Consider the following 54,894-nt stretch of genomic DNA (forward strand, 5'->3'; position numbering starts at 1 on the left):
CTTGACCGCCGCCATCGCGTTGCCGCCATCAGCGGTGGTCACACCGTCGAGCCAGCCGCCGAGAACGCCGGGATTGGCCTTGAGCCAGGCGGTGGCTGCGTCCTCGGGCTTTTGCCCCTCGTCGAGGATCGCGCCCATGATCTCGTTTTCCATTTCCAGCGTGAATTGCAGGTTGGTGAGCAGCTTGCCGACGTTCGGGCACTCCTCGACATAGCTCGCGCGGGTATTGGTATAGACCGTGGCGCCGCCCAGATCGGGGCCGAACCAGTCATCGCCGCCGGTGAGATAGGTCATGTCGTGATTGGCGTTCATCGGGTGCGGCTCCCAGCCCAGAAACACGATCGGCTCCTCGCGGCGGTCGGCGCGGGAGACCTGCGCCAGCATCCCCTGTTCGGAGCTTTCCTTGACCTCGAACCCCTTGAGACCAAAGGCATCGGCCTCGATCATGTCGAGGATCAGCCGGTTGCCGTCATTGCCCGGCTCGATGCCGTAGATGGTTTCATCCAGTACCTCGGCATGGTCGGCGATGGCTGAAAACGAGGTAATCCCAAGCGCCGCCCCGGCGGCATTGGTGGCCAGCGTGTATTTCGCGCCTTCGAGGTTGGCGCGCACCGTGTCCACGGTGCCCGCCTCGCGATAGGGGGCGATGTCGCCCTCCATCGTCGGCATCCAGTTGCCCAGAAACACGTCGATGTCACCGGCGGCAAGCGAGGTATAGGTAACCGGCACCGACAGAACCTTGGTTTCGGTCTCGTATCCCAACGCGTCGAGCACCACGGTGGTGGCGGCAGTGGTGGCGGTGATGTCGGTCCAGCCCACATCGGAGAAGGTCACGCTTTGGCAATTGGCCAGCGCGGGGCCGGTGGCGAGCGTGAGCGCGAGTGTGGCAAGGGTGAGTTTGGGTGTCATGGCGTCTATCTCCCGTTTGCGGATATTTTGATGGTGAAAGGTCCGGCGAGGGGATCGCCGGGCCTGCACATGTCGATGCGCGCGTTCTGTTCGACGATGCCCCTCTCGACGCTGTCGAACATGGCCCTATCGGCCGCAGAACCGGCCATGAAGCCGCGATGGTTCATCCCGCCGCTGAAAACCCATGTCATTGCGGGTGCCTCCCGTGGTTTCACCCGGCCTGCCTCGCCTCGCGCGGGCGGTCGGGTATCATGCGGTAAGGCTAATATGACGTTGACGTGAAAGACAACGCCATTCTCGGCAGGTGCGCCGGGTGTTTCCCCCGTTCCGGTTTGTTGATTGACGAGTCAATCAAACGCCCCTATCCCGGCCTGGCAAGCAGGTGAGGAGCGGGGATGCCCAAGCTGGGAATGGAGCCCATCCGGCGCGGCGCGCTGGTCGAGGCGGCGATCCTTGAGATCGGCGCGCATGGCACGCTCGATGTGACGGTGGCGCAGATCGCGCGGCGCGCGGGGATGTCAAGCGCGCTGGCGCATCACTATTTCGGCTCCAAGGAGGCGATGTTCGCCGCCGCCATGCGCCACGTCATGTCGCTCTACGGGGCCGAGGTGCGCGGCGCGCTCAGCATGGCGCGCGGGCCGCGCGCGCGGGTCGAGGCGATCATCCGCGCCAGTTTCACGCCCGCGCAGTTCCGCCCCGAGATGGTCGCGGCATGGCTCAATTTCTACGCGCAGGCGCAGCGCTCGGATGCGGCACGCCGCCTGCTGCATGTCTATCAGCGGCGGCTCAGGTCCAACCTGCACCATGCCTTTCGCCAGATCGCCCCCGATCACGCCCGCACGCTGACCCGTGGCTGTGCCGCGATGATCGACGGGCTTTACCTGCGCCAGGCGCTGGGCGAGGGCGGCATCGCGCCCGAGACCGCGATTGCCGTGCTCCTGCATTATCTCGACACCAGCCTGCCCAGCGAGGACAGATGAGCCGCCGCCCCGACATCCTGATTTTCATGGTCGGTGTGCCGCCTGCGCCCAGGGATCGGCGGACCCCTCGATATCGTTGCCGCGGGGGGCATGTGCATTCGAACGGATATCAACGTGATGAATGATCGGAGGCTCAGGATGATGTCATCTTGCCGTAAATATCCAATTCACGACATCGGCCACGGGCGGGGCCGCTGATGGAAGCCGATTACGTCATCGTGGGCGCGGGCAGCGCGGGCTCTGCGCTGGCCTATCGGCTGGCCGAGGCCGGCAAATCGGTGCTGGTGATCGAGCATGGCGGTTCTGACGCGGGCCCCTTCATCCAGATGCCCGGCGCGCTCAGCTACCCGATGAGCATGCGCCGCTACGACTGGGGCTTTCGCACCGAGCCCGAGCCGCATCTGGGCGGGCGCCGTCTGGCCTGTCCGCGCGGCAAGGTGATCGGCGGGTCAAGCTCGATCAACGGCATGGTCTATGTGCGCGGCCATGCGCGCGATTACGACCACTGGCGCGATCAGGGCTGCGACGGCTGGGGCTATGCGGATGTGCTCCCTTATTTCAAGCGGATGGAGTGCTGGCAAGATGGCGGCCATGGCGGCGATCCCGACTGGCGCGGGCAGGGCGGCCCGCTGCACGTCACGCGCGGCGCGATGGCCAATCCGCTCACGCGCGCCTTTATCGCGGCGGGGGTGCAGGCGGGCTATCACCGCACGGATGATTACAATGGCGAAAAGCAGGAGGGTTTCAGCCCGTTCGAGATGACGGTCTTCAAGGGCCAGCGTTGGTCGGCGGCCAATGCCTATCTTAAACCGGCGCTCAGGCGCGGGAATTGCGCGCTGCTGCGCGGGCTCGTGCAACGGGTGGTCATCGAGGAGGGCCGCGCCGTAGGCGTCGAGGTGCTCCGAAAGGGGCAACGAGAGGTTGTGCGCGCCCGCGCCGAGGTGATCCTTGCCGCGTCGTCGATCAACTCTCCGAAGCTCTTGATGCTGTCCGGGATTGGCCCTGCCGCGCATCTGGCCGGGCACGGCATCGACGTTCTGGCCGACCGGCCCGGCGTGGGGCAGAATCTTCAGGATCATCTGGAGTTGTATATTCAGATGGCGGCAAGCCAGCCGGTGAGTCTCTATAAATACTGGAACCTCCGGGGCAAGGCTTGGGTCGGCCTGCAATGGCTCTTGGGCAAGCGGGGGCCGGGGGCCAGCAACCAGTTTGAAAGCTGCGGTTTCATCCGCTCGAACGCGGGCGTCGAGTATCCCGATATCCAGTTCCATTTCCTGCCCATTGCCGTGCGCTACGATGGCAAGGCCGCCGCCGAGGGGCATGGGTTTCAGGCTCATGTCGGCCCGATGCGCAGCGCGTCGCGCGGCGCGGTTACCCTGCGCAGCCGTGACCCCGCCGACGATCCGGTGATCCGCTTCAACTACATGAGCGAGGACAGCGATTGGGTCGATTTCCGGCGCTGCATCCGCCTGACGCGCGAGATTTTCGCGCAGGACGCGTTCGCGCCCTATACCAGCCACGAAATCCAGCCCGGCGCAGCGGTGCAGAGCGATGACGCGCTCGATGATTTCATCCGCGACCACGCCGAGAGCGCCTATCACCCCTGCGGCACCTGCAAGATGGGGCGTGCTGATGACCCGTTAGCGGTGGTCGATCCATCGGGCCGCGTGATCGGGGTGGAGGGCCTGCGCGTGGCCGATTCGAGCATTTTCCCGCGCATCACCAACGGCAATCTCAACGCGCCCTCGATCATGGCGGGCGAGAAGATCGCCGACCATGTGCTGGGCCGGTCCCTGCCGCCCGAGAATGCCGCGCCGTGGCTGCATCCCGATTGGGAGCGGTCTCAGCGTTAACCATTTGTTCACCTTTCGTCTTGAAATCCGTCATATTTCCCCGCCATAAGGGGGGATGTTATGGATTTCTTTACTCATCGTTCCTATCCTGTTCCCTGTCATGGTCATGGCGCAGGGATTTGGCGGGCCTGTGCGCGTGATCGACGGTGACACGTTCGATGTGGGCACGGTGCGCGTGCGCCTGCATGGCGTTGATGCGCCCGAACTGGGGCAGGGCTGCACCGGTGCGGATGGTGCGACATGGGATTGCGGCACCTGGGCCGCCGATCAGGTGCGCGCACGCATAGGCGCGCGTATCGCGCGCTGCGAGACGGTCGAGATGGACAGGTATGGCCGCACCGTGGCCACCTGCACGGTGGCGCGGCAGGATGTGGGGCGGATGCTGGTGACTGAGGGGCTGGCGCTGGCCTATCGCAAATATTCGATGGCCTATGACCTCGACGAAAAGCGCGCCGTGATCGCGGGGCGGGGGCTGCACGCGCATCGCTTCGAGCGGCCCGCCGACCATCGCCGCGCGGTGCGAGATGAGCGCGCGGCGCAGAATGCGGCACCTGATCGGGAGTGCGCGATCAAGGGCAATATCAGCCGCTCGGGCACGCGCATCTATCACCTGCCCGGACAGGCAGATTACGCGCGCACCGCGATCCGAACCGGTCAGGGCGAACGCTGGTTCTGCTCGGAAGGGGCAGCACGCGCGGCGGGATGGCGGCGCGCCCGACGCTGACGCGCATGGCAGGGCATCAAGGCAGGGCATCAAGACTGCGAGGGGCACGCCGATCTGGCATCTTCTTGGCGCAAATACCCATGTCCTGCCCCGGAGCCACGCGCGCGCGCCCCGTGCCCTCACCCTGACGGGATGACGACGCGGAGCGCTTTTCTTGATCCGCGTCAAGGTGCCGGGGGCTGCGCCCGCCTAGGGTGACACGACCGATAATGACAAGGAGGCACGAGATGTCGCATACCCCCCATGAGCTTCACGAAGAATTCCCTGATTTCGCGTCTAAAATCAGCGACTTGAAACAAAGTGACGCGCATTTTTCCAAGCTGGCCGACGCCTATCACGAGGTGAATCGGCAAGTCCATCGCGCCGAAACGCTGGTAGAGCCGATGGACGAGCAGGCCGAGCACGGCCTGCGCAAGGAGCGTGCGCGGCTCAAGGACGAGATTTATCGCCTGCTCAGCGCCTGATCGGATGATGGCCGGACCGGTTCACGCCTCCATCGCGGTGGCGGGATCGGTCTTTGGCGCGCCTTGACCTGTGCTTGGCGTGCAGGCTGACACCCGGCCCGCCCCGCGATCACGATGACAGCTTGCGCCCGGTCGGCAAGGACAGCCGCAGCTCGGGCGCAAGCCGCGACCAGCGCGGGGCGGCCTCATCGGGCAGGGCTGCGCGCAACTGTGCGAGGTTCAGCCGCTCGGGCTCACGCAAGAGGCGGGCGTAGAAATCGAGCGCCCCGGCGCGGGTATAGGGCGACCAGTGGCAGATGCGCGCGGCGGGCGCGGCGATGGCAAAACCTGCGCGGCGCAGCACGTCGAGCGTGGCGGTATCGTCGAGTTGCAGCGTCAGCACGTTCGCCCCCGAGGCCAGCGCCAGCCCGAGGCTGCGATCACCGCGCGCGGGCGCGGGAATCAGCCATTCCAGCAGCATGTCGAACAGGTCGTTCTCGCGGGTGGTGACGTTGATGATCTCGGCGCTGCGGCCTGCGGGCGTGGCAAGGGCCGCGCGCGCGTGGTGGCCGAACTCGGCCCCCGCCAGCAGGATGATCCGGTCAAGCGCGCCGGGGGCAAGATGCGCCAGCGCCGAGAGCACCACCCGCGCCCCGAAGGAATGCGCGATGGCGTGCACGGGGCGGTGCGGGGCCTGCGCCCGGACCTCGGCGATCAGCGCAGCGAGTGCTGCCCCCGCGCGCGCGGCCTCGGCATAGGCGCGCCAGAGCGATCCGCGCGCGTTCCAGCCAAAGCCGATGGCCAGCCCCTCGCGCGCGTCCTGCCCGTCAAAGCCAAGGCCGCGCGGCCAGCTCACCACCTTGAAACACTCCCGCTCGGGCGAAAGCGCGAAGATATGGCGATGCGGGCATTCGGTGGCATGGCCGGGGGCGTATTTGAAGCCGTGGACCATGAGCACCACCGGGCCCGCCTCATCAAGGCAGAGCGACGCGGGCAGCCCCTCACCGGCAGTGACGTGAATGATCGGCATGGCGCGGTGACCCCACTACATCTTGTGGTGGTGATGTAATCCGGGGATATTTCGAAGCGGTGACGTTTTGGTTAAGCCTGCGTGACAGTGTTGACGCGCGCGGGCGGGCGGATTATGCGGAGCGCGTGGCGATTTGTTACCGGATTGCGGGCCACGTTAAACATCCCGCTAAAGAGGTCAGGAGAAAGCCCCCTTTCGCTTGACCGCGAACGGGGCTTTTTTGTTGGGCGATGCGCCCGGAGGACGGATATGAAAACACGCACGAAACTGGTGCATGGCGGCACGCGGCGCAGCCAGTATGGCGAGGTGAGCGAGGCGCTTTTCCTCACGCAGGGCTTTGTCTACGAGAGTGCCGAGGCCGCGCAGGCGCGGTTCATCGAAGCGGGGCCGGACGAATTCATCTATGCCCGTTACGGCAATCCCACCGTGGCCATGTTCGAGGAGCGCATCGCCGCCCTTGAAGGGGCCGAGGACGCCTTTGCCACCGCGAGCGGCATGGCGGCGGTGTCGGGCGCGCTGACCTCGATGCTGCGGGCGGGCGATCACGTGGTCGCGGCGCGCGCGCTGTTTGGCTCGTGTCTTTACGTGCTCGAAGAGGTGCTGACGCGGTTCGGGGTCGAGGTGACATTCGTCGATGGCACCGAGCTTGACCAGTGGCGCGCGGCGATCCAGCCCGGAACCAAGGCCGTCTTTTTCGAGACGGTGGCCAACCCGACGCTGGAGGTGGTGGATATCGCTGCCGTGGCCGATCTCGCCCATTCCGTGGGGGCCATTGTGGTGGTCGATAACGTCTTTGCCACGCCAGTCTATTCCGAGGCCATCGCGCAGGGGGCCGATGTGGTGATCTATTCGGCGACCAAGCATATCGACGGGCAGGGGCGGTGCCTTGGCGGGGTGGTGCTGGGCACGCGCGAATTTATCCGCAAAACGCTTGAGCCTTATATGAAACATACCGGCGGGGCGCTGTCGCCGTTCAACGCCTGGGTGATGCTCAAGGGGCTGGAGACGATTGACCTGCGCGTGCGCGCGCAATCGCAAGCCGCGCAGACCATCGCCGAGACGCTGGCGGGGGATGCGCGGGTGCGGGTGATCTATCCGGGGCTGGCAGGCCATCCGCAACACGCGCTGGCGATGCAGCAGATGGGGCAGGGCGGCACGGTGATCGCGCTCGACATCAAGGGCGGGCAGGAGGCGGCGTTCCGCTTTCTTAACGCGCTGGAGATCGTGCTCATCTCCAACAACCTGGGCGATGCCAAATCCATCATCACCCATCCCGCCACCACCACCCATCAGCGCCTGACCGAAGAGCGGCGCGGCGCGCTCGGGATCACGCCGGGGCTGGTGCGGCTCAGCGTCGGGCTGGAGGATGCCGAGGACCTGATCGCCGATCTGCGCGGCGCGCTCGATGCGGTGTGATCCGTCCTGCCGCTTTTCGCGTATAAAGCTACGCGATTGGAAATCCGGCGGGAAACCATATATGGTCACCCTCGGGACAGTGGACAGGGAACGCTCGTATGAATATCCACCCCTCTGATATGTCGCCGCCCCCGGACCGGGACGAGGCAAAGGCCGCGCTCGACCGGTTGCGCGAATGGGCCGTGTCGGCCACGCCCGAGGAAGTGGCCGATCTCGATCCGGCCATTGCCCGGCTTCTGCCCGATGAAGCGGTGGCGAACTATCCGGTGCTGGCGCGCGTATACCCTGAGGATTTTTCCGCCGACGAGGGCTATCGCGCCACGCTCCCCGATCTTCAGAACGGGCCTTCGTCGCTCATCCGGGGCACGCGGCAGCATCTGCAACATGTGGGCATTTCCAATTTCCGCCTGCCGATCCGCTATCATACCCGCGAGAATGGCGACCTCATGCTTGAAACCTCGGTCACCGGCACGGTGAGCCTTGAGGCGGGCAAGAAGGGCATCAACATGTCGCGCATCATGCGCAGCTTTTACAAGCATGCCGAAAAGACCTTCAGCCTCGAGGTGATGGCGGCGGCGCTCGATGATTACCTGACCGATCTCGACAGCGTCGATGCGCGGCTTCAGATGCGGTTTTCCTACCCGATGAAGGTGGAGGCGCTGCGCTCGGGGCTGATGGGGTATCAGTATTACGATATCGCGCTGGAACTGGTGGATACGGGCGGGGTGCGGCGCAAGCTGATGCATCTCGATTACGTCTATTCCTCGACCTGCCCCTGTTCGCTGGAACTGAGCGAGCACGCGCGCCGCGCGCGCGGACAGTTGGCGACGCCGCATTCGCAACGCTCGGTCGCGCGCATCTCGGTCGAGGTGATGGAGGGCGATTGCCTGTGGTTCGAGGATCTGATCGAACTCGCGCGCCGCGCCGTGCCCACGGAAACGCAAGTGATGGTGAAACGCGAGGACGAGCAGGCCTTCGCCGAGTTGAACGCCGCCAATCCGATTTTTGTCGAGGATGCCGCGCGGCTTTTCTGCGAGCAATTGCTGGCAGAGCCGCGGATCGGCGATTTCCGGGTCGTGGCAAGCCATCAGGAAAGCCTGCACAGCCATGACGCGGTGAGCGTGCTGACCGAGGGTGAGACCTTTGACGCGCTGAGCCTCGATCCGCGCCTGTTTCACACGCTGGTGCATGGCGGCTGAGCGGATTGCGCGGTTTCGCGGCAAGTGAGGGCAAAATCGGCGTGGTTTTGCCGCATCTGCACAATGTGATTTGACCTTCGGTCACCTTTGCTGCATTGCAGCATCATTCGAGTTGGTCACGCGCGTGTCATTCATGCGTGCGATCTTCGGTGTTACCTGACAGAAGGACCAGACAGAATGCTTGCACCCGATTTCCCGCTCAAGCTCTCGGCGGCGGGTATCCGCCTGACCGGATATGTCATCGAAACGCAGTTGCGCGTTGCCCGTGTCTTGACCGAGGCGGGGCTTCAGACCTTGCCGTTTGCCAAGCGCCCGGCGGCGCGCACGGCCCCGGTTGCCGCACCCAAACCGGCGGCGATGCCGCGCAAGGCAGTGCCCGCAGCGCAAGCCGCCCCCGCAAAGCCTGCGTCGAAACCCGAGGCCGTGACGCCCGCGCCGGTGGCAAAAGCCGCGCAAGCCGCCCCCGCGAAGCCCGCGCCCAAGGCTGAGGCTGTCCAGCCCACGCCCAAGCCCGAGGTGGCCAAGCCCGCCCCCGCAGCGCAAGCCGCGCCCAAGCCCGAGGCTGTCAAGCCCGCGCCCAAGGACGAGGCCGCCGCCACTGCGGCCAAGCGTCAGCGCGCGCCCTCGACCCCACCCGCCATGCCGGCCAAGGGTGAGAAAACTCATTCGAAATAATACCTTGCAGGCCGGGATGCGTTTGTCGCAACCCGGCCATTCGGTATTGTCGCTCGTATTCGGCACCGCCGCGCCCTAGGTTCAGGACAGGGAGGGAACACATCACATTCGTGAGGTTTCCAAATGTCGAACACCACCACCAATCTTTCCGAATCACCCCTGCGCGGATTTTTTGCACGGTTCGCGGCGGGGCTTGAGCGCGCTATGGAACGCTCTGCCCGTGTGCGGTCGCGGCGCGCGCAGATCGAGGCGCTCGAAGCCAAATCCGACGCCGAATTGGCCCAGCTCGGCATCGCGCGTGACCAGATCGCCTATCACGTCTTCAAGGATCTGTTCTACGCCTGATCCGCGACGTGATCACGCAAAAGGGCTCGGCGGAGGACTGCGCCGGGCCCTTGCCCATCAGGGCATGCTGCAATGCAGCAACACCTCTCACCGTTATGATCGCAGCCCGCGCAATCCGGGCCGGATCGCATTATATTGCCGCGTGGGGAGGGAACCCGTTCGAGACACGAAAGAGGGGACCCGATGACCGAGACCGACCTGACCATCCAATTCACATCGCCGACATGGCGACGCGATCTTGACCTCTTCATGGCAGAGCACGCGCCGGGGATGAATGCCTACATGCTCACCCGCAACCGTCTGGCAAGCGTGGCGCGGATGCACGCGATGAGCGATGCCGAGCTTGCCGCGATGGGCCTTTGCCGCGCCGATATCCCGGCCTTCGTCTTCGAGGACATCGTGACCGGCTGAACCGACCGCGCGCCGCGCGCGCATGGCGCTTGACACCGTCTCGGCCTGCGGCCAACGGTGCGCCTCATGTTCGATATGCGACCCGTGGGATATCTTGTCGGGCTTATGGTGCTGGCCATGAGCGGCACCATGCTGTTGCCGCTTCTCGTCGATCTCGCCGAGGGGCGGGAGCACTGGACCGTTTTTGCCGAAAGCATGATCGTGACCGGCCTTATCGGCGGGCTGGTGGCGCTGTCGTGCCGCAACGCCATTGGGCAGGGCCTGAGCATTCAGCAGGCCTTTCTTCTGACTACCACGGTCTGGGTGGTGCTGCCGCTCTTTGGGGCGCTGCCGTTCATGCTGGGCGAGACCGGGCTGGGGCTGGTTGATGCGCTGTTCGAATCGATGTCGGGGATGACCACCACCGGCTCCACGGTGATCGCGGGTCTGGATGGGCTGCCCAAGGGGCTGTTGTTGTGGCGTAGCATCCTGCAATGGCTGGGCGGCCTCGGGATCGTCATCGTCGCGCTGGTGTTCCTGCCCGAGATGCGGGTGGGCGGGATGCAGTTCTTTCGCTCCGAGGGGTTCGATACCCTTGGCAAGGCGCTGCCGCGCACCATCGACATTTCCAAGGGCGTGCTCAACGTCTATCTGGTTGTGACGCTGGCCTGCACGTTTGCCTATCTCGCCCTCGGGATGGGGGTGTTCGATGCCACCGCGCACGCGCTCACCACCGTGGCGACGGGCGGCTTCTCGACGCGCGATGCGTCTTTCGGGGCGTATTCGGCGGGGCTGCAATATGCCTGCATTCTGTTCATGATCCTGTCCACGTTGCCCTTCGTGCGGCTGATGCAGGGGATGCAGGGGCAGATGCGCCCGCTCTGGCAGGACAGCCAGGTGCGCACCTATCTGCGCTGGATCGGCTACGCCTCTATTCTGATCGTGGGCTACGAGGTGGCGGTTACCGGTTATATCGACGAGGAGGGCCTGCGCGCGCGGCTCTTCAACATGGTGTCGATCTTTTCCGGCACCGGGTTTGGCGATGGCGACGTGACGGCCTGGGGCAGCTTTCCCTTTGTGATCCTGATCGCGGTGGGCGCGATTGGCGGTTGCACCGGCTCTACCGGCTGCTCGATCAAGATTTTCCGTTATCAGCTCATGTTGCGCGCGCTGGGTCAGCAGGCGCGGCGCATCTTTCACCCCTCCTCGGTGATGGTGCTGCGCCACGAGGGGCGGCGCGTCGAGGATGAGGTGCTGCAATCGGTGATGCTTTTGTTCACCGTCTATATCCTGTCGCTGGGCATCTTCTCGGTAGCGCTGGAACTGACCGGGCTGACGCTGATCGAATCGGTGTCCGGCGCATGGACGGCGATTTTCAACATCGGCCCGGCCTTTGGCCCCAGTGTCGGCGCGACGGGATCGTTGCAGGCTTTTCCCGATGCGGCCAAGGGGCTGATGATCCTCGCCATGCTGATGGGCCGGTTGGAAATCCTTGCCGTCCTGGTGCTGCTATTGCCGCGATTCTGGCGGCCCTGAACGCGGGCCGCCCTCGCGCCGCGCATGCGCTCAATACACGTCGCGCCCGCCACGGGTGGCGATATAGGTCGGGCATTCGGGGCGCGCGGTGTTGATGATGAGATACCACACCACCTCGCCGGGCCGCCCCGTGCGCGAATATTCGCAGCCCGAGGGATGCGTCCACCATTGGCCGGGATGAGTGGCGGGGGGCATGATCTTGCTGGTGCCGCCGCGAATCGCGGTGGTATAGCCGCGATCGGCCTGTTGCGCGGTGGCTGCGGGGGCAATTATGCCGAGCGTGGCGGCAACAAGGCCTGCGGCAAGGATGCGTTGGGGGGTCATGATGCGATCTCCGGCTGTGATTTGCCGGATCATTTCGCCCCGCTGCCACGGCCCCGCCATGCCTTGACCATGGCGAAACCGTGGCGTTTGCCGCGAATTATTTCCAACAGCCGACCAGAACGGTGATCGCGCCCGCGCGGTCGGTCAGCGCCTCGCCCGAGAGATCGGGGCTGGCCGTGGCCGCCTGCGGGGTGACACCGCCCGCCATCAGCACCGTGCGCAGCGCGCCGTTGGTGGCGGCAAAGCTCACGCCCTCGGGCAGGCTGCGGCCTGCGGCCTCGAACGGCACCAGCATTCCCAGCACCGCGCCGCCGCCATCCAGCACCGGCCCGCCCGCGTCGCCCGCCCGCGCCGACAGCGCCAGCCGCTTGAGATGGGTCTCGCCGTCAAGACCTTCGAGCGCCGCAAACTGGCCGAAGGTAACGGTGGGCGCGCCCAGCAATCCCTCGTAGGAATAGCCCGCCACCGCCACGCGCGACAGCAGCGACGGAAGATCGGTGCGGAACTGCGCGACCTGCGCCGGGGCAAGCGCCTCGCGTGGGCGCAGCACGGCCACGCCCAGGCCCGTGTCGACATGGGCGATATCGGCCTCGATCGTCTCGTCCAGGGTGATCCGCGCGCAGCCGCGCACCGCCTCGGCGGTGGTCAGAACCGCCCCGCGCGCATCCACGAAAAAGCCCGAGCGCGACCGGTCGGGGCGGCGCACGTCAAGCCCTGCCACAAGGTCGATGCGCTGGCCGCTCGTCGGGGCGGCAATCGCCTCGAGCGTGCCGGGCAGGGGGGCGAAACTCTTCTCCATCGCCTCCAGAAGGCGGGTGCGGCGCGCCTCGTCGCCCCTGGGCCAGATCAGGGTAAAGCCCTTTATCTCGCGCCCGCGCAGCCACACGCGCGTGTGCGAGACCGTCTCGGCCCCCTCGCCGGTGAGGGTAAAGCCCTCCGCGTCAAGCGCGCGCGGGCCGTTGGGCGGCACGATTTCAAGGGTCTGCATGATGTCGTAAAGCGCGGTCATGGTGGTGCGGTCGCCCGGCTGGCTGATGAGCAGCACCTGCGCGGGCAGATCGCCGGTGGCGAGGTAATGCGCAAACGGTGCCTCGTGGCGATCAAGGGCCACCACGCCAAGCGGCAGGGCGATCTCGATGCCCGCGCGCGTGTCGCGCACGGTCTCGATCCCGAGATCCTCGAGCACGGCGTTATACTGGCGCAGCAGTTCGGCGCGCTGCCGCGTGGTCAGAACACCGGTCGGCTCAAAGCCGTTCTCGCGCTGCCAGCCCGCCATCGCGCCCCGCGTGCCCGGCCCGAAGGCCGCGTCGATCTGGCCGCGATAGAACCCGGCCCATTCCAGGGCGATCTGCAAATCCGCCCGCTCGTCGCGCGAAAGCCGTCTCTCGCTGGCAAGGGCTTCGCCCGGGGTCTCGTAGATGATGGGCTCGGGTTCGGGTTCGGGCTCGGCCTGAGCAAGCCGCTGCGCCCCGGTCTCCGCCGCCTGTGGCTCTTCGGGCACGAACGGCTCTGCCCCGGCAGGCCAGAACCGGCGTCCGTAATCGGAGCTGGGCGCGACATAGCTGTCGCGCGCGATCACCCCCTCGCGGCGATAGACATCGAGCACGCGCGCGGCCTCGGCCTCGGTATAGGGGCCAAGGGCGATGCCATACCAGCCCTGCCCAACCGCGAACCCGTTCACATCGGGCAGGTCACGGGCATATCGCCGCGCGCTGGCCTGCGCCTCGGCAAGGGTCGGCTGGGCCTCGATCTGAACCCAGACCTCGCCCGCGCCTTCGGTGCCCGCCTGGGCAAGCGCCGCAAGCGGCGCGATAAAGAGCATGAAACAAACGGTTGCAACCAAACGCATTCCTGAAGTCCTCGTGACTGCCATGACCCGCTGGGGGGATTAACCCCGTTTGTAACAAAATCCGGCGGCGATGCATCCCTAATCTGCACGCCGCATCGCGCGCGCCAAGGCCGATTGACCGCGCCCCGCCCTCGGCCTAGGTAGGGGCGGCAATTTTCAGGGGGCCTGACGCATGACCGAGAGCACGTTGAAGCCGCGCAGTTTTCAGGAGATCATCCTTCGGCTTCAGGGCTATTGGGCGGCGCGCGGCTGCGCCCTCCTGCAACCCTATGACATGGAGGTGGGCGCGGGCACGTTTCACCCCGCCACCACGCTGCGCTCCTTGGGCACGCGGCCTTGGGCTGCGGCCTATGTGCAGCCCTCGCGCAGGCCCACCGACGGGCGCTATGGCGAGAACCCCAACCGGCTCCAGCATTATTACCAGTTTCAGGTGCTCATCAAACCCTCGCCCCCTGACCTGCAAGAGCTTTACCTCGGCTCGCTGGCGGCCATCGGCATCGACGCCGCGCGCCACGATATCCGCTTTGTCGAGGATGACTGGGAAAGCCCCACGCTCGGGGCCTGGGGCCTTGGCTGGGAGGTCTGGTGCGACGGCATGGAAGTGAGCCAGTTCACCTATTTCCAGCAGGTGGGCGGGCATGACTGCCACCCCGTTTCGGGAGAGCTGACCTATGGGCTGGAGCGGCTGGCGATGTATGTGCTGGGCGTGGATCACGTCATGGACATGCCGTTCAACGACCCCGATGCGCCGATTGCGCTCAAATATGGCGATGTGTTCCGCCAGACCGAGGAGGAATACAGCCGCTGGAATTTCGACGTGGCCGATACAGCCGTTCTGCTGCGGCATTTCGAGGAGGCCGAGGCCGAATGCGCCGCCATTCTGGCGCAGGAGGATATCGACCCCAAGACGGCCAAGCGCATCGTCATGGCGCATCCTGCCTATGACCAGTGCATCAAGGCGAGCCATATCTTCAACCTGCTGGATGCGCGCGGCGTGATTTCTGTGACCGAGCGGCAGGCCTATATCGGCCGGGTGCGGGCGCTGGCAAAGATGTGCGCCGATGCGTTCGTGCAGACCGGCGCGGGGGGGTATGCGGCCTGATGGGCAAGGTTCTCAGCATTGCCATTCTCGTCGTGGCGGCGATTGCCGGGGGGGCGATGTATTACCTCCAGGTCTATCACTTCTATCGCGACGTGCGGCTGGCGGCGCAGGGCGGCGAAGTGGAGATGCGGCTCACGCTGGCAAGCGGCGATGTGATCGACCTGCCCGCGCGCGATTTCGAGGGCATCGACGCCGACAGCTCGCCGATCCGCTTTCGCGCCTGTTTCACCACGCAAGCGCCGCAGGATGCGCCGCTCATGCCCTACCCCGGTGCAGAGCCGCTCACCGCGCCGGGCTGGTTTGAGTGTTTCGACGCCAAGGCCATCGGCGCCGCGCTCGAAGAGGGGCGCGCGCGCGCCTATATGGGCGAGGCCGACATCCAATACGGGATCGACCGGGTGCTGGCCATATATCCCGATGGCCGCGCCTATGCCTGGCACCAGATCAACCGCTGCGGCGAGGTGGTCTTTGACGGCCAGCCCGCCCCCGCCGACTGCCCCGAACCCCCGCAAGGATACTGAACCATGCCCGATCTCCTGATCGAACTCTTCTCCGAGGAAATTCCCGCGCGGATGCAGGCGCGCGCCGCCGAGGATTTGCGCGCGCGCATGACCGATGCGCTGGTCGAGGCGGGGCTGACCTATGCCGGTGCGGCGGCGTTTTCCACGCCCCGGCGGCTGGCGCTGGCGGTAGAGGGGTTGGCCGGGTCATCACCCACCCTGCGCGAGGAACGCAAGGGCCCGCGCGTCGATGCGCCGGAAAAGGCCATCGAGGGGTTTTGCCGTGGTGCGGGCGTGGCGCGCGACGCGCTGGAGGTCCGCGACGAGAAGAAGGGACAGGTTTATTTCGCCACCATCACCCGCCCCGGTCGCGCGGCGGCAGAGATCGTGGCCGAGGATCTGGAAAAGCTGATCCGCAGTTTTCCGTGGCCCAAGTCGATGCGCTGGGGTGCGGGGTCTTTGCGCTGGGTGCGACCACTGCATTCGATCCTGTGCATCCTCACCGACGAGGCAGGCGAGCGCGAGGTGGTGGCGATGGAGGTGGACGGCATCCGCGCGGGCGATACCACGCGCGGCCACCGCTTCATGGCGCCAGAGCCATTCTCGGTCACCTCGTTCGAGGATTACCGGGCAAAGCTCAAGCGCGCGCATGTCGTGCTCGACCCCGCCGAGCGGGCCGAGACGATCCGGCAGGAGGCCGGCAATCAGGCTTTCGCTGCCGGGCTGGAACTGGTCGAGGATCGCGGGCTTCTGGCGGAGGTGGCGGGGCTGGTGGAATGGCCGGTGGTGCTGATGGGCGAGATCGGGGCCGGGTTCCTCGACCTGCCGCCGGAGGTGTTGCAGACCTCCATGCGCGAGCATCAGAAATTCTTCAGCCTGCGCAATCCCAAAACGGGGCGGATCGAGCGCTTTGTGACCGTCGCCAATGTCGAGACCGCCGATCACGGCGCGACCATTCTGGCGGGCAACCAGAAGGTGCTGGCGGCGCGGCTGTCGGATGCGAAATTCTTTTGGGAGAATGACCTGCGCACGGTGCGCGAGCGGGGCCTTGACGGCATGGCGGCGGGGCTGGCCTCTGTCACCTTCCACAATAAACTGGGATCACAGGCCGACCGCGTGGCGCGCATCGCCGCGCTCGCGCGCGAGATCGCGCCGCTGGTGGGGGCGGATGCGGGCCTTGCCGAGCAGGCCGCGCGCGTGGCCAAGGCCGATCTGCAATCGGAAATGGTGAGGGAATTCCCCGAATTACAAGGGCTTATGGGGCGGTATTATGCGCAGGCCGCCGGCCTGTCCACGGAGGTCGCCGCCGCCTGCGAAGAGCATTATTCGCCGTTGGGGCCCTCCGATGCGGTGCCCTCTGCGCCGGTCTCGGTCGCGGTGGCACTCGCCGACAAGATCGACACATTGTGCGGGTTCTGGGCGATTGACGAGAAGCCCACGGGGAGCAAAGACCCCTATGCGTTAAGGCGGGCGGCCTTGGGGGTGATCCGGATCGTGACGGATGGCACCCTGCGCTTGCCGCTCGACCGCTTCATTGACGCCCAGCTTCTGCGCCAGAAGATTGCCCTGAACCGGGACGGTGCCACAGATGGTGAGATCGACACGCTGGAGGAAATCCTAGAAGAAATCGCCGATCACGGCGTATTTGGCGCGGCTTTCCAGGCCGTGCTCGACCGGTTGCAGACGCGCGAAGAGCCCCCCGCGACCGGCGATGACAGCCTGATCCGCAAGGTTGGCGATGCGCTGCCCGATCTGAGCGATGACCTCCTCGCCTTCCTCCACGACCGCCTCAAGGTCCACTTGCGCGAGGACGGCATCCGCCATGACGTGATCGACGCTTGCCTTGCGATGGCGGGCAGTGACGATCTGACGCTGCTGGTCCACCGCGCCCGCGCCCTCGGGGATTTCTTGAAAACCGAGGAGGGCGGCAACCTGTTGCAGGGCTTCAAGCGTGCCAACAACATTCTGACACAGGCCGAGCAAAAGGATGGCGTCGAATATTCCTACGGCGCGGATGTGAAATTCGCCGAGACGGACGAGGAACGCGCGCTCTTTGCCGCGCTCGATACCGCCGAGCCGCAGATCGCCGAGGCGCTCAAGGCGGAGGATTTCGCCGGGGCGATGCAGGCGATGGCGGCGCTGCGTGCCCCCATTGATGCGTTTTTCGAGGCGGTGCAGGTCAATGCCGAGAACGCGGTGATCCGCCGCAACCGTCTCAACCTGCTGTCGCGCATCCGCCACGTCTGCCTGCAAGCCGCCGATCTGACCCGCGTCGAGGGCTGAGACCGGCCTTTGCCCCGGATCACGTATCGGCGGGGGCTGTCGGCAGGCTGACAGAGGCCTGAAAGCCCGACGCTTGCCCCGGACGCGGCGATTGCAGGATGAGCGCGCCGCCGATCCGCTCTGCGATGGCGGCGACAATGGCAAGGCCCAGCCCGCTGCCATCGCTGCCCGCACTTGCCCGCTCGAACCGCGCGGTCAGCCGCGCAAGCGTGTCGCGCGGCAGAACGGGGCCGTCATTGGCCACGATCAGTTGCCCCTCTGCCGTCAGGGTCACATCGACTGTGCCCTCCTGCGCCCCGTGGCGCAGCGCGTTTTCGACAAGGTTGCGGCACAGGATCGCAAAGGCATCGGGGTCGAGATCCGACATCACCGGCCTCTCGGGCAGGTGCAGCGCGATGCGCCCCGCCGCCCCCGCGCGCGCGATATCCTCGATCACGACCCGCGCCACGGCCCTCAGGTCGGCGGCGTGCTCCAGGCGCAGCCGGCCGCCCTCGGCGCGGGCAAGCTGCATAAGGCGTTCCGATAGCCGGGTGAGGCGCTTCAACGTCGCCTCGATCTCTGCGGCGCGCGCCTGCGTGGCCGCGTCCTGCGTCTCGGCCCGCAGGCGCTGCGCCTGCGCGATGGCCCCGGCGAGCGGCGTGCGAAGCTCATGCGCGGCATTGGCGGCAAAGCTGCGCTCGGCCTCGAAGGCGTCGCGCAGCCGGGCCAGCAGGCTGTTGAGGGTCGCGGCCAGCGGGGCAATCTCGGTGGGCAGATCGCCCGCGGGCACCTCCGAGAGGTCACGCGCGCCGCGCGCCTCAAGCCGCATACGAAACCGGCGCAGCGGATCGAGGCTGAAGCGGACGGCGAGGATGATCGCCGCAAGGGCCACCGGCAGCACGATCAACAGCGGCAGGCCAAGCCCCATGCCGATCTCGCGCGCGACCGCGGCGCGATGCGCCAGCGGTTCGGCCACGGTGATGCGGATCGTGTCTTGCAGCGCCGCGTCGCTATAGAATCGGTGGGTCGCGGTCTGACGAAACCCCGGCCCCTCCCAGGGCGGGAACTGGCCCGGATCGGCAGCGTGGGATTGCAGCAGGATGCGCCCCTCGGCATCGCGCACCAGATAGGTGAAGAACTCGTCATGCGCGCGGATCGGGGCAAGCCGCTGCGTCACGCCCTGATCCTCGCGCCCGACGATATCGGTGACGGCCAGCGGCAGGATACGCTCGGCGGTCTCTCGCAAGGCGCTATCAAACACCTCGTCCATCTCGCCGCGCACAATGAGGCCCGTCACGGTCGCGGCCAAGAGCCACAAGACGGTCAGCACCAGCCCGACCGACAGCCCAAGCCGCGCCCGAAGGCTGCGCGCCCATCTCATGGCCTGCCCAGCCGGTAGCCCATGCCGCGCTCTGTCTCGATCACCCGTGCGCCCAGCTTCTTGCGCAGGCGGCTGACATGCACCTCGATGGTGTTGCTCTCCACCTCGGTGTCGAAAGCGTATAGCTTTTCCTCCAGTTGCGCCTTGGACAAAAGCTGACCGGGGCGCGCAAGGAACGCCTCGAAGAGCGCCCATTCGCGCGCGGTGAGCGGCACCGGCTTGCCGTCCTTGTGGATGCTGCGCGCGGCCAGGTCGATATCGAGCGGGCCGTGGCTGAGGATCGGGTTGGGGTTGCCGGAGTAGCGCCGCGCGACAGAGCCGATGCGCGCCGACAATTCCGACAGGTCGAACGGCTTCACGAGGTAATCATCGGCGCCCGCGTTCAGCCCCTCGATCCGGTCCGATACCTGGTCGAGTGCCGTGAGGATGATGACCGGCGTGACATCCCCGCGCGCGCGCAGGCCCTTGAGGAAGGTAATGCCGCGCCCGTCGGGTAGCATCAGGTCGAGCAGCACCAGATCATAGGCCGCGCTGCGCACCGCCTCATGCGCCGCATCGAGCCGCGTGACCCAATCCACTGATTGCCCGTCGCCCGCGATCTGGTCGCGCACGGCGGCGCCAAGGGGGATGTCGTCCTCGATCAACAGGATGCGCATGGTGGTTCCGTTCCTTTCGCGATGGCCCGTCATGATCCGCCCGACTGACGCAAAGCTGACGCCACGCGCGACCGGCCTTCAGGCTACCGTCAGCTTTGCCGCGCATATACCGCATCAAGAGGCGTGCCACGAGGAGTTTGGCCCATGAAGAAGACAGCGACAATTCTCGGCTTTCTCGCGGTGTTTCCCGCATGCGCGGCGCAGGCGAGCGATGATTGCTTCGTGCCGATGGCCGATTGGCAGCCGCGCGATGCCGTGGCCCGGCTGGCCGAGGAAAATGGCTGGACGGTGCGTCGCATCAAGATCGACGACGGCTGCTACGAGATCGACGGGCGCGACGGCGCGGGCCGCCGGATCGAGGTGACGGTGCATCCCGCCACGCTCAAGGTGATCGAGATCGAATACGAGGATGAGGACGAAGACCGGCGCGAACAGGATCGGAAAAAGGACAAGGAAAACAAGGATGACTGACCGGATGAGCGATGCGGGGCTGACCACCTACACCCCCGCGCCCGACAAGCTGCGGGTCTGGGATCCGCTGGTGCGGGTGTTTCACTGGGGCCTTGTCGCGGCCTTCACGGTGGCCTGGCTCAGCGCCGAGGAGCTGTCCACCCTCCACGAGATCGCGGGCTACGTGGTCGCGGGGCTGGTCGCGTTCCGCATCATATGGGGCCTTATTGGCAGCCGCTATGCGCGCTTTGCCCAGTTTCTCAAGGGGCCGCGCGCCACGATTGCCTATATCGGCGACATGCTGCGCGGTCGCGAGCGGCGCTATCTCGGGCACAACCCGGCAGGGGCCGCGATGGTCCTCGCGTTGCTCCTGAGCCTGTCGGGCACGGCACTCACCGGCTGGCTGATAGAAGAGCCGGGCCGCGTGGCGATGCTGCCCGACCTGCCGCAGGTCGTGGCCCCGGCCTGGGCCGATGGGGACGGCGGATATGGCGAAAATGGCGAGAGGGGCGAAGAGGCCCTCGAAGAGCTGCACGAGGTCTTTGCCAACCTGATGCTGCTGCTGGTCGCGCTGCATGTCGGCGGGGTCGTGCTGGCCTCCGTGCGGCACCGCGAAAACCTCGCCCTCGCCATGGTCACCGGCGACAAACGCGCCCCCGCGCCCGGCGACATCGCCTGACCGCTCCCCCCGTCGGTCACACCTGGCCCCGCCCTCCCCGGCGGGGCCTTTCTCATGTGGACGACCGTCAAGCCTGACCGTTGATGTCGCGGGGGCGACATCCGCCTTTCAATGGCGGCTACGAGCCCAGACACCCGAGTTTCAGCAGCGCAGCCAATGACCGCTTTTGAAACGCCGCTGCGGCGGAACGCATTTCCGATAAACAGGAATAACAATACGCTCAGTTGGATTCTGCGCCGTATCGCGCTCTCAGTTTTTGTTCATCTTCCGGCTCCACGGGACGTGTTCTAAGGCTTTGAGCAAAGCGAACCACGTAGCCGTCCGGGTCTGAGATCAAAAACTGGCGGCGCGTATCCATGCAATCGGTCTTCCAAATTTCATCTTCGTAGATTTCGATGAGGGGTTTTGCTCCCCGCGACCGGACACTCTTATAGAGAGAGTCCACGTCAGGCACCATGAATTGGAGGTTCATCCCTCGCCCAAAGGGATGTGCCATGTCTTCGGGAAGCCAAGGCGCCCAATTTCCATCAAGCTTCCAATGGGCAATCATGATCTGCGCGCCATAGAGCGCGAGATAGGCGTGAGGATCGCTACCCCGTTGCTGTGCAACATCAAAGCCAAGTATGGCGGTGTAGAAGTTCATCGACACGTCAAAATCCGAGCACCAGAGTTCCGGAACGAGCGGGTTAATCTGAAAGGTCATAAGGGTCTCCAACAGATGATCCGATCAGCTAGCGCCTCAAATTTGGTCGAGGTCAAGAAAAGCGTCTCTCGGAAAGCGGACACTTACCTCATCACAGACAACGGCAGAAAGGTCCGCACAGCCGTCCTTGATCCGACATCGCAGCTCATATGATCAACGCCCTCCAAAATGGTATTTTCTTCTGTCTGACGGCAAGCTGACGAAGGAAACGCAGCCGCGTCAGGAAGCCCTCAGGTCGGGCCGTCATAGTGACCTTGCAGATGAAAAGGAGACCCTGCGATGAAAAAGACCCTGACCGCCCTTTCCCTTCCCGCCCTGCTGCCTGCCGGTATGGCGCTTGCAAGCGACGATGATTGCTCTGCGCCGCGTGACACGTGGCAGCCGCGCGAGGCCGCGATGCGGGTGGCCGAAGAAAACGGCTGGACCGCGCGCAAGTTCAAGATCGACGACGGTTGTTATGAAATGAAGGGCCGCGACAGCGCGGGCCGCGAGATCGAGGTGAAGCTCGATCCCGCGACGCTGACAACGGTCGAGGTGGAATACGATGACGACGAGGACGAGCGCGGCAATGCCCGCAATCCCGCGCCTGCGGGCAGCGTAGCCCCGCCGCAAAACGGCCTTTTCGGCGGCGGGGCCGCGCCCAAGGCCAAGGTGAATTGAGCCATGCCGCGCTGCGGCGGAAACCGCCCTGCGGCGCGTTCAACTCCCTGATCCAATGCATCACACCCGGAGACACCACCCAATGAAATCGCTTCTTGCCACACTCGCGCTCAGCACCGCGCTCACCGCTCCCGGCCTTGCCAGCGCACGGCCCGTGACGCTCACCACGACGCTCAACACTTACGGCGGCGACGGGGCCTATCTCGCGCTTTACGTCACCGATGCCTCGGGGGCCTATGTCGGCAGCCTCTGGATGGCCGGGGGCAAGTCGAAATATTACAAGCATCTGACCGATTGGTATCGCGCCACGAGCGGCGATACGGGCCAGGTGAACGGCATTACTGGCGCCAGTGTCGGCGCGGGCCGCAGCCTGGAGATCACGCTCGATCTGGCCGATGCGCTCTTTGATGCGGGCTATACGCTGCATATCGACGCCGCCGTGGAGGATATGCGCGACAGCCCCAACGAGGTGGCGGTGCCGCTGACGACGGCAGGCGCGGGCGCGCCGGTGCGCGGGCGGCGCTACATCGCCAATTTCACCTACGATATGTGAGGGGGCGGGGCCATGATCCGTGCATTCCATCGCTGGCCGGGTCTTGTGGCCCTGGTGCTTCTGACCATCCTGTCGCTCAGCGGCGCGGCGCTGTCGGTCTTTCCGGCGGTGGAGCGTCTCGGCGCGCCGCAGGCCGAGGCGGGCCTGAGCGTCGCCACCCTCGCCGAGCGTATCGAGACGGCCTATCCCGGCGTCGAGCAGATCCGCCGCGCACCTTCGGGGCGGATCACCGCCTACTGGTTCGACGAGGGCAGGCCGGGGGCCGCCGTGATCGACCCCGCCACCGGGCAGGGCGTGGCCTCGGCTGACCCCAACCAGGTCCAACGCTGGCTCACCAACCTGCATCGCTCGCTGTTTCTTGGCGACGGGGGGCGGATCGCGATGGCCGCAGGGGCGGCGGCGATGCTGGTGCTGGCGCTTTCGGGCGCTGTGCTGGTGGCGCGGCGGGCGGGGGGCTGGCGGCGCTGGTTCGCGCGCCTGCGCGGGCCGCTGGCCGGGCGCGTGCATGTCGAGATTGCCCGCATCGCGGTGCTTGGCCTTCTGCTGTCCTCGGCCACGGCGCTGTGGATGACCGGCTCGACTTTTGATCTGCTGCTTGATGGCGATAGCACACCGGCCTTTCCGACCGAGGTGAGCGGCGAAATGGGGGTTTCCCTCGCGCGCATGGCGACCCTGCGCGAAACCCCCGTGGCCGAATTGCGCGCGCTCAGCTTTCCCTATCAGGGCGATGCGACGGATGTGTTCACGCTCACCACCGACCGGGGCACCGGGTATCTCGATCAGGGCAATGGCGCGCTTCTGGCCTGGGCCGATCTGAGCGGGTGGGAGCAGGTATCGGAAACCATCTACATGCTGCATACCGGGCAGGGGGCGACCCTGCTGGGGCTGATCCTTGGCGTGATGGCGTTGGGCGTGCCCGCGATGGGCGCGACCGGCGTTCTGATTTGGCTTGCCGGGCGGCGCGGGCGGCCGCGTATCCGGGGCAATCAGCCTGCGGGGCGCGCCGAAACCATCGTGCTGGTGGGCAGCGAGGGCGGCAGCACATGGGGCTTTGCCGCGACGCTGCACGCGGCGCTGACGGGTGCCGGGCAGAGCGTTCATGTCGGCCCGATGTCGGGATTTGCGCCAGGGCGCTACGCGAGCGCCCGCCGGATCATCGTGCTCGCCGCGACCTATGGCGATGGCGCGGCCCCGGCCTCGGCCAAGGGGTTTCTGGACCGGCTGAACGACGCCGACTGCACGCCGGAGGTGCCGTTCGCCGTTCTGGGCTTCGGCGATCGCAACTTTCCGGCCTATTGCGCCTTTGCCAAGGCGGTCGCGGCGGGGGCAGAGGCCAAGGGCTGGGCCGAACTGGTGCCGCCGGGCACCATCGACCGCCAGTCGCCGCAGGATTTCGCCCGCTGGGGCCGCGCGCTCGGGCAGGCGATGGGGGTCGCGCTTGAGCTGTCGCACCAGCCGGTGTTGCCGAAGACCGAGGCGCTGACCCTCGTGTCGCGCCGCGACTATGGTGCCGAGGTGCAGGCCCCCACCGCGATCCTGCGCTTCGCGCTCCCGCGCGCGACGCTCTGGCAGCGGTTGAGCGGCGCGGGCTTTGTCCGCTTTGATGCGGGCGATCTGATCGGCATCCTGCCCGAGGGCAGCGCCGTGGCGCGGTTCTACTCGCTCGCCTCTGCGCGGCGCGACGGGTTCATCGAGATCGTGGTGAAAAAGCACCCCGGCGGCTTGTGCTCGGGGCAGCTCACGGCGCTGGAGCCGGGCGATACGGTCACCGCCTTCCTGCGCCGCAATCCCGGTTTTCAGCCAGGCCGGGGCCGCGCACCGCTGATCCTGATCGGGGCGGGCACCGGCATCGGGCCGCTGGCGGGGTTCATTCGCGGCAATGCGCGGGGGCGGCCCGTGCACCTCTTCTTCGGGATGCGCCATGCTGGCAGCGATTTCTTCTATGGCGAGGAGATGGGTGGCTGGCAGGCAGAGGGCCGCCTGACCCGTCTGGTCACGGCCACCTCAAGGGGCGCGCGGCCGCATTACGTGCAGGATGCGCTGCGCAATGAGGCCGCGCAACTGGCCCACCTGATCCGCGAGGGCGCGCGGGTGATGGTCTGCGGCGGGCGCGGCATGGCCACCGGCGTGGCCGAGGCGCTGGCCGAAATCCTGGAACCCTCCGGGCTGACGCCCGCGATGCTGAAGGCGGAGGGGCGGTATGTCGAAGATGTCTACTGAGCAGGAGCGTATCGCGCTGAACGGTCCGACCATGGGCACGCGCTGGTCCGCGCTGTTCTTCGCAGACCCCGGCTTTGACCCGGCCCCGATCCGCGCGGCGTTGCAGGCCGCCGTCGCCGAGGTGGATGCGCAGATGTCCACCTGGAACGCGGGTAGCGAGTTGATGCGCCTCAACGCGGCCCCGGTGGGCGCATGGCTGGCGGTGCCCGCGCATCTGGAGGCGGTGCTGCGGCTTGGCCTCGGGATCGGGCGTGCGTCGAACGGGGCGTTCGATATCGGCATGGGGGACGCGGTGACGGCCTGGGGCTTCGGGCCACAGGACGCTGCCTCCGAGGGCATTCGCGCCGCGATGGCTGCCCCGCGCCGTCCGGCGCATGAGGTGCTGGAGGTCGCCGGGTGCCTGGTGCGCAAATCCGCCCCCATCGCGCTTGACCTGAACGGCATCGCCAAGGGCTATGGCGTGGACCGGCTGGCCGAGACTTTGCGCGATCATGGGATTATCGACGCCCTCGTCGGCATCGACGGCGAGATGCGCGCGCTCGGGCTGCGCCCTGACGGGCAGGCCTGGACCATCGCCGTCGAGGCCCCCGACACCGACCGCCGCACCCCCCATTCCGTCCTCGCACTGGAAAATGCCGCCGTGGCAACCTCGGGCGATTATCGCCACTGGGTCGAGGTGAAGGGCCGCCGCCTGTCGCACACCATGGCACCGGGGCGCGGCGCGCCGCTGATCGCCTCGCCCGCCTCGGTCACCGTGGTGGCCCCAACCTGCGCCGAGGCCGATGCCTGGGCCACCGCGCTCATGGTGCTTGGGCGGGATCAGGGCGCGGCGCTGGCAAGACAGCGGGGGCTTCACGCGCTCTTCATCGAGCGCGCGGGCGGCGGGCTTTGCGAGACCGGCGTGGGGCGGCTCTTCAAGACCGGCTAGTGGCCGGCACATGATACGGAGTAGGTAGTGCTGTGCGGGGGAACGCTTGTGGCCTGGAGCGGGCGTTCAAGGCTTGGCCCCGGCGCGGAATCGAGGCGTGCTTGCACGCCGCCGCGCAGCGCCCGTCCGCCCCCTCGGGCGGGCGCTTTTGCGACGGTGCAGTTTCTTGATAACACAGCAGTATTTGGCGGGCATAAACTGCCAGTCAAACCCGTTGCAGCGCCCACCCGGCGGACGGGCACCGCGCGGCTCATCGCGTCAGATCGAATGTCCCCTTCAGACCATGATCTTTCCCCTTGTTCACCAGCGGGCATCTTGTGGCTGGCGGCGAACACTAACTTATTGATTTCGCATGTTCGAGGAGCTTGAAACCGGTTCCCACTTTTAAGCAACATGCTTTGAACGGCGGTCCGTTCCTCGGGCGCATCGAACAGGTCGCGGATGCCGCCGAGAAACCGGCCCATATCCTTGCGGCGGTGGTGTCAAAGAAGCGGCCTCGCGCGCGTCGCGCCTCGATCACTCTGCGCACACCTCTGCCGCGAGGCTGTATCCCGCGCCATGCACGGTTCGGATCAGGGAGTCCGCGCCGCTTGGCACCGTGATCTTCTTGCGCAGCCGGGCGATATGGGCGTCGATGGCGCGATCGGTCACGGTGATGGCGTGGCCATAGATCGTCTGCATGATCTGCTCGCGGGTGACAACGGTTCCGGCATGTTCGGCCAGCACCTTGAGAAGGTTGAATTCCATCCCGGTCAGTGCCACCTGCCGTGCTTGCTGGTCCGAAAGCCGCCGATGGGGCAGATCAAGCACAAAGCCCATGAACCGCAACGTGCGCACCTCGGGCAACGCCTCATGCGGCACCCCCATCGCCTTGGACCGGCGCAGCACCGACCGTATGCGCGCCAGCAATTCGCGCGGCTCGAACGGTTTGGAGACATAATCATCCGCGCCCAGTTCCAGCCCGATGATCTTGTCGAACACATCCTCGCGTGCGGTCAGCAGGATGATCGGCAGGCGCGACGAGCGGCGCAATTCGCGCGTCACCTCGAACCCGTCGATATCGGGCAGGCCCACGTCGAGCAGCACGAGGTCAAACTCGGCATGTTCCATCGCCAGCCCCATGCGGGTGGCAGAGCCCACGCAATGCACGTCAAAGCCCTGCTTGGTCAGGAAACGATCCAGGAATCCCGTCATCTGACGGTCGTCATCGACGACAAGTATCCGCTCGGCCATCTGACCTATCCTTGCACAAATCCTTGCCAGCGCATGGCAACGGCGCGAGTGTAGCACGACGCTGAAAGGGCCAGTATGACCTCGATCAAACGCACCTACAAACTGGCCGCTGCGGCCGCGCTTCTGGTGGCGGTGACGGTCGTGACCGGCCTTTACCTTGGCGCGCAGACCCGCGCGCAATTCACCGACATCGCCGAAAGCTGGACGGATTACGCCGAAGACCCCGAGAAAAAGGGCGTCTGGATCAGCTCCTTGCGCGGCTATCTCGGCTATGGCGGGATCATCCACAATTTCAAGAATTACGTGATCCGCAAGGATGATGCCTATCGCGCGCGGATGGTGGATCAACTCACGCAGTTCGACGCGGTCATGGCCAGCTATCTGGCAGAGCCCTTACCCGAGGCCGAGCGCCGCGCGCTGGAGACGATCAAGGCCACCATCGACGAGTATCGCGCGCGGGTCGAGATTGCCGAGCGCGCGGTCAACGGCAACTGGCCCGCCGAGCGCACCGACCGGCTGGTCAAGGTCGACGATACCGAGGCGATTTTGGCGCTGCGCAACCTCGAAATGCTGTGGATGGACAGCCGCGCGCGCAGCACCGAGCGGATCATCGCGGCGGTGATGCGGGGCGAGACGCTGATCGGCTACGGCTTTTTGGCGATGGTGTTGCTGGTCGCGGCGGCGCTGAGCATCGCCATTCTGATCGCCCTTTTGATCCGCGACATGCGCGCCAGCAATGCGCGGCTCAGCGAGGAGTTGGAGCGTCGCCGCGCGCTGCAACGCTCCGAGCAGCGGTTGGCACAGGCGGTGGAACAAAGCCCGGCGACGATCCTCATCACCGACACGGCAGGGCGCATTCAATATGCCAACCGTCGGTTCGAAGAGCTGTCGGGATGGTCACGCGCAGAGATCATCGGCGAGACGCCGAGGTTTCTGCAATCGGGAGAGGTGCCGCGCGAGACCTATGCCGATCTGCGCGCCACGCTGGAGCGGGGCGAGGTCTGGCGCGGGGTGTTGCGCAACCTCGACCGCGAAGGCGGCAGTTACTGGGTCGATACCACCATCCTGCCCCTGCGCGCAGAGGATGGCAGCATCCACGGCTATCTTGGCATGGGCGAGGATATCACCGAGAAACGGCAGGCCCGCGAACAGGTGGTGCGCGCGCAGAAAATCGAGGCGGTGGGCCTGCTCGCGGGGGGTATCGCGCATGATTTCAACAATCTTCTGACGGCGATCCTTGGTTCCGTCCATCTGGCCGCGCTCGATGCCCGCCCCGGCAGCGATCTGGCGCAAGAGGTGGAACAGATCGACATCGCCGCTAGGCGCGCGCAAGCCTTGGTGCGCCAGCTTCTGGGGTTTGCCCGCCGCGAGCCGGGCACGCCCGAGCCGACCGATCTTTGCGCCGCGATCACCGAGGCAAGCCGCTTGATGCGCGCCGCCATCCCGCCCACGATCCGCATCGAGGGCGCGCGCGATTGCACGCCCGTCAACGTGCTGGCCGATCCGACCCATCTGCACCAGATCCTGATGAACCTGACCGCCAATGCCGCCGAGGCGATTGGCGATGCAGACGGCCATATCGGCATCACCGCGTGCGCCCTTGAGGACACCCCCAAAGGCCTGCCCGCGCGCGCCGATGGCTGGGTTGAGATGACCGTGACAGATGACGGGCCGGGCATGTCCGAGGACACGGCGGCGCGTATTTTCGATGCCTTCTACACCACCAAGCCGCTGGGCAAGGGCACCGGGCTGGGCCTGTCGGTGGTGCAGGGGCTGGTGCAGGACATGGGCGGGCGCATCACGGTGGAGAGTGCGCCGGGCACGGGCACGCGGTTTCAGATCGTCTTGCCCGGTGCCGCCGAGGCCGCGTGTGCCGCCCCCGCGGCCCCCGCTCCCGGTCGTGGGCACGAGACGCTGATGATCGTCGATGACCAGACCGAAGTGGCGGCGACGCTGCGCCGGGCCCTCATGCGGATGGGCTATCAGGTCGAGGCCTATACCTCGCCGCGCATCGCGCTGGAGCGGTTCACAAAGGCCCCCGCCCGCCACCGGCTGCTGATATCGGATGTGGTCATGCCCGAGATGAACGGCATCGAGATGACCCGCGCCATGCGCGCCCTTCGCCCTGATCTGCCGGTGATCCTGTGCACCGGGTTCAACCCTACCGGGGTGGCCCTTTCGGGCGGGCCGACGGAGGTTTTGGCCAAGCCGCTCGACCCGGTGGAGCTTGCGCGCCATGTGCGCCGGATGCTGGACGCGCGCGCGGCGGCCTGACCCTGCCCGTCACATTTCGTCACACCTTTTCGCATTCCGTCACACCGCCCGCAACAACCGTGCGCGCGGTCGCGCCTAACCTCGGGTCAAAGCCGAGCGCGTCTCTTGGCCGTTTCAAACGGTCACGGCGCGTTCCGGCATAACACTGGACCGGAGGATCATATGACCCGAACACCCAGACCATCACGACGCGCGGCCCTTGCCGCCGGGATTTCCGCCCTCGCGCTGTCGCTTGCCGCGCCTGCGGCCCATGCACAGGACGCCGCGCCGCTTGCCCCCATGCCCGAGGCAAAAGAGATCAACGGCGCGCGCGCAGAGCTTGGCAAGATGCTCTTTTTTGACAGCCGCATGTCGGGCGACACGGGGCTGTCCTGCGCGTCGTGCCACGATCCCGAACAGGGCTGGGGTGATGGCGCGGCGCTGTCGGATGGTTATGGCGATCTGCTTTATTTCCGCAACGCGCCGGGCCTCTTCAACGTGGCAAACCGCAATTACTTCATGTGGGACGGGCGGCTTGACGGGGCGGACCTTGGCACCGTTGTGCGCGACATGCTGACCGAATCGCACACCATGCGGATGGATAGCCGCCTGGCGCAGGAACGCCTGAAACAGGTGCCCGAATATATGGAGATGTTCGAGGCCGCCTACGGGGCCGAGCCCTATGGCGGGCGCATGTATGGCGCGATTGCCGAATTCCTCAAGACCATCCGCACCGAGAACGCGCCCTTTGACGCCTATTTGCGAGGGCAGGAGAATGCGATTTCCGACGCAGCCAAGCGCGGCCTCGCGCTTTTCGAGGGCAAGGCGGGCTGTGCGTCGTGCCATTCGGGCGCGATGCTGTCGGATGGCGAGTTGCACGCGACCGGTGCCCCCGATCACCCCGATCTGCTGGGGTTCGACCCTGAAAAGCTGGATGAGACCGCGCAACGCCAGATCACCCTGCTGCGCCATTACGCCACCATGGGCACGCCCAATTACATGAACCTGCGCGGCGATGTCGGCCAATATGTCGTGACCAAGGATGAGGGTGATATCGGCAAGTTCACCACGCCGTCGCTGTGGGATGTGGGTCAGACCGCGCCTTACATGCATTCGGGCGTGTTCAACACCTTGGCCGAGGTGGTGCGCTTTTACAACTCGGGCAACGCCAAATCTGCCCCTTTGGGCCTCAGCCCCAGTGAGGAGGGCGATCTTGTCGCGTTCCTCAATAGCCTGACCGGCGATGCGCCCGCCATCACCCCGCCCGAATTGCCCGACTATGCCCTGCGCACCGTCGGCGAGAATTGAGGAGGTCCGAGACATGACACGTCACATCACCCGTATTCTGGGCAGCACGGCGCTCGCGGCGCTGATTGCTCTGCCAGCCTTCGCGCAGAGTGCCCCGCCGCTCGCCACCCTGCCGCCGCCCCCCGTCCCGGCGGACAACCCCATGACCCCGGAAAAGGTCGCGCTTGGCGAAAAGCTCTATTGGGACGGGCGGCTTTCGGGCAACGGCTCGATGCCCTGTTCGGCCTGCCACCTGCCCGATCTGGGCTGGGGCACCGGCGGCGCGATCAGCTTTGGCTATCCCGGCACGCAGCACTGGCGCAACAGCCAGACCATCCTCAACAGCGCCTATTACAACAAGCCGTTCTGGGATGGCAGCGTCACCTCGCTCGAATCGCAGGCCAAGGGGGCCGCGGGCGGCGCGGTCGCGGGCAATGGCGACGGCTCGATGATGGAAATGCGGCTTCGCTTCGTGCCCGAATATGTCGCGGCCTTTCGGGAGGTGTTCGGCACCGAATGGCCGATTATCTCGCATGCCTGGGCCGCCATCGCCGCCTATGAACGCACCATCGTGACCGATGCGACCAAGGTGCCGTTCGACCGTTATCTTGCGGGCGACGCGGATGCCATGAGCGGTGCGGCCAAGCGCGGGATGGACATCTATAACGGCAAGGCGGGCTGTATTTCGTGCCACAATGGCGCGCTGGCCTCGGATCAGAAGTTCTACAATCTCGGCGTGCCCGCAGCGGAAGAGTTCGGGATCGACCCGCTTTATCAGATCACGCTCAGGTGGGAGCTTTACCAGAAGGGCGTGCCCGAGGATGTCTATCGCAAGGGCGATGACGATCTGGGGCTTTACCACGTCACCAAACGCCCCAGCGACAAGCACAAATTCCGAACGCCCAGTTTGCGCGAACTGCGCTGGACCGAGCCTTACATGCATAACGGCGCGCTCTGGTCGCTGGCCGATGTCGTCGAGTTCTACAACGCGGGCGGCGGCGAGGGGCAGACCGCAGGGCTGCAACCGCTGGGCCTTGATGACGGCGAAAAGGCCGATCTGGTGGCGTTCCTCGAGGCGATGTCGATGGACGAGCCGATGCTGGCAGAGCCGCCCGAGCTGCCCGAAACCGCAACATGGTCGGAGTTTCTGAAATGACCCAAGCTATCAAGACACCAGCCAAGGCGCATGACTGCACCTCCTTCAGCCGCCGCAATTTCCTGATCCTCGGCGGGGCCTCTGTCACGGTTCTGGCCACCTATGGCGGCGGGGCAGGGGCGCAGGATCTGGTTTCTTCTTCCTATGTCCGGCAGGTCGTTGGCAAGGTTTCAGAGCTGGAACAGGGCGTGGCGACCACGTTCAGCTATCCCACCGACGACATCGAGAACATCCTTGTCATGCTCGATGAAGAGGCCGGCGGCGGCGTGGGCGCGGGGCGCAATATCGTCGCGTTCAACACCATCTGCCCGCATCAGGGCGGCTATATGGGCGAGGCGGATTTCAAGCGCCCGCATTCGGTGCTTGGCCCTTGCCCGCTGCATCTCTCGACCTTCGATCTGACCAAGCACGGCATGATCGTCTCGGGCCATGCGGTCGAGAGCCTGCCGCAGATCGTGCTTGAGATTGACGGCGACGACATTGTCGCGACCGGGGTGATGGGGCTGTTCTACGGCTACAGCCAGAACCCGACCGGCGCGTGAGAAAGGACCAGAAAATGGCTGACACAACCCTGAGAAACCGCGAATTCGTCCCCCTGCCGCCGCCGGATGCAGAGATCCTGACCACCGCGTGCAGCTATTGCATCGTGGCCTGTTCCTACAAGGTCTATCGCTGGCCGGTGGGCCGCGAGGGCGGCACGCAGGCGGATCAAAACGCCTTTGGTGTGGATTTCCCCACCTATGGCGCGCCCTGGATCGCCCGCAGCCAGCACAATATCGGCATGCACGAGGGCACGCCGCATCATTTCGTGGTTATCGCCGATGCCGATGCCGAAACGGTCAACCCCGGCGGCAACTATTCGGTGCGCGGCGGCACGCTGGCACAGAAAATCTACAACCCCGACACCCTCACCAAGGACCGGCTGAAAAACCCGATGGTGCGCATTGGCGGCGTGTTGACGCCGGTCAGCTGGGATCTGGTGACCGATGTGATGGCCGAGGTCTCGCAATATGTGCTGTCGAAATATGGCGAGCACGCCTGGGGGATGAAGACGTTTTCCTATGAATATTTCGAGAACACCTACGCCATTCGCAAACTGGTGGATCGCGCCATCGGCACACCCGTTCATGCCTGGCACGACAAGCCGATGCGCGGGCCGGATGCCACAGGGCTTGACGATGCGGGCCTCAATTCCTTTGCCGCCACCTATGAAGATTGGGGCAAATGCGATGTGGCGTTCCTGTCGGGGGTGGACCCTTACGAGACCAAGACGGTGCTCTTTACCTCTTGGATGATGGGCGGCGACAACCCCAGCAAGAAGATGATTTTCGTCACCCCGCACCGCACGATGGGCGTGGAATACGGGATCAGGAATGGCGGGCTGTGGCTGCCGGTCATTCCGGGCACCGATACGGTGCTGCATCTGGCGCTTGCCAAGATCATCATCGACAATGGCTGGCAGGATCAGACGTTCATCGACACATGGGTGAACAACAAATGGGAGCTGGAATCGGGCTACGGGCGCGGCACCCGCAACACCGGCTGGCAGTGGCGCACCACATGGGGCCGCTGGCAATCGGATTGGGAGGATTTCCAGAAATTCATCGCAAATGAACCCGCTGCCCAACTGGAAGAGGCCGCGCGCATCACCGGCCTGCCGGCCGAGGATATCCAGCGCTGCGCCGAGATGATCGCCAAGCCGAACGAGGACGGCAGCCGCCCGAAAACCTCTTTCATGCTGGAAAAGGGCAATTACTGGTCCAACAACTACATGAACACCGCCTCGCTTGCTACCGTGGGCCTCATCTGCGGCGCGGGCAACCGCCCCGGCCAGGTCATCAGCCGAGGCGGCGGGCACCAGCGCGGCGGCATGGGCGCAGGCCCGCGCAACGGCTTTCTCAGCCCCGAAAAACACCCCGGACGGCGCAAGAAGCCGCTCAATGTCGACCGTTGGGTGATGGATGGCAAGGTGCGCTTCATGTGGACCATGGGCATCACATGGTTTCCGGCCATGCTCGCCAGCCAGGAACTGGCAAGCCGGGTGGCGGATCTCACGATGCGCAACCCCAACCAGCCGCGCTCGGTGGATCGCGATCATCTGGTCGAGGTGTTCAAGGCCCGCGTGGACAGCGGCGGCATGATGCTGGTCGACAGCAACATCTACCCGGTCGAGCCGCTCAATACCCAATATGCCGATATCGTGCTGCCTGCGGCGGGCTGGGGTGAGGTGGATTTCGCGCGCTGCAACGCCGAACGCCGCCTGCGCCTTTATGCCAAGTTCAACGACGCACCGGGCGAGGCCAAGCCCGATTGGTGGGCCATCGGCCAATTCGCGCAGAAGATGGGCCTTAAAGGGTTCGAGTGGACCGAGAGCAACGACGTGTTCGAGGAGGCCGCGCGCTTTTCCCGCAATGGCGTGCTGAGCTATAACGTGCTGGTCAAAGAGGCGCAGAAAGAGGGCAAGAAGGGCCATGAGAAGCTGCGCGAACTGGGCACCACCGGCATCCAGACCCCGATCCGCATGGTAAAGGGCGAAATGATCGGCACAGGGCGGCTGCATGACCCGGAAAATGACTGGGGCGAGGTTGAAGGCGACACCAAGGACCAGAAATGGCTCTATGCTTTCTCAACCCATACCGGCAAGGCCAACATTCTCAAGACGCCGTGGGAAAACGATAGCTGGTCGGATTTCTACGGGGCGGTCAAGCCGCGCGCGGAAAAAGGCGAGGTCTGGATCACCAATGGTCGCGTCAATGAGACATGGCAATCGGGGTTCGACGATTTGCGCAAGCCCTATCTCGCCAAACGCTGGCCCTGGCCGCATATCGTGATCCACCCCGATGACGCCGCCCCGCAAGGCATCGAATCCGGTGATCTGGTCGAGGGGTTCAACGATACGGTCTATGTTCAGTCGGGCGAACCTGTGGGCGTCAAGGATGGCGATTTAAGCTTTGCCAGCCTGATGGCAAACGGCCATATCAAGACCACCACCGGGCAATTCGTCGCCGTTGCCATTGTCTCGGATGAAATCCGCCCCGGCGTGGCCAAGGCGGCGTTCAACTATCCCGGTTCGATGGCCAACTCGGTCTGTCATGCGGTGCCTGATCCAGTGACCGGAAACTATCGGTTCAAGCTGGGCCGGGGGGTGCTGCGCAAGGTGGGCGAAAGTGCCTATAAGAAGAACTTTCTTGAAATGTCGCTCAAACCGCGTCCGATTGGCTGAGCGTCTGCTTGCCGCCGGGGGCGCCCGGCGACAAGCCCCATTGCACAAGGATTTGCCCCATGCACCTCGCTTTCATCCCTGCCACGTCTCGCGGTGCCGTCGATGATACGCTGCGCGCGGTCGCGGCAGAGCTTGCGGCCAAGGGGCACCGCCTCGCCGGTGTCCTGCCCGAACCCTGCCATACACCCGACCGCCACCCCTGCGACATGGACCTGATCGACCTCGCCACCGACGCGCGGCTCAATATCGCGCAAAAACTGGGGCGACACTCTACCGGCTGCCGTCTGGACAGCGCGGCCATCGAGGCGGCGGCGATGGTGGTGGCGCGGGGGCTTGCGACCGCGCCCGCCGATCTGCTCATGCTCAACCGCTTTGGCAAGCAAGAGGCCACCGGCCACGGCTTTCATCCGGTGATCGTCGCGGCGCTGGAGCGTGGCGTGCCGGTTCTGCTGGGGGTCAACACCCTCAACCGCCCGGCATTCGAGGAATTCGCCGCCGGGCTGGCGGTGGAACTGCCCGACGATCCGCGCGCCGTGCGCGACTGGATCGTTCCGCACCTGACCCGCAACGCCGCCTGAGGAGCCCGCCATGACCGCGCATCGCCCCATCGAGAAAGATTGCTGCTCGGGGGGCGCTGGCCTGATCGCGCCCGAGGCGGCGCTGGCCCGTGCCACGCGGCTTGTATCGGGCGATCTGCCGGATACGCTTGTGCCGCTCCTGACCGCGCGCGGCATGGTTCTGGCCAAGGACGTGACCGCCGCCGCCGATGGCCCGCCCTTTGACGCCTGCGCGATGGATGGCTACGCGGTGACGACGGCGGCGCTTGCCGGCTCCGGCCCCTGGGCCGTGCCGCTGGCCGGCGATCTGGCGGCGTGCGATGCGCCCTGCGCCTTGCTAAAGGGCCATGCGCTGCGGGTGCTGACCGGTGCGGCCCTGCCAACCGGGGCCGATGCCGTCATCATGCAGGAGGACGTGGCCCGCGTCGCAGGCGATATCCGCTTTGCCAAGCGCCCCGCACCGGGCCAGAACATCCGCGCGCAAGGCTGTGACATGCGCAAAGGGGCCACGATCCTACCCTCGGGGCGCATCCTGACCCCGCGCGATATCGCGGTGGCGGCGGCCTCGGGGCAGGGGGCCTTGACGGTGCGCACCCGCCTGCCGGTGTCGCTCATCGCCACCGGATCGGAACTGCAAGACCCCGGCGCGGCCCTTGCCCCCGGCCAGATCTGGAACGTCAACCTGCCGATGCTGGCCGCGCTTGCCGATCGGCGCTGGATCGACCTTGCGCCGCCCCTCACGATCGCGGACCAACTTGCCCCATTGGCCGAGGCGTTGCGCGAGGCCGCCGCCCATGCCCGCCTTATCCTGACCAGCGGCGGGGCCTGCGATGGCGAGACCGATCTGGTGGCGCGCGCCATTCGCGCCGCTGGCGGCGACGGGGAAACCTTGAAGCTGGCGATGAAACCCGGCAAGCCGCTGGTTCTGGGCCGGATCGGGCGCGCCATCGTGCTGGGCCTGCCGGGCAACCCGGTCGCGGCTTATGTGGCGTGGCAGATGATCGCGCTGCCGCTTGCGCGTCACCTCGCCGGGGCCGACCCAACCCCGCAACGCCCCTGCTACGCCACGCTCGGCCGCGTCGTTTCGCGCGCACCGGGGCGCCGCGAATACCGCCCCGCGCGCCTTGTCGGGCATGATATCACGGGCCGTCCGATGCTCGACCTCGGGCCGCGCGATTTCTCGGCGCGGGTCGCAGGGCTGGCGCAGGCAAACGGGCTTGCCATCCTGCCCGCCGATACGGCGCATTTTGAGGCCGGTGACGAGGTTCAATTCCTGTTGTTTTAAACTGCAAACTACGCGTCGCCCGCCGCCGGAACAAAGCAAAGCACGGTCACGTCAACATGCGCGCCTGGCGGGCTGCCCCCGATACGGCAGAGGTGGAGACTATCAGTCCTGCATACGGCGGAACACAAAGATGCGCGCGGGCGGCAGGTTGGCCCAGACCGTGCCGCGTTTCTCGGCGCGGATGCCCAGTTCGCGCTGCATCTCGGGCGCGATGGGGGCCTTGGGGCTATAGGTGATCTGCGCGAAGAACCCGCCCGGTGCCATCACCTCGAAGGCGCGGCCCACCACCTCGCGCTGGATCGTCGGGCGCGCCAGAACCGGCACGCCCGAGATGACCGCGCCGATGCCGCTCAGCCCGATCTCGGCAATCTCCTGCGCCGGGCGGTTGAGCACGCGCACGCCCGGAAACCGCTCTGCCAGCGCCGCGCAGAAGCGCGTATTCGTCTCCAGCAGCGTCAACTGGTCCGGCCTGATCCCGCGCGCGAGGATCGCGCGGGTGAAGCTGCCGGTGCCCGGCCCGATCTCGACCACGGGGCCATCCACCCCCTCAAGCCCCTCGGTGATGCGCCGCGCCACCGCCTCGGACGAGGGCGCGACCGCCACGACCTCGCCGGGATGGCGCAGCATCTCGCCGATGAAAAGCCCGAAATCTTTTGCCATGCTGGCCTCCTGATCCTTGTTCGAATCAGAGCTAGGGCGCGGTTGTGACAGGCGCGTAACCGGGCACGCCGCGTCACCGAAATTTCACGGAAACGGCGGTTACTTGCGGAACTTGTCGAGGCTCACCACCTCGCCGGTATCGTGATGGGGCGCGGCGGTGCCGTCCACTTCGTCAGGCGCGGGGGTGTCGTCATCCCCGTCATCGCTGTCCTGCGTCTCGAAGCGCAGGCCGAATTCCACCGACGGATCGACAAAGGTGCGAATCGCCTCATAGGGCACAAAGAGCCGCTCTGGCGCATCGCCGAAATTGAGCGTCACGCCAAACCCGTCGGGGCCCACATCGAGCGCCTCGAACCAGTGCTGGATCACCACCGTCATCTCTGACGGGTAGCGCTCGCGCAGCCATGCGGCCAGTTCGGCATCGGGATGGGTGGTATCGAAGGTGATGAAAAAGTGATGCGCGCCCGGCAGCCCGCTTTCGGCGACATCCGTCAGAACCTGCTGGATGAGGCCGCGCATGGCGCGATGCATCAGGGTGCCGTAATCAATCGAGCGCGTCATTCTGTTCCTCGGGTCCATTGGCTCGGAACAGCATAGGGGATTCGGATCGAAACAAAAGAGCCTGCGCGCGCGCCTCAGATCAAAACATGCACCAGGCCCGCGAGCGCCGCCATCAACACCAGAACCCAGGCCATCGACAGCCGCAGCCACAAGAGCAGCCCCGCCGCCAGCGCCGTCATGCCCAGCCCGGTCCAGGACAGCGTGGACCAGACCGGCACCGGGCCAAGCGCGCCCGCGCGCACCTCGCCAAAGATGACATGCAGCGCGAACCACAGCGACAGATTGAGGATCACCCCCACCACCGCCGCCGAAATGCCCGCCAGCGCGCCCTTGAGGCGGGGCCGCGCAAGGATCGCCTCGACATAGGGCGCGCCGGTGAAGATCCACAGGAAACACGGCACGAAGGTCACCCACAGGGCCATCGCGGCAGCCATGAGCGCCAGCCCCGCCCCGCCCGCGTGCCAGCCCGCCATGAGCGCCACGAACTCGGTCACGAGGATCAGCGGGCCGGGCGTGGTCTCGGCCAGGCCCAGCGCGTCGATCATCTCTGCGGTGGTGATCCAGCCCTTCAGGCTCACCACCGTGTCGGCCATATAGGCCAGCACGGCATAGGCCCCGCCAAAGGTGACCACCGCCAGTTTCGAGAAGAAAAGCGCCAGATCGGTCAGGAACGTGGCCCCCATGGCCCAGGCCGCCACGACGGGCGCGGCCCAGAGCGCGGCCCATATGGTGGCGGTGGCCAGCGTCGCGGCGGGGCGCACACCATGCGCCTGCGGCACCGGGGGCACGGCCGCGCCCCGGCTCTGCCACCAACCCCAGAGCGCCGCAGCGGCGATGATCGCCGGGAACGGCACCGACAGCGCGAACATCGCGACAAAGGCCAGCCCCGCCACCAGCCAATGCGCCCGCGTGGCCAGCGCCCGGCCCGCCAGCCGCAAGAGCGCCTGCACCACGATCGCCACCACCGCCGCCTTGACGCCGAGAAACGCCGCCTGCACCAGCGGCACACCGCCCCAGACGGCATAGCCATAGCCCAGCCCCAGGATCACCACCGCGCCGGGCAGCACGAAGAGAAGCCCCGCAAGCAGCCCCCCCGGCACGCCGCGCGCGCGCCAGCCTGCGTAGGTCGCAAGCTGCATCGCCTCGGGCCCCGGCAAGAGCATGCAGAACGACAGCGCGCCGAGGAACTGGCTCTCGGTCATCCAGCCGCGCCGCGTCACCAATTCATCATGCATCACCGATATCTGCGCCGCCGGTCCGCCGAAACTCAGCAGGCCGATGCGCGCGAAACTGCGAAAGAGGTCGGAAAAGCTGGGAGTGGTCATGCGCGATACCCCGTTCGGGTGGAGGCGATGCCGCCCCGTCATCGGGGCGGCCTTGCGGGATTTTTCCGCACTGGTGTCAGCGAAACCTGTCCACCAGCTTCTGCAAGGGGTTGCGGCTGTCCTCGGCGGGCGCGTCCGGCGTGTCGGGCGCGGGTTTCGCGGCGGGTGGCTTCGTGGCGGGGCGGGCAGGGGCCATGCGCTGCGCCACGGCGTTCTGGAACCGGTCGGGCTTGTCCCCCGCCAGCCAGGGCGCGCCGTCGCCGATCCCGCGCAAAAGGTCGTCGAGCCAGCCTGCATCGGCCTTGGCGAAATCCTGCAAGACATAGCCCGCCACCCGGTCCTTGTGGCCGGGATGTCCAATGCCGAGGCGCACGCGCTGGAACTCGCGCCCGATATGCGCCTCGATCGAGCGCAGCCCGTTATGGCCCGCATGCCCGCCGCCCTGCTTGACGCGCAGCTTGCCGGGCGCGAGGTCAAGCTCGTCGTGGAACACCACCACATCTTCGGGCGCGAGCTTGTAGAAGCGCGCAGCCTCGCCCACCGACTGGCCCGAGAGGTTCATGAAGGTCTCGGGCTTTAGCAGGATCACCTTCTCCCCGCCAAGGCTGCCCTCGGCCACCCGGCCCTGGAATTTCGCGCGCCACGGGCCAAAGCCGTGATCGGCGGCGATGGCATCGACCGCCATGAAGCCGATATTGTGGCGGTTGCGCGTGTATTTCGCGCCCGGATTGCCAAGGCCCGCAAAGAGCTTCATTGCCCATCCCCCGTTCTCAGGTGAGGATGGTCTAGGGCGTTCGGCGCGCGGAATCAACGGCAAGGGGGCAGGGCATGGCGACCTACCAGATCGACGGGTTGCAGCTCGAGGTGCCGGAGACGCATCTCAACGAGCGGATCGCGGCCAAGCTTGCCTCGGGCGGCTACGAGGCGCTGGAGGCACAGGCCGCCGCCATGCGCGTGAGGCCGCGCCACCGGGTGCTCGAACTGGGATCGGGCATCGGCTATATCGCGGCGGTCTGCGCGCGCATCGCGGGGCCCGAGAGTGTCACCACGGTCGAGGCCAACCCGGCGATGCTGCCGGTGATCCGCGCCAACCTGGAGCGCAACGGCTTTGGCGCGGTGACGCTGCTGCATGGCGCGGTGGGCGGCATGACGGGGGGCGAGGCCCCGCTCGCGTTCGACGCCGCGCGCAGCTTTTGGGCGGCGCGCATCGCCGATGAGGGCGCGCGCCCCGAGGCCCTCGTCGAGGTGCCGCATCTGGGGCTTGCCGCGCTTCTGGCGCGCACCCGGCCCCATATCGTCATCATGGATATCGAAGGGGCGGAGGCGCATCTCTTTGACGCGCCCTGGCCCGCGCATGTGGAGGGCGTGATGATGGAGCTGCATCCCGGCCGCTATCCCGACACGGTGATCAAGCGCATCGTCGATTGCATGTCGGCCTCGGGGCTGACCTATGATCCGGGCCCGTCGCGGGGCCGCATCCTGTGCTTTCGCCGGGTGCGGGGGCGGTAGGGGTCGGCATCTGAGCAAGGTGCGGGAGGCTGTGGGGGGCTGAAGGAAACATCCGATATGACGTGCAGAGCCGCGCGAGTGCCCGTCCGCCGGGTGGGCGCTGCAACGGTTTTGGAATGCGCTTTATGGCGCAAAATACTTGAACGATTGCACGGGTATGCACCGCTGCAAAAGCGCCCGCCCGAGGGGGCGGACGGGCGCTCGCGCGGCGGCGCGCAAGCGCGCCTTGTTCCGCGCGGGGGACGGAAGGCGAATGGCAGCCTCAGGTCACAACCGCACATCACCCGGTCCATGCGCCGGGCCGCCCCCTCTCACGTCCCGCAGAACGTGGCGCGCACCTCCTCGGACGGGGCGGGGGGGCGGCGCAGGTCTTCGGCCTCGGGTTGGTCGTCAAAGGGATGCGCCAGAACATCGAGAAGGCGTTCGAACGGGGCGAAATCGCCCGCCACCGCCGCCTCGATCATCTGCTCCATCCTGTGGTTGCGGGGGATGATCGCGGGGTTGGCGGCGCGCATCACCGCCTGCGGATCGCGCTCTCGCGCCAGCCGCGCGCGCCAGCCCGCCTCCCACGCATCGAACGCCGCCGGGTCGAGGAACTGATCGCGTGCGCCGCCGTTGCTGAGCGCGCGGAAGGTGTTGGTGAAATCCGCCCGCCCCTCGGCCATGCGCGCCAGCAGGTCATCGACCAGCGCGGCCTCCTCCGGCCCGGCCTCGGCAATCCCGATCTTGGCGGCAAAGGCCTGCTGCCGTGCGGCCTCGATCCGCTCGGGCATGGCGTGGACAAGGGCGGTGAATTCCTCTACCGCCGCCTCGCCGTCGGGCATGAGCGGCACCAGCGCGGTGGCCAGTTGCGCCATGTTCCACACGATCACATTGGCCTGATTGTCATATGCATAACGGCCCTGCGCGTCGATCGAGCTAAAAACCGTGACCGGGTGATAGCTGTCCATGAAGGCGCAGGGGCCGTAATCTATCGTCTCGCCGGATACGGCGGTGTTGTCGGTATTCATCACCCCGTGGATGAACCCCACCGCGAGCCATTTCGCCACAAGCTGCGCCTGCCGGTCGATCACCGCCTCCAGAAGGCCCGCAGGGCCGGTGACATGCGGATAATGCCGCGCGATGGCATGATCGCAGAGCGCGCGCAGCCCGTCGAGATCGCGGCGCGCGGCGAAATACTGGAACGTTCCCACGCGGATATGGCTGGCGGCCACGCGCGTCAGCACCGCACCGGGCAGCGCGCCCGCCTCGCGCCAGACCGGCTCGCCGGTGGCGACGGCGGCAAGCGCGCGGGTGGTGGGGATGCCAAGCCCGTGCATCGCCTCCGACATCACGTATTCGCGCAGCACCGGGCCAAGCCATGCGCGCCCGTCGCCCATGCGGCTATAAGGCGTGGGGCCAGAGCCCTTGAGCTGGATATCGCGGCGGTGGCCCGCGCCGTCCACCACCTCGCCCAGAAGCAGCGCGCGCCCGTCGCCAAGCTGCGGCGAGAAGCCGCCGAACTGGTGCCCGGCATAGACCTGCGCCAGCGGCGCGGCCCCCTCTGGCACCTCGTTGCCGGAAAATATCCGCGCGCGCGCCGCCTCATCGCCGCCGGTGATGCCAAGCTCATCGGCCAGCCCCGCGTTCCACGCGATGAGGCGCGGCGCGCGCACCGGCACGGCACCCTGACGGGTATAGAAGCGGTCGGGCAGGCGCGCATAGCTGTTGTCGAACGGCAGGTGCAGGGTCATGCGCGGGCCTCTCCGGGGCAATCTGTCACCCCTCAACCTAATCCCTGCCGCCCGGATCGCAAGCCGCGACACTCGGGCCAAGACTGCGCGCGTGATCTTGTTCAGCGCGGCGTGCTGGGCTATCAGGCGCTTTCAATCCCTTGGAAAGAGTGACATGCGCGCCGAAACCCAGACCCTCGTGACCGAAATCGAGAAATCGCTGGACCTGTTGCGCCAGCGGCTGGGATGGGAGACCGCGCGCCACCGGCTCGAGGAATTCAACGCCCGCGTCGAGGATCCGACGCTCTGGGACGATCCGGCGGCGGCGCAAAAGCTGATGCGCGAGCGGCAGGCGCTGGTGGAAGCGCTGGGCACGCATGATTCGATCGAGCAGGACTTGCGCGATCAGCTTGAGTTGATCGAGATGGGCGAGGCCGAGGGCGATACCGAGATCGTGACCGAGGCCGAGCAGGCGCTGCGCGCGCTTGCCAAGACCGCCGCCGCCAAGGAGCTTGAGGCGCTGCTTGATGGCGAGGCCGATGCCAATGACACGTTCCTGGAGATCAACGCAGGCGCCGGCGGCACCGAGAGCTGCGACTGGGCGTCGATGCTGGCGCGAATGTATGTGCGCTGGGCCGAAAAGCGCGGCTACACGGTGGAATTGCAATCTGAATCACCCGGTGAAGAGGCTGGGATCAAATCGGTGGCCTACAAGATCACCGGGCACAACGCCTATGGCTGGCTCAAATCCGAATCGGGCGTGCATCGGCTTGTGCGGATCTCGCCGTTTGATTCGGCGGCCAAGCGGCACACGTCCTTTTCCTCGGTCTGGGTCTATCCGGTGGTGGATGACAACATCGAGATCGAGGTGAACCCCGCCGATATCCGCATCGACACCTACCGCTCTTCGGGCGCGGGCGGGCAGCACGTCAACACCACCGATTCGGCGGTGCGGATCACCCATATTCCCACCGGTGTGGTGACCACCAGCAGCCAGAAATCGCAGCACCAGAACCGCGATATCGCCATGAAGGCGCTCAAATCGCGGCTTTACCAGATGGAATTGGACCGCCGCAGCGCCGCCATCAACGAGGCCCATGACAACAAGGGCGATGCCGGCTGGGGCAACCAGATCCGATCCTACGTGTTGCAGCCCTACCAGATGGTCAAGGATCTGCGCACCGGCTATGAGACCAGCGATACCAAGGGCGTCCTGGACGGCGATCTCGATCCGTTCATGGCCGCCACGCTGGCGCTGAACGTGTCGGGCAAGAGCCGCGCCGAGGCACAGGGCGACGACTGAGCGCGGCGATTCGTGGCGGCGGGGGCGGATTGGTGCTTTCATCGGCTGCGGTGAATGTCTAGATAAGGTCAGTGATCGTTCCGGGGCAGGGCCCCGAGCCAGGGAGAGAAGACATGCTCAACAATATCGGCCTTCCCGGCCTTCTGCTCATCGCCGTGGTAGTGCTTGTGCTCTTTGGGCGCGGCAAGATTTCCTCGCTGATGGGCGAGGTCGGCAAGGGCATCACCTCGTTCAAGAAGGGCGTCGCCGAAGGCACCAAGGAGCTTGAGGACACCAAGGAAGACGAGACCGCGCGCGACGTGACGCCCGCGGACGAAAAAGACAAGGTCTGAACCCTGAATGTTCGACCTTGGCTGGACCGAGCTGTTGGTCATCGGGATCGTGGCGTTGATCGTCGTCGGTCCCAAGGATCTGCCGGGCATGTTCCGGGCGGTGGGTAAATTCGTGGGCAAGGCCAAGGGCATGGCGCGCGAATTCAGCCGCGCGATGAATGACGCCGCCGACCAGTCCGGCGTGGGCGACATCCAGAAGACGTTCAAATCCGCGTCCAACCCGATGAAGACGGCGATGAACGAGCTGAAGAAAACCACCGATGGTGTGACCCGCGATATCGAAGAGTCCACCCGCTCGCCGCTCGATCCCGAGCGGCAGGCCGCCGCCGACAAGATCCGCGAGAAAACCACCGAGATGGCCAATGCCCGCCTCAAAGCCGAGGCCGAGGCGAAGAAGGCTGACGAGGCAAAGCCCGCCGAGACGGCGCAAGAGCAGGCGGCCCCTGCCGACACCACCACCGGGGACAAGGCATGAGCAGCCGCGATGACGATCTCGAGGATAGCGCCGCGCCGCTGATCGAGCATCTGGCCGAGCTGCGCACGCGGCTGATCCGGTCGGTCATGGCCTTTGTCGTCGGCATCGTGCTGGCCTTCACCGTGGCCGAGCCGATCCTGCAATTCCTGCTTGGCCCGATCGAGGCCACGTTGCGCGAAATGGGCGATCCGGCCCCGACGATGCAATATACCAGCCCGCAGGAATACCTGTTCACGCTGTTTCGCATCTCGATGGTGTTCGGCTTTGCGCTGGCCTTTCCGGTGATCGGCTTCCAGATGTGGCGGTTCGTGGCCCCTGGCCTCTATAAACAGGAAAAGAACGCGTTTTTGCCGTTCATGATCGCCTCGCCGGTGATGTTCCTTCTGGGCGCGTCATTTGCGCATTTCGTGGTGACGCCGCTGGCGATGGCGTTTTTCCTCGGGTTTGCCGATGTGCCGTCGATCATCGCCGACCTGATGGGCAGCCTTGTCGGTTCAGAGGCTGTGCCGGGCGTGGCCGAGGCCTCGGCCGCGAGCGAGGGCATTCGCATCACCTTCTTCGGCAAGGTCAACGAAAGCCTTGATATCACGCTGAAATTCATCGTGGCCTTTGGCCTGTGCTTCCAACTGCCGGTGCTGCTCACGCTCATGGGTAAGGCCGGGCTGGTGAGTGCGGGGGGCCTCAAATCGGTGCGCAAATATGCGGTGGTGGGTATCCTGCTGCTGGCCGCGCTGGTGACGCCGCCGGATGTCGTGACCCAGCTTATCCTTTTCGTGGTGGTCTACGGGCTCTACGAGCTGTCGATCCAACTTGTCTCGCGGGTGGAGAAGAAGCGCGAGGCGGACTTGCGCGCGCAGGGCCTCTGGGTCGAGGATGACGAGGACGAAGACGCAGACGAGAGCAAGGGCTAGGCCATGGATCCGCTCGACCGCATCGCCGCCGCGCTGGAGCGGATGGCCCCGGTGCCGCTCACCGCGCCCGATTTCGACGCCTCTGACGCCTTCGTGTGGCATGTCGCGCCGGACCGGCTCGAGCCGGTGGCCGAGGTCAATCGCGTGGATATGGCGCTCCTGGTAGGCATCGACCGCGCGCGCGACACGCTTTTGGCCAATACCGTGCAATTCGCGCGCGGCCTGCCTGCCAATAACGCCCTCCTTTGGGGCGCGCGCGGGATGGGAAAATCGAGCCTTGTCAAGGCCGTGCACGCCGAAGTTCTGGCGCGCGGCCTGCCCCTCAAGATCGTGGAGTTGCAGCGCGAGGATCTGCCCTCGGTGGGGCGGTTGCTCAATCTGCTGCGCGGGCAAGAGGCGCGCTTCGTGCTTTATTGCGACGATCTGAGCTTTGGCCATGATGACGAGCATTACAAATCATTGAAGGCCGTGCTCGATGGCGGGATCGAGGGGCGGCCCGAGAATGTGCTGTTTTACGCCACCTCCAACCGCCGCCACCTGATGCCGCGCGACATGATCGAGAACGAGCGTTCCTCGGCGATCAACCCCTCGGAGGCGGTCGAGGAAAAGGTGTCGCTGTCGGACCGGTTCGGCCTGTGGCTCGGGTTCCATGCCTGCGATCAGGACCAATACCTGTCGATGATCCGGGGCTATTGCGATGCCTACGGGGTCGAGATCGACGACGCCGCCCTGCGCGCCGAGGCGATCGAGTGGCAGGCCACGCGCGGCGCACGCTCGGGCCGGGTGGCGTGGCAGTTTTTCACCGATCTGGCGGGGCGTCGCGGCGTAAGGGTCTGAGCCGCGCCGCCGCGCCGATCACCACCACCGTCAGCACGATCCGGTAGATATGGTGCAGCGTGACAAAGGCCGGGTTGGCGTTCAGGCTGAGCGCGATCAGCGCCATTTCCGTGACACCCCCCGGCGCAAGGCTGATGACCAGCACATCCACCGCCGCGCCGGTCAGCGCATGAAGCCCCGCCGCCAGCGCCACGCCGATTCCCAGCATCGACCCCACCGCCAGAAGCGCCAGCCCCGCGCCACGCGCCAGCAGGCCCCGGCTCAGCCCGGTAAAGCGCATCCCCAGCGCGGTGCCCAGCACCATCTGCGCGAGGTTCACCAGCCATTGTGGCAGCTCCAGGCTCAGCCAGCCGGTGAGCGACAGCACCGCCGCCAGCGCCATCGGCCCGGTCATCTGCCCGGCGGGCAAGCGCAGCACCCGGCCAAGCGCCAGCCCGCCCAGCCCCGCCAGCGCCACCACCGGCAGATCCGACCACGCCACATCGCCGCGCGCCAGCGTCATGCCGCCCGCGCTGCCCACCGGCGCGCCAAGCCAGAGCGAGAGACCCAGCGGCAGAACCGTCACCACCACGATGATGCGCAGGAATTGCTGCATCATCAGCCGCGTCATGTCGGCCCCCGCCGCCGCCCCCATCTCGATGCTTTCATAAAGCCCGCCGGGCGCGCTCGCATAGAATGCCGTGGTGGCGTCATAGCCGCCCAACCGGCGATAAATCGCATAGCCCGCCCCATGCGCCAGCCCGACAAAGAGCGTCACCGCCCCCAGCGTGAGCGCATAGCCCTGCGCCTGTGAAAAGAGCGCAGGCGTCACCTGCGCGCCGATCATCAGCCCGATGATGGCGATAAAGGCCAGCCGCAGCGCAGTGGGAAAGCGGTATCCCTCGGGCAGGCGGTGGGGCACGCCCGTGGCGATCAGCGCCGCGCCGATCAGCGGCCCCAGCATGAAGGGCAGCGGCAGCCCCACCGCCTGCGCCGCCAGCCCCCACGCATAGGCGAGTATCATCAGCGCGATCGTGGTCAGGGTCTGCGGCATGATCCCGTTGAACCACCGCACGCGGGCGGGGGCAAGGGGGCAGGGGCCGCTCTGCCCCCGTCAGCCGACAAAGCCGATATGGCGATCAAACGGCATTTCGCGCAGCCGCGTGCCGGTCGCGGCAAAGATCGCGTTCGCAAGCGCCGGGGCGGCGGGGGGCACCGGCGGCTCGCCGATGCCACGGATCTTGCTGACAGTTTCCAGCCCGCGCACCTCGATCTCGGGGCATTCATGCAGGCGCATGGCGCGGAACGTGTCGAAATTCGCCTGCTCGGTCGCGCCGCCTGCATAGGTGATCGCGCCGTGCATGGCATGGCCAAGGCCAAACACCACGCCGCCCTGCATCTGCGCCTCGAAATTCACCGGATCGAGGATGCGGCCCGGATCGGCGACCACAAATACCCGCTCAAGGCGGATGCCGCCTGCGGTCTCGCGCACCTCCATCACCTGCGCGCAGGGCACCCCGAATGAGAGGCAAAACGCCACGCCGCGCCCGTGCCCCTCGGGCAGGGGGGTGCCCCAGCCCGACATCTCGGCCACCGCCTCCAGCACCCCGCGCGAGGGCGCGTGGGTGCAGAGCCGCAGCCGTTCCTCCAGCGGGTCGGCACCGGCGGCGTGGATCAACTCATCAAGCAGGCAATCGTGGAAAAACCCGTTGGTCGAGGCCCCGACCGAGCGCCACGAGGAAATCGGCGCAAGCTCCGGCGCGCGGTAGCCCGTCACGCGGTAATCGGGGATGGCAAAGGGCTGATCCCACGCCCCGGCCACGATCTGCAAATCGGGGCCGGGGGCGGGAATGCCCTGCCGTCCCATCTGCGAGCCGAGGATCGAGGGCATGGCGATGCCCAGATCATAGGCCACCACCTGCCCGCCCGCCACGCGCCCGCGCCCGCGCGCCATCGCGATCTGGCGGGGGTAGTCGTGGGCCATGTCTTCCTCGCGGGAATAGGTGAGCTTGACCGGGGTGCCCGGCACCGCCATGGCCAGCCGCGTGGCGTGGCGCGTCACATCATCCTCCAGCCGGTGGCCAAAGCTGCCCCCCGCGACGCGCGCATGAACATGCACCTGATCCGTGTCTTGGCCGGTAATCCCGGCGGCGTTTTTCTGCACGAAGCGGGGCACCTGCGTGCCGGTCCAGATATCGGTGCGCGCGGGGCTGTAGCGCACGGTGGCATTGAGCGGCTCCAGCGGCGCATGGGCGAGATAGGGCGCGCGATACTCCGCCTCGATATCCGCGCCCTCTGCCAGCGCCGTCCCGGCATCGCCATCGTCGCGCAACCGGCTGTCGCGGCGGTCAGAGGTGAAGCTGTCGGACAGCGCCTGCCAATGCTCCGCCATCTCGGTGGGGTAGGGGGCGGGGGCCCAGTCGCAGCGGATCGCCTGTGCTGCCTGCATCGCGCGCCAGGTATTGTCGGCGATCACGCCGACGCCGCCGGGGATCTCGACGATCTGTTTGACGCCGCGCATGGCCTCGGCCTCTGAGGCGTCAAAGCCCCGGAGCGCCGCGCCCTGCGCCGGGTTGAGCCGGATCGCGGCATGGAGCATCCCCGGCTGATCCTCGTCGATGCCATAATCCTGCGTGCCGGTGGATTTGGCGACGATATCCATGCGCTGCACCGGCTTGCCCAAAAGCCGCCATGTGGACGGATCGCGCAAAGCGACATCCGTCACGGGTCCGGTTTTCGCGGCCTCGGCGGCAAGGCTCCGGTAGCTGAGCCGCCGCCCGTCGGGCAGGATCACCGCGCCGGCCTCGGTGCCCAGCCGGTCCACGGCCACCCCGTGCAGCCGCGCCGCCGTGGCCGTCAGCGTTTCGCGCGCCACCGCGCCCGCGTGGCGCAGCCGGGTGTAGCCATCGGGCACCGTGGTCGAGCCGCCGGTGATCTGCATCCCGAGAAACTTCATCGGCGCGTCCATCACGCCGCGCGCGGCCTCGGCCAGCCAGCCATCGTTGGTGGCGCGGAACGGCACCGCCTCCGAGGACAGCGCGCGGTTGTAATAGGCGCGGTCGGGGGGGCCGAACTCGGTCTCGATCTGGTCAAGCTCCACGTCAAGCTCTTCAGCGATGAGCATCGCCTGCACCGACACCGCCCCTTGGCCGACATCGGCGCGCGGGGTGATGAGGGTGATCGCATCCCCGGTGATGCGCACGTAAGGCGTGAGCGCAACTGCGCCCTCGGGCAGGTCGCGCAAGAGCGGGTTGGCATAGGGGGTGCGGTAGCGCCAGGTGCCAAAGGCCACGCCGCCCGCGATGGCGACCGACCCGATGAGAAAACCGCGCCGGGCGATGGTTTTAACACGTCCCATCTCAGGCCCCTTTCATCGCATTTGCCGCCGCGCGCACCGCCGCGCGGATGCGCGGATAGGTGCCGCAGCGGCACAGGTTGCCCGACATGGCGTCGTCGATCTCGGCATCGCTCGGGTCTGGCACCTGCGACAGAAGGCTGGCGGCCTGCATGATCTGACCCGACTGGCAATAGCCGCATTGCGCCACCTGCTCGGCGATCCACGCCGCCTGCACCGGGTGGGGGGGCTCGGGCGTGCCGAGGCCCTCGATGGTGGTCACCGCGCCCCAGACATCGCCCACCGCCACCTGGCACGCGCGCACCGCCTCGCCGTCGATATGCACCGTGCAGGCCCCGCATTGCGCGATGCCGCAGCCGTATTTCGGGCCGGTGATGCCCAGCACATCGCGCAAGGCCCACAAAAGCGGCATCTCGGGCTCAATATCGTCGAGGGCATGATCGGCCCCGTTGACGGTGAGGTGCATGGCGGCGGACTCCTTCTGCGCGGTGGCTGAGGGAGAGGATAAACCGTTCGGTTCAGGTGTCCAGCGCAAAGCCGTGCGGGGCGCAGAAAGGCCCTGGTGTTCGGCGCCTGACAGATATTGCCCAATGACGATCCGGCCTGCCATGCTGCGGGATGCGCGGCGGCAGGCGTCGTGGATGGCCTGAAAATGGACGTTCGATATGATGCGATGAGCCGCGTGAGCGCCCGACCGCCGGGTGGGCGCTGAAACGGTTGTGGAATGCGCTTTATGGCGCAGAATACTTGAACGATTGTGCGGGATGCCACGTTGCAAAAGCGCCCGCCCGAGGGGGCGGACGGGCGCTCGCGCGGCGGCGCGCCAAGGCGCGCCTTGTTCCGCGCGGGGGATAAGCCCCCAACGACAGCAACAGGCGTTGAGCGTTCCCCGTGCAGCATCAGGCACCTTGTGTCAGGTTCCGAACAAGCGCCATGCGATGCCGCGCCCGGCATATCGACAGACGGTAGGCGTGCCTACCCGCCGGATCATCAACCGACCAAGCCTGCGAGGTCCGGTCCGGCAGGTCGCTCAGCGGCGGCTCACATGCTCGTTCTGCGCGCCCCGCACGCGAATTTCGCGCACATTTTCAAGGGTTTTGTCGGATACGAATACGGCCGCCAGAACCTCGCGCGGCCGGTTCGGCGCGTCAACCGGATGCACGGCCCGGAGTTGATAGCCGAGCACGCCGCCAATTGGCTCGCCATCGGGGTCGTCGGGCACGAGGCGCACATCGTAAATCTCTTGCTGCGTGGCGCGGCCGCGCACCCGGATGATCGCCCCGCCACTGGCGCGCTCGATTTCCAGATCGGTCACCTCGGCCACGAATGTGCCCTCATAGGGCTTTTCCTCGCGCATCCGGTCGAACAGGCCGGTCTCTTCTTTCTTGGGGATGAGCGGGTTGACGGGCTCTTGGGCAGCCTCCGGCTTGCGGCTGCGCGCGCGGCTCCGCCCGAACCAGTTGCGCGGATTGGCGCGCGACTCGCGGAAACCGCCGCAGCCCGCCAGCGCCCCCGCCGCCGCTAATCCAAGGAACACCCGCCGTTTCATGCCCAAACCTCTCATCGCAATCGGGTCATGTCTATCCTACCGCACCCCGCTTGAAAAGGTGCAAGCGGGGGCTGGACCTCGGGGGCGCGCGCGCCTACCTCTGAAAGGCAGACCGGGAGACACGCATGGCAACCGAGGCATTCGAAGAGATCGTGGGCGATTTCGATTTCCTGGAGGATTGGGAAGACCGCTATCGCTATGTCATTGATTACGGGCGGCGGATGGACGCGCTTGACGCGGCGCTCAAGGTGCCCGCCACCAAGGTTGATGGCTGCGCCAGCCAGGTCTGGCTGCATCCGCAGATCGCGGGCGGGCACTTTCGCTTTGACGGCGACAGCGACGCGATGATCGTGCGCGGCCTGATCGCGGTGCTGCGCGCGCTCTACAACGATCTGCCGGTCTCGGAGGTTGTGCGCGTCGATGCGCAGGCCGAACTGGCGCGGCTTGGGCTCGATGCGCATCTGTCGGCGCAGCGCTCCAACGGGCTGCGCGCGATGATCGCGCGCATCCGGGGGGTGGCTGCCGAGGCGGCGTGACCGCCCGTCACGCGAACGTCAATTTCGCGCGGCAGGCAGACCCGGTATCGTGACAGCAAAAGGAGGGCAAAGTGATCGCGACCGACCAGACCGCAGAGATGCGCGCCTTTCTCAAACCCTACACCGCCAAGAGCGACGCGCGCGGCGCGCTGTCGCTGGGCACCACACTTGCCGTTTACGGGGCCGCGCTGGTGGCCGGGGCCTGGGCGGTGACGGCGGGGATGTGGATTGCCGCCGTTGCGGCGGTGGTGATGCTCGCCTTCGCCTCGGTGCGGCTTTACGTGCTTCAGCACGATTGCGGGCATCATTCGCTCTTTGCCACGCGGCGGGCCAATGACCTCGCGGGCTATCTGCTCTCGGTGTTCTCGTTCACGCCCTACCGGGTGATGCAGCACAATCACAACATGCACCACGCCTATCTCGGCAATCTCGATCACCGCGAGACCACCGAGATTCATACCATGACCCTGCGCGAATGGCAGCAGGCGGGGTGGTGGGCGCGGCTTCGCTACCGGCTTTACCGCAACCCGGCGCTGATGCTGCCGCTGGGGGCGTTTCTGACCTATTTCATCGCCTATCGCTGGCCGCGCAACACCCGCGATGTCGGCGCGCGCGGGGTCATCGTGCATAACCTGATGGTCGCGGGGCTGCTCGTGGCGATATGGGCCGGGCTGGGCATGGCCGGGCTGGCCACGTGGTTTGCCGCCTCGATCCTGGGGGGCATGATCGGCGTGTTCCTCGTCTATCTCCAGCACAATTTCGAGGAGACATATTGGGACCGCAAGCCCGATCTCGATTTCCGCCGCGCCACGCTGGTGGGGTCAAGCTCGCTCGATCTGGGCTGGTGGTGGGATCTGGGCACCGGCAATATTGCCTATCACGACCTGCATCACTACAACCCCGCGATCCCGTCCTATAACCTGCGCCGCTGCCAGAAGGATTTGCCTGAACACTTGCAAAGCCACGCGCCGATCCACTGGCCCGAGGCGCTGCGCAGCTTTACCCTCAAGCTCTGGGACGAAGACGCCGGGCGGTTGGTGCCCTTCCCGCGTGAGGGGCAGACCCGCGTGATGGCGACGGGGTAGAGCGCGCGCGACCGCACCCCCCGCCCGTCAGGCGAGTTGCGCCAGAAGCCGGGCCGCCTCGTCGCGGGGATGGGCAAGCGCGGCGCGATCCTCGCCGGGAAAGAACCGCGCGCGGGTGGCGGTGGCCATCGGCGCAGGCGCGAGGATATGGACGCGCGGGCCGATCCGCGCGGCCTCAAGCTGCCAGCTTCGGGCGAGCGCGATCTGCGCCGCCTTGGTGGCCCCGTAGGCGGCAAAGAATTTCCCGCCTGCGCGCGAATCGTCGAAAAACACCGCCTGCCCGTCGCGGCCCAGAAGCGGCGCGACATAGGCAATCAGCGTGCCGGTGGCGGCGACATTGGTGGCGATGGAACGCTCCAAATCGCGGGTATCGACGTGATCGGCGGGGCTTAGCGGGGCCGCGTGCACCGCCGTGTGCACCCAGAGCGCCAGCCGCCCCCAGCGATCATGGATCGAGCGGCAAAGCTGAGCCATCGCGTCGGGCTTGGTGATGTCCATCGGTGCGAGCGTGGCCTGCCCGCCCACGGCGCGAATTCGATCGTCGAGCTCTTCGAGCGCGCCGGTGGTGCGCGCCACGGCAACGATATGATGCGTCGGGGCCAGCGCCTCGGCCAACGCGGCGCCAAGGCCGCGCGAGGCCCCGGTCACAAGGGCGAGGGGGGATGTGTGCGGATCGGTCATTGCGCCCAAATCCCACCCCTTCGTCACCGGATCAAGGACAATCGCTTGACTTTTGACGCGCTGCGGCGAAAAAGTCAGGTGGATACGGGAAAAGGAGGACGCGGAATGCGCGCACAAACACTGACACAGGCCTTGCATGGCCACGACACCCTGACGCGCAAGGCAGGGTTGGTCCTTGGCGGATCGCTTTTCATCGCGCTGGCCGCACAGGTCGCCGTGCCGTTCTTCCCGGTGCCGATGACGCTCTCGACGCTGGCGATCCTGATCGTGGGCCTCACCTTTGGGTCGCGCCTCGGCGCGGTGACGCTGCTGGCCTATCTGGCCGAAGGCGCGATGGGGCTGCCGGTTTTCGCGGGCGGCATGAACGGTGCCGCGCTGGTCGGGCCGACCGCCGGTTTCCTTTACGGCTTTGTCGGCATGGCCTGGCTTGCCGGTCTCGCGGTGGAGCGTGGTCTGGCGCGCGGGGTGCTCTCGACGGCGCTGGTGGGCGTTCTGCTCTCGGCGTTCATCTACATTCCCGGCCTCGCCTGGCCCGCGCTGGCCCTGGGCAAGAGCGCACCCGATCTCTGGGCCTACTGGATGGCCCCGTTCCTGCTGGGTGATGCGGTCAAGGCCGTCATCGCGGCGATGGTGGTCTGGGGCGGCTGGACGGCGCTGCGCGCGCGCAGCTGAGGCGCGCCGCACCCCCCCGAGAACGGATCTGGCCGCCCCCGGTTATCGGGGGCGGCCTTTTCATGTGGTCATCCCTTGCGCGCGGGTCATGTGCCGGGCAGGGCAAGACGTTCTGCCCGCCCGTTGCGGGCAAGGATCACGACGCCCTCGCCGATGGCGGCCACGGTGGCCCCGTCGATGCGGTCGCCGGTGGTGACGCTGGCCACCCGCCCGCCATCGCGCATCAGCGCGCGGGCGCTTTGCGGGCCGTGGAGCGTGCCCAGAAGGCTGAGCCGCCCGGCGGGCAGCGCGCCTTGCTGAGTCGCCGCCGCGAGGGTGGCGGCGGGGGTTTCGGTCTGGTCTGTCATGGTGGTCCCGTAAGTGTTGCCCGGACCACGGCCACTATGCCCGCAGCACGGCGGGATAAAGCGGATATTCTGCGCTGCGGCGGAAGCTTGCCGATGGCAGACCGGCCTTGCCTATTCTGCGGCCTTCAGCGCGAAGCCCTTTTCGATCTGGTCCGAGGGGGCGACGGGGTAGTCGCCCGAAAAGCAGGCATCGCAATATTGCGGGCTGGCCTTGTCGCGCCCGCCCGCCTCGCCGACCGCGCGGTAAAGCCCGTCGAGCGAGATGAAGCGGATGCTGTCAACGGCGAGATGCTCGCGCATCTCC

56 protein-coding genes and 1 riboswitch (2 of these 57 only partly in view) are annotated in these 54,894 nt (G+C 66.5%); of the genes, 35 read left to right on the forward strand and 21 right to left on the reverse strand.

The features are described 5' to 3' along the window. On the reverse strand, positions 1–909 hold the 5' portion of the coding sequence (locus tag ABIE58_RS00290) for a choline ABC transporter substrate-binding protein (protein WP_354542670.1). Its footprint begins 18 nt before the window's first position; the window shows 909 of its 927 coding nt (coding positions 1–909); the start codon lies at positions 907–909; its stop codon lies off the left edge, out of view. Between the two features lie 5 nt (positions 910–914). Next, on the reverse strand, positions 915–1,100 hold the full coding sequence (locus tag ABIE58_RS00295; RefSeq protein WP_354542671.1) for a hypothetical protein: 186 nt from the start codon (positions 1,098–1,100) through the stop codon (positions 915–917). 204 nt (positions 1,101–1,304) lie between these two features. Here ABIE58_RS00295 and betI point away from each other — a divergent pair, with 204 nt between their 5' ends. From betI to ABIE58_RS00315, 4 genes are all read left to right on the forward strand, one after another. Beyond that, on the forward strand, positions 1,305–1,889 hold the full coding sequence (gene betI / locus ABIE58_RS00300; protein ID WP_354542672.1) for a transcriptional regulator BetI: 585 nt from the start codon (positions 1,305–1,307) through the stop codon (positions 1,887–1,889). Positions 1,890–2,086: 197 nt separating this feature from the next. Next, positions 2,087–3,742 carry a choline dehydrogenase gene (betA, locus tag ABIE58_RS00305; RefSeq protein ID WP_354542673.1) on the forward strand — a complete coding sequence of 552 codons (1,656 nt, stop codon included), beginning with the start codon at positions 2,087–2,089 and terminating at the stop codon, positions 3,740–3,742. Between the two features lie 55 nt (positions 3,743–3,797). After that, on the forward strand, positions 3,798–4,466 hold the full coding sequence (locus ABIE58_RS00310; protein ID WP_354542674.1) for a thermonuclease family protein: 669 nt from the start codon (positions 3,798–3,800) through the stop codon (positions 4,464–4,466). Positions 4,467–4,693: 227 nt separating this feature from the next. Continuing rightward, positions 4,694–4,930: an HP1242/YdcH family protein gene (locus ABIE58_RS00315; protein WP_354542675.1), complete on the forward strand. Its 237-nt coding sequence runs from the start codon at positions 4,694–4,696 to the stop codon at positions 4,928–4,930. 109 nt (positions 4,931–5,039) lie between these two features. On the opposite strand, the gene ABIE58_RS00320 is transcribed toward ABIE58_RS00315, so the two are convergent. After that, on the reverse strand, positions 5,040–5,939 hold the full coding sequence (locus ABIE58_RS00320) for an alpha/beta hydrolase (protein ID WP_354542676.1): 900 nt from the start codon (positions 5,937–5,939) through the stop codon (positions 5,040–5,042). 115 nt (positions 5,940–6,054) lie between these two features. Then, a riboswitch (SAM riboswitch) is annotated at positions 6,055–6,132 on the forward strand. 56 nt (positions 6,133–6,188) lie between these two features. Between ABIE58_RS00320 and metZ the strand changes: the two genes are divergently transcribed. The 6 genes from metZ to ABIE58_RS00350 all read left to right on the forward strand — a co-directional run bounded on the left by metZ (position 6,189) and on the right by ABIE58_RS00350 (position 11,500). Next, positions 6,189–7,355, forward strand: a complete 1,167-nt coding sequence (metZ, locus tag ABIE58_RS00325) for an O-succinylhomoserine sulfhydrylase (RefSeq protein WP_354542677.1) — start codon at positions 6,189–6,191, stop codon at positions 7,353–7,355. A gap of 98 nt (positions 7,356–7,453) precedes the next feature. Beyond that, a complete protein-coding gene (gene folE2, locus ABIE58_RS00330) occupies positions 7,454–8,554 on the forward strand; it encodes a GTP cyclohydrolase FolE2 (protein ID WP_354542678.1) in 1,101 nt (366 codons plus the stop codon). A gap of 177 nt (positions 8,555–8,731) precedes the next feature. Further along, complete coding sequence (locus ABIE58_RS00335) at positions 8,732–9,229, forward strand: hypothetical protein (protein WP_354542679.1); 498 nt, start codon at positions 8,732–8,734, stop codon at positions 9,227–9,229. 123 nt (positions 9,230–9,352) lie between these two features. Further along, the gene (locus ABIE58_RS00340) at positions 9,353–9,574 is read left to right on the forward strand and encodes a hypothetical protein (RefSeq protein WP_354542680.1); all 222 of its coding nucleotides are present in this window, start codon (positions 9,353–9,355) and stop codon (positions 9,572–9,574) included. A gap of 183 nt (positions 9,575–9,757) precedes the next feature. Next, complete coding sequence (locus ABIE58_RS00345; RefSeq protein ID WP_354542681.1) at positions 9,758–9,985, forward strand: DUF1127 domain-containing protein; 228 nt, start codon at positions 9,758–9,760, stop codon at positions 9,983–9,985. 66 nt (positions 9,986–10,051) lie between these two features. Continuing rightward, entirely contained in the window at positions 10,052–11,500 is a 1,449-nt protein-coding gene (locus tag ABIE58_RS00350; protein WP_354542682.1) for a TrkH family potassium uptake protein, read from the forward strand. Positions 11,501–11,530: 30 nt separating this feature from the next. Here ABIE58_RS00350 and ABIE58_RS00355 read toward each other — a convergent pair whose 3' ends face one another. Further along, complete coding sequence (locus tag ABIE58_RS00355) at positions 11,531–11,824, reverse strand: hypothetical protein (RefSeq protein ID WP_354542683.1); 294 nt, start codon at positions 11,822–11,824, stop codon at positions 11,531–11,533. A 97-nt stretch (positions 11,825–11,921) separates the two neighbouring features. Then, the gene (locus ABIE58_RS00360) at positions 11,922–13,673 is read right to left on the reverse strand and encodes a serine protease (RefSeq protein ID WP_354542684.1); all 1,752 of its coding nucleotides are present in this window, start codon (positions 13,671–13,673) and stop codon (positions 11,922–11,924) included. 172 nt (positions 13,674–13,845) lie between these two features. Between ABIE58_RS00360 and ABIE58_RS00365 the strand changes: the two genes are divergently transcribed. The 3 genes from ABIE58_RS00365 to glyS are packed head-to-tail and all read left to right on the forward strand — an operon-like array spanning position 13,846 to position 17,558. Beyond that, entirely contained in the window at positions 13,846–14,775 is a 930-nt protein-coding gene (locus tag ABIE58_RS00365; protein WP_354542685.1) for a glycine--tRNA ligase subunit alpha, read from the forward strand. Beyond that, positions 14,775–15,296, forward strand: a complete 522-nt coding sequence (locus ABIE58_RS00370) for a DUF6446 family protein (protein WP_354542686.1) — start codon at positions 14,775–14,777, stop codon at positions 15,294–15,296. The genes ABIE58_RS00365 and ABIE58_RS00370 overlap by 1 nt, the downstream gene beginning before the upstream one ends. Positions 15,297–15,299: 3 nt before the next feature. Then, complete coding sequence (gene glyS / locus ABIE58_RS00375; protein WP_354542687.1) at positions 15,300–17,558, forward strand: glycine--tRNA ligase subunit beta; 2,259 nt, start codon at positions 15,300–15,302, stop codon at positions 17,556–17,558. A gap of 19 nt (positions 17,559–17,577) precedes the next feature. Here glyS and ABIE58_RS00380 read toward each other — a convergent pair whose 3' ends face one another. Both ABIE58_RS00380 and ABIE58_RS00385 read right to left on the reverse strand, forming a co-directional pair. Then, positions 17,578–18,918, reverse strand: a complete 1,341-nt coding sequence (locus ABIE58_RS00380; protein ID WP_354542688.1) for an ATP-binding protein — start codon at positions 18,916–18,918, stop codon at positions 17,578–17,580. Further along, entirely contained in the window at positions 18,915–19,574 is a 660-nt protein-coding gene (locus ABIE58_RS00385; RefSeq protein ID WP_354542689.1) for a response regulator transcription factor, read from the reverse strand. Before ABIE58_RS00385 ends, ABIE58_RS00380 begins: the two co-directional genes overlap by 4 nt. A 144-nt stretch (positions 19,575–19,718) precedes the next feature. Between ABIE58_RS00385 and ABIE58_RS00390 the strand changes: the two genes are divergently transcribed. Then, positions 19,719–20,045 (forward strand): PepSY domain-containing protein, encoded by a 327-nt coding sequence (locus tag ABIE58_RS00390; RefSeq protein ID WP_354542690.1) that lies wholly within the window; start codon positions 19,719–19,721, stop codon positions 20,043–20,045. Further along, entirely contained in the window at positions 20,038–20,703 is a 666-nt protein-coding gene (locus ABIE58_RS00395; protein WP_354542691.1) for a cytochrome b/b6 domain-containing protein, read from the forward strand. Before ABIE58_RS00390 ends, ABIE58_RS00395 begins: the two co-directional genes overlap by 8 nt. Before the next feature lie 220 nt (positions 20,704–20,923). On the opposite strand, the gene ABIE58_RS00400 is transcribed toward ABIE58_RS00395, so the two are convergent. Next, on the reverse strand, positions 20,924–21,406 hold the full coding sequence (locus ABIE58_RS00400) for a VOC family protein (RefSeq protein ID WP_354542692.1): 483 nt from the start codon (positions 21,404–21,406) through the stop codon (positions 20,924–20,926). Positions 21,407–21,685: 279 nt separating this feature from the next. On the opposite strand from ABIE58_RS00400, the gene ABIE58_RS00405 reads away from it, so the two are divergent. The 4 genes from ABIE58_RS00405 (at position 21,686) to ABIE58_RS00420 (ending at position 25,767) form a co-directional block, all read left to right on the forward strand. After that, entirely contained in the window at positions 21,686–22,066 is a 381-nt protein-coding gene (locus tag ABIE58_RS00405; RefSeq protein WP_354542693.1) for a PepSY domain-containing protein, read from the forward strand. Between the two features lie 82 nt (positions 22,067–22,148). After that, the gene (locus ABIE58_RS00410; RefSeq protein WP_354542694.1) at positions 22,149–22,619 is read left to right on the forward strand and encodes a DUF2271 domain-containing protein; all 471 of its coding nucleotides are present in this window, start codon (positions 22,149–22,151) and stop codon (positions 22,617–22,619) included. 12 nt (positions 22,620–22,631) lie between these two features. Then, complete coding sequence (locus ABIE58_RS00415) at positions 22,632–24,839, forward strand: PepSY domain-containing protein (protein ID WP_354542695.1); 2,208 nt, start codon at positions 22,632–22,634, stop codon at positions 24,837–24,839. Then, positions 24,820–25,767, forward strand: a complete 948-nt coding sequence (locus ABIE58_RS00420; RefSeq protein WP_354542696.1) for an FAD:protein FMN transferase — start codon at positions 24,820–24,822, stop codon at positions 25,765–25,767. Before ABIE58_RS00415 ends, ABIE58_RS00420 begins: the two co-directional genes overlap by 20 nt. 516 nt (positions 25,768–26,283) lie before the next feature. On the opposite strand, the gene ABIE58_RS00425 is transcribed toward ABIE58_RS00420, so the two are convergent. Further along, on the reverse strand, positions 26,284–27,000 hold the full coding sequence (locus ABIE58_RS00425; RefSeq protein WP_354542697.1) for a response regulator transcription factor: 717 nt from the start codon (positions 26,998–27,000) through the stop codon (positions 26,284–26,286). A 75-nt stretch (positions 27,001–27,075) separates the two neighbouring features. On the opposite strand from ABIE58_RS00425, the gene ABIE58_RS00430 reads away from it, so the two are divergent. From ABIE58_RS00430 to ABIE58_RS00460, 7 genes are all read left to right on the forward strand, one after another. Continuing rightward, a complete protein-coding gene (locus ABIE58_RS00430; protein ID WP_354542698.1) occupies positions 27,076–29,274 on the forward strand; it encodes a hybrid sensor histidine kinase/response regulator in 2,199 nt (732 codons plus the stop codon). 162 nt (positions 29,275–29,436) lie between these two features. Beyond that, entirely contained in the window at positions 29,437–30,561 is a 1,125-nt protein-coding gene (locus tag ABIE58_RS00435; RefSeq protein ID WP_354542699.1) for a cytochrome-c peroxidase, read from the forward strand. A 13-nt stretch (positions 30,562–30,574) separates the two neighbouring features. Then, positions 30,575–31,696 (forward strand): cytochrome-c peroxidase, encoded by a 1,122-nt coding sequence (locus ABIE58_RS00440; RefSeq protein WP_354542700.1) that lies wholly within the window; start codon positions 30,575–30,577, stop codon positions 31,694–31,696. Then, a complete protein-coding gene (locus ABIE58_RS00445; protein WP_354542701.1) occupies positions 31,693–32,238 on the forward strand; it encodes a Rieske 2Fe-2S domain-containing protein in 546 nt (181 codons plus the stop codon). Before ABIE58_RS00440 ends, ABIE58_RS00445 begins: the two co-directional genes overlap by 4 nt. Before the next feature lie 14 nt (positions 32,239–32,252). Further along, positions 32,253–34,919 carry an arsenate reductase (azurin) large subunit gene (locus ABIE58_RS00450; protein ID WP_354542702.1) on the forward strand — a complete coding sequence of 889 codons (2,667 nt, stop codon included), beginning with the start codon at positions 32,253–32,255 and terminating at the stop codon, positions 34,917–34,919. Positions 34,920–34,978: 59 nt separating this feature from the next. Continuing rightward, complete coding sequence (locus ABIE58_RS00455) at positions 34,979–35,497, forward strand: DUF2478 domain-containing protein (protein ID WP_354542703.1); 519 nt, start codon at positions 34,979–34,981, stop codon at positions 35,495–35,497. 10 nt (positions 35,498–35,507) lie between these two features. Beyond that, a complete protein-coding gene (locus ABIE58_RS00460) occupies positions 35,508–36,761 on the forward strand; it encodes a molybdopterin molybdotransferase MoeA (protein WP_354542704.1) in 1,254 nt (417 codons plus the stop codon). A 102-nt stretch (positions 36,762–36,863) separates the two neighbouring features. Here ABIE58_RS00460 and ABIE58_RS00465 read toward each other — a convergent pair whose 3' ends face one another. From ABIE58_RS00465 to pth, 4 genes are all read right to left on the reverse strand, one after another. Then, positions 36,864–37,421 carry a class I SAM-dependent methyltransferase gene (locus ABIE58_RS00465; protein WP_354542705.1) on the reverse strand — a complete coding sequence of 186 codons (558 nt, stop codon included), beginning with the start codon at positions 37,419–37,421 and terminating at the stop codon, positions 36,864–36,866. A 99-nt stretch (positions 37,422–37,520) separates the two neighbouring features. After that, positions 37,521–37,982, reverse strand: coding sequence for an SspB family protein (locus ABIE58_RS00470; protein ID WP_354542706.1), 462 nt, complete (start codon positions 37,980–37,982; stop codon positions 37,521–37,523). A 74-nt stretch (positions 37,983–38,056) separates the two neighbouring features. Next, complete coding sequence (gene chrA, locus ABIE58_RS00475; RefSeq protein WP_354542707.1) at positions 38,057–39,307, reverse strand: chromate efflux transporter; 1,251 nt, start codon at positions 39,305–39,307, stop codon at positions 38,057–38,059. A gap of 76 nt (positions 39,308–39,383) precedes the next feature. Then, positions 39,384–40,061 (reverse strand): aminoacyl-tRNA hydrolase, encoded by a 678-nt coding sequence (pth, locus tag ABIE58_RS00480; protein WP_354542708.1) that lies wholly within the window; start codon positions 40,059–40,061, stop codon positions 39,384–39,386. 74 nt (positions 40,062–40,135) lie between these two features. Between pth and ABIE58_RS00485 the strand changes: the two genes are divergently transcribed. Next, positions 40,136–40,816: an FkbM family methyltransferase gene (locus ABIE58_RS00485; RefSeq protein ID WP_354542709.1), complete on the forward strand. Its 681-nt coding sequence runs from the start codon at positions 40,136–40,138 to the stop codon at positions 40,814–40,816. 311 nt (positions 40,817–41,127) lie between these two features. Here ABIE58_RS00485 and ABIE58_RS00490 read toward each other — a convergent pair whose 3' ends face one another. After that, positions 41,128–42,549, reverse strand: a complete 1,422-nt coding sequence (locus ABIE58_RS00490; RefSeq protein WP_354542710.1) for a protein adenylyltransferase SelO — start codon at positions 42,547–42,549, stop codon at positions 41,128–41,130. A gap of 154 nt (positions 42,550–42,703) precedes the next feature. Here ABIE58_RS00490 and prfB point away from each other — a divergent pair, with 154 nt between their 5' ends. The 5 genes from prfB (at position 42,704) to ABIE58_RS00515 (ending at position 46,386) form a co-directional block, all read left to right on the forward strand. Continuing rightward, the gene (prfB, locus tag ABIE58_RS00495; RefSeq protein WP_354542711.1) at positions 42,704–43,831 is read left to right on the forward strand and encodes a peptide chain release factor 2; all 1,128 of its coding nucleotides are present in this window, start codon (positions 42,704–42,706) and stop codon (positions 43,829–43,831) included. 113 nt (positions 43,832–43,944) lie between these two features. Beyond that, positions 43,945–44,163, forward strand: coding sequence for a twin-arginine translocase TatA/TatE family subunit (locus tag ABIE58_RS00500; RefSeq protein WP_354542712.1), 219 nt, complete (start codon positions 43,945–43,947; stop codon positions 44,161–44,163). 7 nt (positions 44,164–44,170) lie between these two features. Further along, a complete protein-coding gene (gene tatB / locus ABIE58_RS00505; protein ID WP_354542713.1) occupies positions 44,171–44,638 on the forward strand; it encodes a Sec-independent protein translocase protein TatB in 468 nt (155 codons plus the stop codon). Continuing rightward, the gene (gene tatC / locus ABIE58_RS00510) at positions 44,635–45,549 is read left to right on the forward strand and encodes a twin-arginine translocase subunit TatC (RefSeq protein ID WP_354542714.1); all 915 of its coding nucleotides are present in this window, start codon (positions 44,635–44,637) and stop codon (positions 45,547–45,549) included. The genes tatB and tatC overlap by 4 nt, the downstream gene beginning before the upstream one ends. A gap of 3 nt (positions 45,550–45,552) precedes the next feature. Then, positions 45,553–46,386, forward strand: a complete 834-nt coding sequence (locus ABIE58_RS00515) for an ATP-binding protein (protein WP_354542715.1) — start codon at positions 45,553–45,555, stop codon at positions 46,384–46,386. Here ABIE58_RS00515 and ABIE58_RS00520 read toward each other — a convergent pair. The 4 genes from ABIE58_RS00520 to ABIE58_RS00535 form a co-directional block, all read right to left on the reverse strand. Then, complete coding sequence (locus ABIE58_RS00520; protein ID WP_354542716.1) at positions 46,349–47,419, reverse strand: AbrB family transcriptional regulator; 1,071 nt, start codon at positions 47,417–47,419, stop codon at positions 46,349–46,351. The two genes, ABIE58_RS00515 and ABIE58_RS00520, sit on opposite strands and share 38 nt — an antisense overlap. 60 nt (positions 47,420–47,479) lie before the next feature. Then, complete coding sequence (locus tag ABIE58_RS00525) at positions 47,480–49,723, reverse strand: xanthine dehydrogenase family protein molybdopterin-binding subunit (RefSeq protein ID WP_354542717.1); 2,244 nt, start codon at positions 49,721–49,723, stop codon at positions 47,480–47,482. A 1-nt stretch (position 49,724) separates the two neighbouring features. Then, a complete protein-coding gene (locus ABIE58_RS00530) occupies positions 49,725–50,186 on the reverse strand; it encodes a (2Fe-2S)-binding protein (RefSeq protein WP_354542718.1) in 462 nt (153 codons plus the stop codon). A gap of 564 nt (positions 50,187–50,750) precedes the next feature. Next, complete coding sequence (locus tag ABIE58_RS00535; RefSeq protein ID WP_354542719.1) at positions 50,751–51,269, reverse strand: hypothetical protein; 519 nt, start codon at positions 51,267–51,269, stop codon at positions 50,751–50,753. A 125-nt stretch (positions 51,270–51,394) separates the two neighbouring features. Here ABIE58_RS00535 and ABIE58_RS00540 point away from each other — a divergent pair, with 125 nt between their 5' ends. Beyond that, on the forward strand, positions 51,395–51,805 hold the full coding sequence (locus ABIE58_RS00540; RefSeq protein ID WP_354542720.1) for a SufE family protein: 411 nt from the start codon (positions 51,395–51,397) through the stop codon (positions 51,803–51,805). A gap of 98 nt (positions 51,806–51,903) precedes the next feature. Beyond that, the gene (locus ABIE58_RS00545) at positions 51,904–52,890 is read left to right on the forward strand and encodes a fatty acid desaturase (RefSeq protein ID WP_354542922.1); all 987 of its coding nucleotides are present in this window, start codon (positions 51,904–51,906) and stop codon (positions 52,888–52,890) included. A gap of 27 nt (positions 52,891–52,917) precedes the next feature. Here ABIE58_RS00545 and ABIE58_RS00550 read toward each other — a convergent pair whose 3' ends face one another. Then, positions 52,918–53,571 (reverse strand): SDR family NAD(P)-dependent oxidoreductase, encoded by a 654-nt coding sequence (locus ABIE58_RS00550; protein ID WP_354542721.1) that lies wholly within the window; start codon positions 53,569–53,571, stop codon positions 52,918–52,920. A 105-nt stretch (positions 53,572–53,676) separates the two neighbouring features. On the opposite strand from ABIE58_RS00550, the gene ABIE58_RS00555 reads away from it, so the two are divergent. Continuing rightward, positions 53,677–54,243, forward strand: a complete 567-nt coding sequence (locus ABIE58_RS00555; RefSeq protein WP_354542722.1) for a biotin transporter BioY — start codon at positions 53,677–53,679, stop codon at positions 54,241–54,243. A gap of 86 nt (positions 54,244–54,329) precedes the next feature. Here ABIE58_RS00555 and ABIE58_RS00560 read toward each other — a convergent pair whose 3' ends face one another. Together ABIE58_RS00560 and purF are read right to left on the reverse strand one after the other, a co-directional pair. Next, positions 54,330–54,590, reverse strand: coding sequence for a type II secretion system protein N (locus ABIE58_RS00560; protein WP_354542723.1), 261 nt, complete (start codon positions 54,588–54,590; stop codon positions 54,330–54,332). Between the two features lie 111 nt (positions 54,591–54,701). Beyond that, positions 54,702–54,894, reverse strand: the 3' end of a protein-coding gene (gene purF / locus ABIE58_RS00565) for an amidophosphoribosyltransferase (protein WP_354542923.1). It continues 1,265 nt past the right edge of the window; 193 of the gene's 1,458 nt are visible here — the last part of the coding sequence; its start codon lies beyond the right edge, outside the window — the gene reads right to left on this strand; it ends in the stop codon at positions 54,702–54,704.

Origin of the sequence: Roseovarius sp. MBR-78, from assembly GCF_040547535.1 — a bacterium.
Classification (GTDB): Bacteria; Pseudomonadota; Alphaproteobacteria; order Rhodobacterales; family Rhodobacteraceae; genus Roseovarius.

Excerpts from the sequence above, each read along its gene's own strand:
- ABIE58_RS00385 (WP_354542689.1), bottom strand. The coding sequence starts at position 19,574 with ATGCGCATCCTGTTGATCGAGGACGACATCCCCCTTGGCGCCGCCGTG.
- ABIE58_RS00425 (WP_354542697.1), bottom strand. The coding sequence starts at position 27,000 with ATGGCCGAGCGGATACTTGTCGTCGATGACGACCGTCAGATGACGGGA.
- pth (WP_354542708.1), bottom strand. The coding sequence starts at position 40,061 with ATGAAGCTCTTTGCGGGCCTTGGCAATCCGGGCGCGAAATACACGCGC.
- ABIE58_RS00410 (WP_354542694.1), top strand. The coding sequence starts at position 22,149 with ATGAAATCGCTTCTTGCCACACTCGCGCTCAGCACCGCGCTCACCGCT.
- ABIE58_RS00440 (WP_354542700.1), top strand. The coding sequence starts at position 30,575 with ATGACACGTCACATCACCCGTATTCTGGGCAGCACGGCGCTCGCGGCG.
- ABIE58_RS00460 (WP_354542704.1), top strand. The coding sequence starts at position 35,508 with ATGACCGCGCATCGCCCCATCGAGAAAGATTGCTGCTCGGGGGGCGCT.
- ABIE58_RS00445 (WP_354542701.1), top strand. The coding sequence starts at position 31,693 with ATGACCCAAGCTATCAAGACACCAGCCAAGGCGCATGACTGCACCTCC.
- ABIE58_RS00405 (WP_354542693.1), top strand. The coding sequence starts at position 21,686 with ATGAAAAAGACCCTGACCGCCCTTTCCCTTCCCGCCCTGCTGCCTGCC.
- ABIE58_RS00380 (WP_354542688.1), bottom strand. The coding sequence starts at position 18,918 with ATGAGATGGGCGCGCAGCCTTCGGGCGCGGCTTGGGCTGTCGGTCGGG.
- ABIE58_RS00390 (WP_354542690.1), top strand. The coding sequence starts at position 19,719 with ATGAAGAAGACAGCGACAATTCTCGGCTTTCTCGCGGTGTTTCCCGCA.
- ABIE58_RS00335 (WP_354542679.1), top strand. The coding sequence starts at position 8,732 with ATGCTTGCACCCGATTTCCCGCTCAAGCTCTCGGCGGCGGGTATCCGC.
- ABIE58_RS00515 (WP_354542715.1), top strand. The coding sequence starts at position 45,553 with ATGGATCCGCTCGACCGCATCGCCGCCGCGCTGGAGCGGATGGCCCCG.
- betA (WP_354542673.1), top strand. The coding sequence starts at position 2,087 with ATGGAAGCCGATTACGTCATCGTGGGCGCGGGCAGCGCGGGCTCTGCG.
- ABIE58_RS00525 (WP_354542717.1), bottom strand. The coding sequence starts at position 49,723 with ATGGGACGTGTTAAAACCATCGCCCGGCGCGGTTTTCTCATCGGGTCG.
- ABIE58_RS00540 (WP_354542720.1), top strand. The coding sequence starts at position 51,395 with ATGGCAACCGAGGCATTCGAAGAGATCGTGGGCGATTTCGATTTCCTG.
- ABIE58_RS00450 (WP_354542702.1), top strand. The coding sequence starts at position 32,253 with ATGGCTGACACAACCCTGAGAAACCGCGAATTCGTCCCCCTGCCGCCG.
- ABIE58_RS00365 (WP_354542685.1), top strand. The coding sequence starts at position 13,846 with ATGACCGAGAGCACGTTGAAGCCGCGCAGTTTTCAGGAGATCATCCTT.
- ABIE58_RS00355 (WP_354542683.1), bottom strand. The coding sequence starts at position 11,824 with ATGACCCCCCAACGCATCCTTGCCGCAGGCCTTGTTGCCGCCACGCTC.
- ABIE58_RS00560 (WP_354542723.1), bottom strand. The coding sequence starts at position 54,590 with ATGACAGACCAGACCGAAACCCCCGCCGCCACCCTCGCGGCGGCGACT.
- ABIE58_RS00435 (WP_354542699.1), top strand. The coding sequence starts at position 29,437 with ATGACCCGAACACCCAGACCATCACGACGCGCGGCCCTTGCCGCCGGG.
- prfB (WP_354542711.1), top strand. The coding sequence starts at position 42,704 with ATGCGCGCCGAAACCCAGACCCTCGTGACCGAAATCGAGAAATCGCTG.
- metZ (WP_354542677.1), top strand. The coding sequence starts at position 6,189 with ATGAAAACACGCACGAAACTGGTGCATGGCGGCACGCGGCGCAGCCAG.
- ABIE58_RS00470 (WP_354542706.1), bottom strand. The coding sequence starts at position 37,982 with ATGACGCGCTCGATTGATTACGGCACCCTGATGCATCGCGCCATGCGC.
- ABIE58_RS00465 (WP_354542705.1), bottom strand. The coding sequence starts at position 37,421 with ATGGCAAAAGATTTCGGGCTTTTCATCGGCGAGATGCTGCGCCATCCC.
- ABIE58_RS00520 (WP_354542716.1), bottom strand. The coding sequence starts at position 47,419 with ATGCCGCAGACCCTGACCACGATCGCGCTGATGATACTCGCCTATGCG.
- ABIE58_RS00400 (WP_354542692.1), bottom strand. The coding sequence starts at position 21,406 with ATGACCTTTCAGATTAACCCGCTCGTTCCGGAACTCTGGTGCTCGGAT.
- ABIE58_RS00320 (WP_354542676.1), bottom strand. The coding sequence starts at position 5,939 with ATGCCGATCATTCACGTCACTGCCGGTGAGGGGCTGCCCGCGTCGCTC.
- ABIE58_RS00490 (WP_354542710.1), bottom strand. The coding sequence starts at position 42,549 with ATGACCCTGCACCTGCCGTTCGACAACAGCTATGCGCGCCTGCCCGAC.
- ABIE58_RS00550 (WP_354542721.1), bottom strand. The coding sequence starts at position 53,571 with ATGACCGATCCGCACACATCCCCCCTCGCCCTTGTGACCGGGGCCTCG.
- ABIE58_RS00530 (WP_354542718.1), bottom strand. The coding sequence starts at position 50,186 with ATGCACCTCACCGTCAACGGGGCCGATCATGCCCTCGACGATATTGAG.
- chrA (WP_354542707.1), bottom strand. The coding sequence starts at position 39,307 with ATGACCACTCCCAGCTTTTCCGACCTCTTTCGCAGTTTCGCGCGCATC.
- ABIE58_RS00345 (WP_354542681.1), top strand. The coding sequence starts at position 9,758 with ATGACCGAGACCGACCTGACCATCCAATTCACATCGCCGACATGGCGA.
- ABIE58_RS00455 (WP_354542703.1), top strand. The coding sequence starts at position 34,979 with ATGCACCTCGCTTTCATCCCTGCCACGTCTCGCGGTGCCGTCGATGAT.
- ABIE58_RS00315 (WP_354542675.1), top strand. The coding sequence starts at position 4,694 with ATGTCGCATACCCCCCATGAGCTTCACGAAGAATTCCCTGATTTCGCG.
- betI (WP_354542672.1), top strand. The coding sequence starts at position 1,305 with ATGCCCAAGCTGGGAATGGAGCCCATCCGGCGCGGCGCGCTGGTCGAG.
- folE2 (WP_354542678.1), top strand. The coding sequence starts at position 7,454 with ATGAATATCCACCCCTCTGATATGTCGCCGCCCCCGGACCGGGACGAG.
- ABIE58_RS00420 (WP_354542696.1), top strand. The coding sequence starts at position 24,820 with ATGTCGAAGATGTCTACTGAGCAGGAGCGTATCGCGCTGAACGGTCCG.
- ABIE58_RS00360 (WP_354542684.1), bottom strand. The coding sequence starts at position 13,673 with ATGCGTTTGGTTGCAACCGTTTGTTTCATGCTCTTTATCGCGCCGCTT.
- ABIE58_RS00310 (WP_354542674.1), top strand. The coding sequence starts at position 3,798 with ATGTTATGGATTTCTTTACTCATCGTTCCTATCCTGTTCCCTGTCATG.
- ABIE58_RS00350 (WP_354542682.1), top strand. The coding sequence starts at position 10,052 with ATGTTCGATATGCGACCCGTGGGATATCTTGTCGGGCTTATGGTGCTG.
- ABIE58_RS00500 (WP_354542712.1), top strand. The coding sequence starts at position 43,945 with ATGCTCAACAATATCGGCCTTCCCGGCCTTCTGCTCATCGCCGTGGTA.
- ABIE58_RS00555 (WP_354542722.1), top strand. The coding sequence starts at position 53,677 with ATGCGCGCACAAACACTGACACAGGCCTTGCATGGCCACGACACCCTG.
- ABIE58_RS00415 (WP_354542695.1), top strand. The coding sequence starts at position 22,632 with ATGATCCGTGCATTCCATCGCTGGCCGGGTCTTGTGGCCCTGGTGCTT.
- ABIE58_RS00340 (WP_354542680.1), top strand. The coding sequence starts at position 9,353 with ATGTCGAACACCACCACCAATCTTTCCGAATCACCCCTGCGCGGATTT.
- ABIE58_RS00430 (WP_354542698.1), top strand. The coding sequence starts at position 27,076 with ATGACCTCGATCAAACGCACCTACAAACTGGCCGCTGCGGCCGCGCTT.
- tatC (WP_354542714.1), top strand. The coding sequence starts at position 44,635 with ATGAGCAGCCGCGATGACGATCTCGAGGATAGCGCCGCGCCGCTGATC.
- ABIE58_RS00395 (WP_354542691.1), top strand. The coding sequence starts at position 20,038 with ATGACTGACCGGATGAGCGATGCGGGGCTGACCACCTACACCCCCGCG.
- glyS (WP_354542687.1), top strand. The coding sequence starts at position 15,300 with ATGCCCGATCTCCTGATCGAACTCTTCTCCGAGGAAATTCCCGCGCGG.
- ABIE58_RS00370 (WP_354542686.1), top strand. The coding sequence starts at position 14,775 with ATGGGCAAGGTTCTCAGCATTGCCATTCTCGTCGTGGCGGCGATTGCC.
- ABIE58_RS00485 (WP_354542709.1), top strand. The coding sequence starts at position 40,136 with ATGGCGACCTACCAGATCGACGGGTTGCAGCTCGAGGTGCCGGAGACG.
- ABIE58_RS00295 (WP_354542671.1), bottom strand. The coding sequence starts at position 1,100 with ATGACATGGGTTTTCAGCGGCGGGATGAACCATCGCGGCTTCATGGCC.
- tatB (WP_354542713.1), top strand. The coding sequence starts at position 44,171 with ATGTTCGACCTTGGCTGGACCGAGCTGTTGGTCATCGGGATCGTGGCG.
- ABIE58_RS00545 (WP_354542922.1), top strand. The coding sequence starts at position 51,904 with ATGCGCGCCTTTCTCAAACCCTACACCGCCAAGAGCGACGCGCGCGGC.
- ABIE58_RS00535 (WP_354542719.1), bottom strand. The coding sequence starts at position 51,269 with ATGAAACGGCGGGTGTTCCTTGGATTAGCGGCGGCGGGGGCGCTGGCG.